Genomic DNA, 45,240 nt, shown 5'->3' on the forward strand with positions numbered 1-45,240 from the left:
CCTTGTTGGTTCAAAGAGAGAAACATCAATGTGTAGTTTTGAAGGTACTAACTTTTACCTTTCATAAATTCCTTTATGGAGTACTATTCCTCGATAGCTCAATGGTAGAGCACTCGGCTGTTAACCGAGTTGTTGTAGGTTCGAGCCCTACTCGGGGAGTTTCTGTATTTACTAAGAAGTTATACAGTCGTGTTCTTCGTGACAGGGACGCGTATCATCTGTTAGAGATAGCAGACACTGGCCCCTTGGTCAAGCGGTTAAGACATCGCCCTTTCACGGCGGTAACACGGGTTCGATTCCCGTAGGGGTCATTGCATTTAATGCATATTGTATTAGCTGGATGCATACAATAGAATATGGCGACTTAGCCAAGTGGTAAGGCATGGGACTGCAACTCCCTGATCATCGGTTCAAATCCGTTAGTCGCCTCTTTTCTAAGACTCTGATTATTAATCGGAGTCTTTTGTAACTTTACTTTATAGGAAAGACCGTATGCGGCACTTTTCTAAATGGAAAAGAGCCCGCAGATATGTGGACATGACAAATAGATGGTTTGGGATTTAAAAGATGTAAAAAGATTCTTCTCTAAAATCGTCATCAAGGTCAACTTATTTAGAAAATAGTCCATGTCTGGAAGTTCCTCTTCACTCATACGGCGAATGTCCTTGGATGTCATTCCTTCCGGGGGATTTTCGATGTATTTTTATCCTTTTTCCTCTTGGTGTCACCATACTTGCCGAACTAAATTCTTTGGTCTGTTCTAATCAGAAACTTTTGTGTTCCTTGTTTCATAAATGCTCCGCCGAGACACTTTTGGAATTATTGGAAAACAAAATATATCTCGGGGCAACACTTGGCATTATCCAGGTTTTACATACATGGGGACAAGAATTGAATTACTATCCTTATATCCACTGTATCAATATTCTTTTAATCCCCAAAGAATTGTAAGAATAATGGTTTGTATATTTTATGAAGAAACATGGAGAAAAAGAATGTAATAACTCATGGGATGATGACAATTATCCATATATTTAAAATACATTTTTCCATCGAATTAGGCTGTTAGTTGTAGTATAATATGAAAAAATATTCATTATAGGAGGATAATAATCATGTGTTTTGCAAAACGTAGAAAAACCCTTTTTGTTTTTTTTCTTGTTGCTTCTCTTGTGCTTACGACCACTTTGGGCGCAGCTCCAAATCTCTCGCAGGCAAAAAAGAAAAAGCAGGGAATTACTGTAACAAATAAGATGACCAAAGGTGTTTTGGTGATTCGAGAAAAAAAGAAATTACAGTTAAAGTTAAAGTTGCGCGGAAAAAAAGTTTCATCCAAGAAGATAAAGAAGATATTCAAATTCAGGTCTTCGAACAAAAAGATTGTGACAGTGAATAAAAAAGGAAAAATTTATGCTAAGAAAGCTGGAAATGCTAAAGTGTATATAACACAAAAGGCAAAAGGCAAGAAGAAAAAGTGTAAATTAAAAGTGAAGGTTGTGGCAAAAAAGAATAAGCCCGTGGTAACTGTGACGACGGAGTCAACGAAACAGCCAACGGTAGACCAAACAAAGCAACCAACGGCAGAGCCAACGAAACAGCCAACGGCAGAGCCGACGAAGCAGCCAACGGCAGAGCCGACGAAACAGCCAACGGTAGAGCCGACGAAACGGCCAACGGCAGAGCCGACGAAACGGCCAACGGCAGAGCCAACGAAACGGCCAACGGCAGAGCCAACGAAACGGCCAACGGCAGAGCCAACGAAACGGCCAACGGCAGAGCCAACGAAACGGCCAACGGCAGAGCCGACGAAACGGCCAACGGCAGAGCCAACGAAACGGCCAACGGCAGAGCCAACGAAACGGCCAACGGCAGAGCCAACGAAACGGCCAACGGCAGAGCCAACGAAACGGCCAACGGCAGAGCCGACGAAACGGCCAACGGCAGAGCCAACGAAACGGCCAACGGCAGAGCCAACGAAACGGCCAACGGCAGAGCCAACGAAACGGCCAACGGCAGAGCCAACGAAACGGCCAACGGCAGAGCCGACGAAACGGCCAACGGCAGAGCCAACGAAACGGCCAACGGCAGAGCCAACGAAACGGCCAACGGCAGAGCCAACGAAACGGCCAACGGCAGAGCCAACGAAACGGCCAACGGCAGAGCCGACGAAACGGCCAACGGCAGAGCCAACGAAACGGCCAACGGCAGAGCCAACGAAACGGCCAACGGCAGAGCCAACGAAACGGCCAACGGCAGAGCCAACGAAACGGCCAACGGCAGAGCCGACGAAACAGCCAACGGCAGAGCCAACGAAACAGCCAACAGCAGAGCCAACGAAACAGCCAACAGCAGAGCCAACGAAACAGCCAACGGCAGAGCCAACGAAACAGCCAACAGCAGAGCCAACGAAACAGCCAACGGCAGAGCCAACGGCAGAGCCAACACCGTCCGCAAGTCAGGAACCGCAATTGGTAAATAGCGGAGAATGCAGTAAAATGACATGCGGAGGAAGTTATGCTGGCCCTGTGAGTGGTAAGGAATATTCAGCAGTAGCGTTGTATGGTAATGGTGACTATTGTACCACATCTTACGAATTTGTAGGGACAAATAAAAAATACCGTATGGTGGTTAAAGGAGCATCTAGTAATTCGACAACGGCGAATGTTTCTGTATATATTGGCGGAAAGAAAGTTGGAACAGTTGGATTTGCTGGAACTACGTTGTCGGAGCAGTCTTTTGAATTTAAAATGACAGATGCAACAGGAAATCAGGAAATAAAATTTTTACTCGAAACAGATAATGGATCGAATGATACCTATGTAAATAGTTATGAACTTTATTACATTGGTGATGTGAAACCATTTCCGGATGCTCCAACACCAGCATCAGTTGGAGCTGTGTCTACAGGAAATTACAGAAATATGTTTAAGGAATTAGGATATTCGGATGCAGAGATAGATAAGAAGGTCGAATCGGCCTGGCAAAAATTGTTTTATGGTACTGACGAAGAACGAATCTATTATCCGGTAGGGGATGATATGGCTTATATTTATACAGCAGATACCGATGATGTACGTTCTGAGGGAATGTCTTATGGTATGATGATTTGCGTTCAAATGGACAAGCAGGAAGAGTTTAATCGTCTGTGGAAATGGGCAAAAACTTATATGCAGCATACAAGTGGAGAGTTTAAAGGATATTTTGCTTGGCAGATGAATACGAATGGAACCAAAAAGGACAATACGCCGGCAGCAGACGGCGAGGAATATTTTGCAACATCGTTATTGTTTGCATCAGCGCGCTGGGGAAATGGTGAAGGAATTTATAACTATAACAAAGAAGCGCAGGAAATCTTGACAACGATGCTTCATCAGGCAGATGATGGTCAAGGTGTGAATATGTTTAACAAAGAACATAAAATGCCTGTATTCTGCCCAATTGGAAACGCTGCAACATATAGTGATCCATCGTATCATTTGCCGGCATTTTATGAAGTTTGGGCGAGAGAGGCAGAGCAGGACAAAGATTTCTGGAGCGAGGCAGCTGAAGCTAGTCGACAGCATTTTAAAGATGCAACAAATGAAAAAACCGGATTAGGTCCGGATTATTCCGAATATAATGGGGCTGCTAAGAACGATGGAAATCATGGTGATTTCCGATTTGATGCATGGCGAATTGCAGCTAATATTGCTTGCGACTATGCATGGTGGGCGCAGGATAGCTGGGCAACCACGCACGCGAATAGAATCCAGTCGTTCTTCTACGACCAGGGTGTTGATAGTTATGGAAATCAGTGGTCATTAGATGGAAAGAATCTTAGTCCTGATCATTCTCCGGGATTGGTTGCTATGAATGCAACAGCGAGTCTGGCATCTAGTGATAAAAAATCATGGTCATTCCTTGAGGATTTGTGGAACATTTCTCCAACAACAGGGAAATATCGATACTATGATGGATGCCTTTATATGATGGGATTGTTACATTGTAGTGGTAAATTCCGCGCATATTTGTCAGGTAATACGCCGGTAGTAGACGTCGTGAATGGCAAAATATCGACAACAAATGCCGAATTTGATTTGAGTGCAGATAAGAAAGAAGATGTGACAACAAAACTTATTTTAAATGGTGTTAGAACATTATCAGAAATTCGAAACGAGAAGACAGTGTTAGAAGAAGGAAAGGACTATACCATTAGTGGTGATACAGTGTCTATTCGCAAAGAGTATCTTTCCAAACAGGCAGTAGGAGTAACGAAATTGACATTTGTCTTCGATGCGGGGAAAAATGCTGTTATGTCGATTACGATAAAGGATAGTCAGTTACCTAATGTACCGGTAGTGTCCGGGCCATTTGAAAAAATAAAGGCTACAGACTTTGAAAGTTCCGATGATGTAACGATTGAAGATGGAAAAGTCACCTTAAACAGTACGAGCTCATATATAGCGTTTACTCTTGATTTTGGAAGTGAGACCGCAAAGAGTATAACTATTTATGTGAAAGAGCCAAATAATAGTGGACAGTTGTTTGTACGAAGTGGAAGTTTAAGTTCTACTGTGGCAACGGTGTATAATCTAGGTAATGGTTCCTGGAAAGAGACTAAGAATTCTTTGTGGCCTACGGTTACAGGAAGTACAAAAATTTATATACAGACAAATAAACCGGGACTTCAGATTGATTGGATACAATTTGGAAAATAAGTAAAAAATCGCGAAAGGATATCATACATGCTTAATAACCGAAAAAAAACGATAGGTGTATTTGTTTGCAAGCTTCCAGAATATTTCCAGCGCACCCTGTGTGGTGCGCTGGCTGATGAAGCGGTGGCAAATGGATACAATTTGGTTGTTTTTTCGACTTTTGGTGAATACGATAACAATCATGATTATGTGGAAGGAGAAAGCAATTGTCTTTATATTCCAAATTATGACGAATTGGATGGGATTATTTTATGCCTTGATGTGTTTGATATTCCTGGCATGGTAGGAAAATTAATTGAGCAGGTAAAGGAAAAGGCGCATTGCCCTGTGATTAGCATTCGACAAAAAAGAGATGAGTTTATTAGTGTGCTCAGCGATGATAAAAAGGCTATTATGGCTATGGTTGATCATTTGGTAGATGAACATAACGCAAAGCGAATTTATTACTTGTCTGGTCCCTCTTACATGCATGATATCCGTATGAGGGAGGACGGATTTCGCGAAAGAATGAAAAGCAGAGGTGTTGCCTTTCGTGAGGAATACATCTTTATGGGGAATTTGTGGTATAACATTGGTAAAGAAGCAGTTGATTATTTTTTTTCACTTGATGATGAAAGACCTGATGCAATTCTATGTGCCAATGATTATATGGCAATTTCTGTATGTGAAGAACTGTGCGAGCGAGGATTTCGTGTACCGGAGGATATTATTGTGACGGGATTTGATGATGTTGAGGAGGCTAGAGATATATATCCAATGTTGACAACAGTTGAAGCTTGCCCAGAAAATTTTGCGAGATGTGCTATGGAAATTATTAAAAAGGCGGAACGAGGTGAAAAACTAGAAAAGCAATATTATATTTCAACGCAAAATCAGTATCGAAATTCTTGTGGATGTAAAGAAGCGGAAGAAGCGAAACAAATTTTTCGTAAACAATTTGAAAAAAATCAGCGTTTGGTTCACTTGTATAAGCAGAATATGTTTATGGTTTTTCGGATGGAAGGAATACGAGATTATCAGGGCCTTCCGGATTTAGTTGGAAAGTTTGTAGAAGGAAACACGGGTGTTTCAGACTTTTATATATGCCTAAATCCGGATGAGAAATATGAATTGGATGATTCTAGAAAAAGTCCATATGAGGATGAGATGGAAATGTTATTACATGCCTATTATGGAAAGAAAATGTCAATTGAAGTGCCGATGCCACAAAAACTTTTTAAAAGAAAAAATCTTTTGCCTGCCGACGAAGTGACGGACAGGCCTTGTGTTTTTTATATCAACCCGCTTCATTATCGAAAGCATTGTTTTGGTTATGCAATCATTTCGTTTTTTAATAATCGATTTTATGCGGCAGAAGATTTTTATCAATCTTTTGTGATAAACATTTGCACCGTGTTAGAAAATATTTATATACAAAATCAAATTGAACAGTTAAGCAACGATAAAATACGCCTTATTCGACGAGATTCGGTTACACATATGTATAATCCGTATGGGTTTCATGAAATGGCTACACAAATGCTACATGATGCGACAGCAGCAGGAATTAATTGTGTCTTTTTCTATGTAAGATTAGAAAATTTACAGGAAATAACAGAAATATATGGAAAAGAAGAATCAAATGAAATCCTTCTGTGTATGAAGTCTGTTTTTGAAAAATTTGAGCAGGAAAAACATGTGTTAGGACGATTAGGAGGAAGTGATTTTTGCCTATTACTAGAGGATAAAATGCAGGAAGAAATAGAAGTTCTTGCACAAAATTTTGTTAATGAAGTAAATGAAGTGAATATTTCATGGAATAAAGAATTTTTCATAGAAGTACGCTATGGATGGTTTGTTAAGGAAGTGGGAACTATTTCTAGTACAGACGAGTGCATTCGCAGTGCGAAAATGAAAATGAAAGTTGGTGCACAAATGCAGACGAGTGCTGCAAAATATGCTTTTGAGGCAATGAAGGAAATCAGACAGAATTATCAAAAAGAAATTTCTGTTACATACATGGCAGAACAAATTGGTATATCGCGTACGCACTTGTCCCATTGCTTTAAATTGATATATCAGAAGTCAATACAAGATTATATTACTTCTTATCGAATGGAAAAGGCGCAGGAACTTCTGATTCATACTCAGAAAAAGATTAAAGAGATTGCTTTTTTGGTTGGCTATAAAGATGAGTTGTACTTTTCGAAAGTATTTGCCCGTCTGTATGGTATGTCTCCTAGTAAATTTCGTAAAACAATGTTGACATGAAAAAATATGGGTAAATTGGAGATGGATAGAAAAATCCAGTAGTAAGTGTTCAGGAAGCCTGTAGAGAGTTTCTGGATGGTGTGAGACAACGACGAATGGACAGTGAATGGGCTTTGGATGGTATCGAGTGATATCGCAGCAGGATTATCAAGGATCTTGTCTCTTTCCTCGCAGGAGGAAGGGGCAAGATCCTTTTTAGTGCGCCTGGTGGCGCACGTCACTAATGGGTGAAAAGCCCTAATCCGCCCTAGTAGTGGGAAGGATATACCAAGACCAAGCGTGTCTGTGAACTCCTTTGATATTACCTTCTACCCTATTACAATGGGTAAAAAAAAGACTGTTGCCGAAGCAACAGCCTTTTTAGCGTTCTCATTACTTACAATTAAGCAACTTTGATTACACATTTCTGAACTGTGATAGAATCTCCTTCTTTGTATGGAGAAGTATCTTTCATGTTCGGGATGTACATCATGATTGGGTAGTGAGCACCTGTATCTTTGTCTGTGTCACCATTTACAGCATTCTTAGGAATTGTAAATGTGAAGTTAAAGGTGTAAGATTTACCTTTCTTCATAGCTTTTGTGACAAACTTGCAGTGCTTATGTGTTTTGTCTTTCTTAACTTTAGCGCTCAGTTTCTTAGCAGAAACATGAAGAGCCCATGGGTAAGCACCTGTGTCTCCACCTGAAGTATAGTTGAAGCAAACACCCATCTCAGGAAGTGTACGTTTACCGGAGTTCTTTACTTTCAAAGAAATTTTCAGTTTGCGTCCACGGTAGTCAGGAGAGATGTAAGTTTTCTCGCCCCAGAATGTTGCGTCACAAAGCCAGATACGGAATGAGTTATATTTGAACTCAGAGTAATCAGCTTTGTATGGTGGATGGTTATCCGGGTTAGTAGATTTAGCGAAGTTGTAAATTACTGTACCCTTCTTTGCGTTTTTTACAGATACTTTACATGTCTGTTTCTTTCCGCCTACAGTTGCAGTGATTGTTGCGGTACCTTTTTTGATACCAAGAACTTTGATGGACTTGCCTTTTGTTTTCTGGCAGTGAGCAATGTTATCATTGCTGGATGACCATGTTGCACTTCCACTTGCAGTCAATTTTACTTCCTTACCCTGCATAACAGAAGCTTTTTTCTTCATTGCTGCGCTAGCTGTATCATCACTTGCTACTGCAGCGGTGGTAACAGCCATAGTTGCAACTAAAGCTACAGCTACAACCTTTTTTGAAATTTTAGCGAACATTTCAAATTCCTCCTTTTTTAATATTAAAATGTTTTTTGATTTTTGTGCTAAATAGACAAAAATCAATCGCTTTGCGTGGATATATTATATCATTTTAATAGTTTAAAATCAAGAGGAAATGAAAATAATTACAGTACTATTTTTTGCCAAAAACATGACGTTTTTTTGCCTTATTTGCAGTTATTTGCGTGGCTGCAATTTCCTGCCTTGCTTTCTGGTAACTGCGAATGGTTTCATCCAGTTCACGAAAACGTTTTTCATCTGACTCTTCTTTTTCGCGAAACAGATAATCCAATTCTTTGTTGACCTGCACCGATACAGTATCAGCAATATCCGATGTAAGACTGTCAGAATTTTCCCTTATAGCATCGGAGACAATATGGGAAAGAATGGTTTTAAACTGTATCATTTTGTCATTTGGGGAAATTTCCGACTCGGAAACCGGGTAGGGAATTACCTGGCCGGATGATTTTGGTGAGAGTTTGTGTTCAATGTCTTTTAAGGAAAAACCGTCTTTCTTCATATTAATAATCTGCTCTAATTGTTTCATTTCTTTTTCTGAATAAACGCGGTGCCCCATTTCGTTTCGCGGGATATTCAAGTGAAGTTCCTCTTCCCAAAAGCGCAGAACGTGAGAGCCCACGTGAAGTTTTTTTGCCGCTTCCGAAATGGTATATTGTTTTGCTTCCATGTAGATAACCTCCTGTTTTATTTTTTTTTATTATAGCATGGGAAAAATGTCGATTGATTGGACATGCATTAAATGTAAAAAAACAGTGTGACACAGGACGACAAAAAACAAGAAGAATCGGAGCCAAAGCCCCGATTCGACAGAGAAAATGGAATTTATTCGTCGTGATATTCCAAATTTGCAAATTTTGTGTACTGGTTCAACCACTTAAGTTCGACGGTACAGGTTGGACCATTACGCTGCTTACCAATAATAATCTCGGTGATTCCCTTTTTGGTAGAAGCGTCTTTTGTGTAATATTCATCGCGGTACAAAAACATAACAACGTCGGCATCCTGCTCAATCGCTCCCGATTCACGCAAATCAGAAAGAATTGGTCGTTTGTCCTCACGTTCTTCTACTTTACGGCTGAGCTGGGAAAGCGCAATTACCGGGCAGTCCAGTTCACGTGCCAGAGATTTTAAGGAACGTGAAATATCCGAAATTTCCTGCTGGCGGGAAATGTTTTTTGAACCGCTGTTACCGGACATGAGCTGAAGGTAATCGATAATGATTAAACCGAGGCCTTTTTCCATTTTTAGTTTACGGCATTTACTTCGTAAATCATTGATGGAAATGCTGCCGGTATCATCGATATAAAGCGTTGATTCACCGAGGATAATAGAACTCTCGGTAATCTTTGCCCATTCATCATCTTCCAGTTCACCGATTCGGATTCTTTGGGAATCTACTTTTGAGTTCATGGCAACCAAACGCTTGGCAAGCTGCACTTTGCTCATTTCCAGACTGAAAATAGCAGTTGGAATATGATTAATCATAGCAACATTTTCGGCAATGTTCAGAGCAAAAGCAGTTTTTCCCATGGATGGGCGGGCAGCAATCAAAATTAAATCGGATGGCTGCAAGCCGGCTGTTCGATAATCCAAATCAATAAAGCCGGTCGAAATTCCGGTTACATCACTGTTGTTCTGAGCAGCTTTTTGAATACTCTCAAGTGTTTCCAGGGCAACCTCTTTAATTGGTGTAAAATTTTCAGAGGAGGCGCGTCCCTGAACGAGTTCAAAAACTTTGCGTTCCGTATCATCCATCAGCTCAGCAACATTAGCGGAATCCTGATAGCATCGGTTGGCAATGTCCTCCGTTGTTCGAATCAGCGAGCGCAGTTGTGATTTCTGTTCAACAATATCTGCATAGTAGCGGACATTGGCTGATGTAGGAACGGCGGAAATGATATTACTGAGAAACTCAATACTGCAAATGTCATCGGAAGCGTTTTTCTCATGAAGTTTATCCACAAGAGTAACTAAGTCTGCCGGACGTCCTTCATGAAACAATTCCACAATAGCGGAAAACAAAATGCGGTACCTGGCATTGTAAAAATCATCTTCATTTAGTTTTTCAGAAGCGAGAACTACCGCATCCTGGTCAAGAAGCATTGAACCGATAACTGCTTCTTCTGCCTCTCCATTATGCGGCATAACTCGTTTGATTACAGTTTCATCCATGATTATTTTCCTTTAACAATTACTTTAAGTTCGGCTGTTACTTTTGGGTGCAGACGGATTGGCACATGGTAGGTTCCAATGTTTTTGATTGGCTCCTTTAACTGCATTTTTTTCTTGTCTAAATCATAGGAAAGTTGTTCTTTGGCAGCGGTAGCAATTTCTTTGGTGGATACCGAACCAAAAACGCGTCCGTCCTGACCTGCTTTAATGGCAACTTCAACGGATTTTGTCTCCAGCTCTTTGGCGAATTCCTGCGCTTTCTCCAAGTTTTCTGCAGCAACCTTTTCGTCATTTTGTTTCTGAAGTTTTAAATCATTTAAATTTTTTGAGGTTGCTTCTACGCCAAGATTTTTTTTCAAAATAAAATTTTTGGCATAGCCGTCTTTTACGGTTACAACTTCACCCTTTTTTCCAACGGATTTCACATCCTCGAGTAAAATTACTTTCATTATATGTCACCTTCTTCTTTCATTTTAGTTAAAATTTGTTTGATTTGTTCAGCGCCTTCTTCCAGTGTACAGTTCTCAAGCTGGGCACCGGCACTGGTAATGTGGCCGCCCCCACCCATTTTTTCCATGACAACCTGAACATTTAATTCATCAATGGAGCGAGCACTGATATAAACTTTACCTTCATAGGCAGTTAATACAAAAGTAGCGCGGATGCCTTTGATATCAAGAAGATCATCGGCAATTTTTGCACCAACAATGGTTGGCGATTCACAGTTATCCGCATTACAAGGAGAAATAGCAAAACAATCCATAAAAATTTCTGTATTTTGTATTGCTTCAGCTCGAATTTTGTATTCTTCAATGTCGGAACGGAACATTTTGCGAATGCGAATAATATCTGCTCCGGAACGACGTAGGAATGCAACTGCTTCAAAGGTGCGGACACCCGGTTTATTCATAAAGTTATTCGTGTCAACCATAATACCGGAATAAAGTGCATCGGCTTCTACGGCTTTTACACGTATTTCCTCACCGGCATACTGTAAAATTTCTGCTACCATCTCACTGGCTGAGGAAGCAAACGGCTCAACATAGGAGAGAGTAGGGTTTTCAAAGGATTCACCGGTCTGTCTGTGATGGTCGATAACCACTAGAGAGGAAACTATCGGAATCAAATCCGGTGCATCGGTGTAGGACGGACGGTTAACATCAACGACCACAAGTAAAACTCCGTTTCCATTTCCGATAAATTCCTTCGCATTCTCACTTGTAACAAAAGTGCCATCCGGATAATCTTTGTTGTTCTCAAATAATTTCAAAAGCGGTGCCAGTGAAGAAGTTACCTGATTTACAATGATTTTCGCTGGTTTTTCCAGAGACTGTGCAATTCGGTAAATACCAATAGCACTGCCAATTGCATCGACATCCGGCAGACGGTGTCCCATAATGACTACTTTATCAGCATTAATAATGGAATCACGCAGTGCCTGTGCCTTTACGCGGGCTTTAACGCGTGTATTTTTTTCCTGCTGAATACTTTTTCCACCATAATAGAGTAAATTGTCTTTTGTCTTAATGACAACCTGATCACCACCGCGGGCAAGTGCCAAATCAATAGCACTGCGGGCATATTCCTGACGTTTGCGGTAGGTGTTTGCCTGAATTCCGATTCCCATACTAATGGTAATGGAAGTATCATTTCCCACATTAATCGAGCGGATATCATCAAGCAGCGAGAATTTGTCTGCCTGCAATTTTGACAGATATTTATGCTGGAAGAGGAAAATGTATTTATCCTTTTCAATTTTACGCGTAATCGCATCAATGCTTAACATGTATTTATTGATTTTTCGATCAACCATCGCAGCCAATAAGGAGCGGCGTACATCGTCAACATTTGCAAGGGATTCATCGTAGTTATCGATGTAGAGCAAGCCGACATTGACACGCTGGTCATAGTTTTCACGGATATAGTGCACAATTTCGGTTTCATCATAAATGTAAATGACATACAAAGCGTCACCGATTCCCACCTGACCGGCGTTTTTATGGAGGGCATCCGGTGCCTTTTCCAGAGAAACCAATTGCGTAATTGCCTTAAAGTAAGTTTCTTCCACGTGAAAATGAAGTTCTGTTGTCTCATAATTTTTCTCCGGAAGATATTCTTTGGTGAGAGCCGGAATGGCATCGTTTATATGGTAGTTTTTTGATAATTTGTCGGAGAACTGTTTGCGGAAATTCTTGTTATCCCACACACAGACTCCGTTTGTGTCCAAAATACAAATCGGAATGTCCAATTCCGTGGCAAGTTTATTAACCGTGACGTGAAATCGCATCGAGTAATCGACTAAGTTGCGCAGTACAGCACCTCGTTTAAAAAAGTATAAGACACTGGCAATGATTAAGTAAAATAAAACGTAAATACTCATAATAATGCCGGCACGCAGGTTGGTTATATAAATGTGAACATTCATTGCGATTAATAAAAGCCCTAATAAGAGCGGCCATCGCAAATAAGATTTCAAAGTCCCTTTAATTCGATTCTGACTCAACTTTTTACCTCCTCCCAGGAAATGTTCCAAAATTTCATCATATCAAGAATATTATTATATCACGGATTGTAAATGTTGACAAACCCTATTTGATAGATGTATTATGAGGGTAAAATAGAGAACAAAAGAATGAGTAAAGGAGGATACCATGTACTGTAAAAAGTGCGGAACAGAATTAAGGGAAAATGATACATTCTGCTATTATTGCGGAAATCGAATTGGATGGATGCAACGGATGTTGTCTAGTAAGGCATTTATAGGAAGTGTGATTGCGGTTTTTGTTGTTATCATTGCAGCAGTACTTACCTATCTTATATGGACAGGGAAAATTACGATGCCGTCGTTTGATAAGGGTCAGACGACAGAGCAGAATAAGATTGTGGATTCAGGAAAATCCGGAAAGGATTCAGATAATCCGGTAGCAAAGGCAACAGCTACGCCGGCACCGACTGCTACGCCGTACGCGTTTACTCCATCGGATGTAACGAAGACGATGAAGAAAGAGATGAAACCTTTGACAGAACGGCTGAAACCATTTTTGGCATACAGCGCATCGTTTTATGCAAATGGTTCCCATAGATTTAAATTTGACACGACCTTTGTGACGACGATGGCAATTTTTAATTTGGAACATTCGGATAAGACACTGCGGTATGGTGATTCAATGTCCAAAGTGAAGAAGGAAGCTAAGAAAGAAATTAAAAAGATTTTTGGCAGCAATTACAAATACAAATTTGCGTATACGGGAACTTATCCGGGATATGTGTACCGTCCGACCGGGAATACGATTGTATTTAATTCCATGCGGATTCCGGGAAAAGATTATCAGATGAAAGTGAAAAAGATTACGGAGTATGAAGAGGGGAAATACCGTCTTACGGTGGAAGCATATCTGACGAATACGGGCAGTAGTGTCAAAGGAGTATCGCAAAAATACAAAGTGTATTTGGAAAAAGACGACAGCTCCGAATTTGGGTTTGTTGTCAGTAAAATTAAATTATAAGAAAAGCACATGAAAAAAGAACTGATTCTGCGGAATCAGTTCTTTTTGGATTCTATGCAATTAGTCCAATGTATATGGCATCAAGGATACGTGACGGGCACGTTTGATTGCTACAGTCAAAGCTCTCTGATGCTTTGCACATGTACCGGTAATTCTTCTAGGAAGAATTTTACCTCTTTCAGACATATATCGTTTCAGTTTTGCAACATCTTTGTAATCAATGTAATCATGCTCTTTGTCAGAACAGAATGCACAAACTTTTTTTCTTCTACGTGGGCCTCTTCTTCTCATTGGAGAATCGCCTCTGTCTTTATTGTAAGCCATCGTTAAAACCTCCTATAAAATTCTTGTATCAAGAGCTAAGCCTAGTTAAATGGCAGTCCGTCTTCGATACCATCCGGAATGTTCATGAAGTCATCATTTGCTGCTGCATTTGGCTGTGGAGCACCGCCACCAAAGTTTCCACCCTGGGCTGCGTTTGCATCCGCTGTGCTTTTGCGCTCTGCAAATTCGATTTCTTCAGCAATAATCTGGACACTGTATACTTTTTCGCCGTTGTTGTTGGTGTAATTGTCGTTCTGAATACGACCGGTCATCAACATACGGGAACCTTTGCGAAAATATTTTTCCACAAATTCAGCCTGACGGCCAAATGCAGTACAGTTAAAAAAATCGGTATCGGTATCACCCTGACGGGCAAAACGACGATTTACTGCAATGCCAAATCTGGCAATAGCCAATGAATTTTCACCCTGGGAATAACGAATCTCAGGGTCACGGGTCAGATTACCCATTAAAATTACCTTATTCATGGAAGACTCCTCCTTATCTTATGCCTCCTGTTTTACGCATAAGTATCTGAGCACGTTGTCCATAATGCGAAGTCTCTGTTCCAATTCAGCCGGAGCACTTGGCTCAGCGTCGAACTGAATAAAGTAATAAAAGCCTTCACCCATCTTCTGAATTTCATAAGCAAGTTTTTTCTTGCCCCATTCATCGACGTTTGTAATCGTTCCGCCAAGAGAAGTGATATACTCTTTTGCCTTCTCGACGGTGGCATTTCTTACTTCGTCTTCAACTTTTGCACTAACAACTAAAGCTAATTCATACTTATTCATAGTTGCTTGCACCTCCTTTTGGTCTCTGGCTCTTCCAATCTATACACTTCATAGAGGAAGAACAAGGAATATGATTAAATATCACGGAGTTAAATTATAACACAGAGGGTAGGCGATTACAAGAAAAATTTACAAAAATCCACGAAAACTTTTCTCGACGGTTTTTCGCGGTACCATTACCTGATGACTGCATTTTGTGCAGCGCAGGCGGAAATCCATACCTACCCGTAAAATTTCCCAGCAATTTTCGCCGCAGGGATGAGGTTTCTTCATTTTAATCTTTTGTCCTACTGAAAAATCCATCGTAATCTGTCCTTTCTGTAAATTATTTGTCCTCGGATTGCTACAAAAAATATTTAATCAACATGACAATGAAAAAGCCAAGGAAGAAGAGGATAAGAAAGAGCTGGAATCCGGTGTCCGCCCGGTCAATCCATCCCTGCTTTTCTGCCTTTCGCAGTTTGTCATAGTCGACATCGCCGTTAATAATGTCTTTAATGCGGTCTTTGAAACGATATTCTTCTGACATGAAAAGCCCCCCTTGCTACTTTTTCTTGTTAATCTTTTCTAATGATATGTTGTCCTCGATGTAAACGGTGTAACTGTTTTTGGTAAAGGATACTTTCATTAAAAAGCCCGATTTAACCTGTTTTTCATTTAATTGGAAATAAGCTGAATAATTTCCTTTTTTCTCATCAAAGTCATCAATTTTGATACAGTGTTTTTCTGACTTTAAATAATTATAGTAGGTTTTGGCATCGGATATTCCTTTGTCACCGGCAACATCGGTGTAGTAGTAGGTTATCATACCATGGTCGCTTGTGGATGAAGTATCAATGGTATCCATGCTGCAGTCAGTACCGCAGACAGTTGTGATGGATTTGATATTCATGCCAAGCATCGAATGAACTTCCGGTTTTTTGTAGCCACAACCCGTCAAGGCGAGTGTGGCTACAAAAAACAGAAGTGATAATAATTTCTTCTTCATAATATTAAGCTTTCAGTGTATCATACAGTCCTTTTACTGTAGGATAGATTTCTTTGAATTTTGCGTATTTCTTATCGTATTTAGCAGCAAGTGCAGGATCCGGTTTTTCTGTGCCGATAACTTTGACAATCTTGTCAGCAGCTTCCTGAACGGATGCATATTCGCCACAGGCAACAGCAGCTAACATGGCGCCGCCAAGACCAGGACCTTCTTCACTCTCAATAATGTTTACGTTGATGTTTAATACATTTGCCATGATTTTGCGCCACAAAGGACTCTTTGCGCCACCGCCACAGATTTTTGTCTCTGTAATGTTAATGCCGAGGTCTTTTGCAATTTCATAGCAGTCACGCATAGCAAATGCAACACCTTCCAAAACAGCCTGTGTCATGTCAGCGCGTGTTGTATCCATTGACATACCAATGAAGAGTGCTCTGGCATCCGGGTTGTTATGAGGAGAACGCTCGCCCATCAGATATGGGAGATAGTAAACGTTGTTCTCGCCGAGTTTATCGTCGGTAATTGGCTCCTGCTCTTTTCCGTAGTCTTTTGTTCCAATAATTTCATCCATCCACCATTTGTTACAGGAAGCAGCACTGAGCATGCAGCCCATCAAATGGAAGTTTCCGTCTGCGTGGTCGAAAGAATGAAGAGCGTTGAAACGGTCTACGCCAAATTCTTTGCTGGAAATGAAAATGGTTCCGGAAGTACCAAGTGAGATATTACATCCACCGTCACCAACCGTTCCGGTACCAACTGCAGCAGCAGCGTTATCACCGGCGCCGGCAGCAATTTTACAATTGGTTGTAAGACCAAGGGTAGCAGCAGCATCTTCGGTAAGAGAACCGGTTACTTCATAACTTTCAAATAATTTTGGAAGTTGTTCTTCTTTTACGTCACAGATTTCCATCATTTCTTTGGACCAGCATTTATTCTTTACGTCCAAGAGAAGCATACCGGATGCATCGGAGTAATCACAGCTGTGAACGCCTGTCATTTTGTATGCGATGTAATCTTTTGGCAGCATAATCTTTGCAATTTTAGCAAAGTTTTCCGGCTCATTTTCTTTTACCCAGAGAATTTTCGGAGCAGTAAATCCGGCAAATGCAATGTTTGCGGTATACTCAGAAAGTTTTTCTTTTCCGATTTCGTTGTTTAAGTAATCAACCTGTTTGGTTGTACGTCCGTCGTTCCAAAGAATGGCCGGGCGGATTACGTTATCATTCTCATCGAGAATAACAAGACCGTGCATCTGTCCACCGAAACTAATGCCGGCAACTTCAGAAGCATCAAAACCGTCTACCAGCTTTTTGATACCGTCCACAACAGCATCCCACCAGTCTTCCGGTTTCTGCTCAGACCATCCCGGCTGAGGGAAAGATAATGGATATTCATTTGAAACGATATTGCAGATTTTACCGTTTCCTTCCATTAAAAGCAGTTTTACTGCTGATGTTCCTAAATCAACACCAATGTAATACATAATGTACCTCCTGATTTGTTTTTGTTGGATTCCTAAGAATCTCTGTATTGATAGAAAGCGACCCGCAAGCGAGTCGCTTTCTTATACTTTACGCTATTTGTTTATTAAGCGAATGGGTTCTCTGTTGGGTAACGAACACCTGCCGGCTGGTTATAACCAATTTCCTCAACCGGAACACCGATATACTTGAATACTTCGTACAATGTTTTGCCAAAGTGACCGAATGCAACAGCACCATGGTGAGGGAAGTTACCTTCAATCAATACGTGGCGATAGAAGCGACCCATCTCAGGAATTGCAAAAATACCAATTGCTCCGAAGGAACGTGTGGCAACCGGAAGAACTTCACCGTGTGCGATGTAAGCACGAATCTGTGCATCGGCTGTGCTCTGCAGACGGAAGAATGTGATATCGCCAGGGACGATGTCACCTTCCAAAGTTCCGTTTGTAACTTCGATTGGAAGTGAACGAGCCATAATCTTCTGATATTTCATCTCATGAGCAGTCAGCTTGCAAGATGCTGTATTTCCACAATGGAATCCCATGAATGTATCTTTTAATGTATAAGTGCCATATTTGCCCTTGATATCTTCTTCGTACAAGTCAGCAGGAACAGAGTTGTTAATGTCAAGAAGTGTTACAGCATCCTGGCTTACAACAGTTCCGATGAACTCAGAAAGTGCTCCGTAGATATCTACCTCGCAGGATACCGGAATACCCTGTGCTGTCAAACGGCTGTTTACATAGCAAGGTACAAATCCAAACTGTGTCTGGAATGCAGGCCAGCATTTGCCGGCGATTGCTACATATTTGCGGTAACCTTTGTGTTCTTTGACCCAGTCAAGAAGTGTCAACTCATACTGAGCAAGTTTTGCAAGGATTTCAGGTTTTTTGTTGCCTGCACCAAGCTCTTTTTCCATGTCAGCAACCACGCCAGGAATTCTTTCGTCTCCCTCATGTTTGTTGAATGCTTCGAACAAGTCAAGTTCGGAGTTCTCTTCGATTTCAACGTTCATGTTGTAAAGCTGTTTGATTGGAGCGTTACAAGCAAGGAAGTTAAGTGGACGTGGACCAAAGCTGATAATCTTTAAGTTGTTCAATGCTACGACTGCACGTGCAATCGGAACGAACTCATGAATCATGTCAGCACAATCCTCAGCAGTTCCAACCGGATACTCAGGGATGTATGCTTTTGTGTTTCTCAATTTCAAGTTGTAGCTTGCATTGAGCATACCACAGTAAGCATCTCCACGGCCATCCATCAGGCTGTTGCCGGATTCCTCAGCAGCGGCACAGAACATAACCGGACCGTCAAAGTGTTTTGCCAACAAAGTCTCAGAAATTTCCGGACCGAAGTTACCTAAGTATACGCAAAGAGAATCGCAGCCGGCTTTTTTGATATCTTCCAAAGCTTCGACCATCTGAATCTCGCTTTCTACGATACATACAGGACATTCATAAATGTCATCTGCTCCATATTTTTTTGTGTAAGCTTCTACCAAAGCTTTTCTTCTGTTTACAGAAAGTGACTCAGGGAAACAGTCACGGCTTACTGCAACAATTCCGATTTTGGTTTTTGGCATGTTGTTTAAGTTCATTTTAAAAAACCATCCTTTCTTTATATAAATAGTAATCGTTTACTGTGCCTGATAAAGCAAGCACTCTTGAAACAAAATCAGTACTTTCATTTTATACTATATGTGTGCAAAATGCAACAGAATTTTACACCGGATTAAAAGTCCACATGGTCGGGGTCGCCGTGCATTTCATTTTTGTTTAAGGCATCAATTTTTTCGATATCTTCGGTGCTTAATTTAAAATCAAAAACCTGCGAATTGCTGAGGATTCGGGCTTCTTTGGTGGATTTTGGAATTGTGACGATGCCGTTTTGCACATCGTAGCGCAGAATAATCTGTGCAATATTTTTTTCATACTTTTCGGCAAGGCTTTGCAGAACCGGGTCGTCAAAGCATGCACCACGGGCGAGCGGACTCCATGCCTCCGGTACGATATTGTGTTTCTTACAGTAGTTACGAAGTTCTTTTCTTGTTAAATAAGGGTTACATTCAAACTGGTCAACGGCCGGTGCAATGTTTGCATGGACACTTAATTCTTCTAAGTGATGCGGTAAAAAGTTGCTTACGCCGATGGCCTTTACAAGTCCCTCTTCATATAATTGTTCCAGCACATGCCACGTTTCTTTGATTTTGCCGGGTATTGGCCAGTGGATGAGATATAAATCGACGGCATCTACACCAAGGTTGTCTAAACTTTTTTCGAATGATTCACGCTGGCGGCTCTCGCGCTGCATGTCGTTCCAGAGTTTGGTTGTAATAAATAAATCGTCTCGTGGAATTCCACTGTCTTTAATCCCTTCACCGACTTCTTTTTCGTTTTCGTAAAATGCGGCAGTATCAATCAGGCGGTATCCGTGTCTGATGGCTGTCGAAACGGCGAAAGTGTTTTCTTCCTTGGAATTGTAAACGCCAAGCCCGAAAATAGGCATAGCCACACCATTGTTTAAGGTTACGGTTGATTGTAAAGACTGCATAGGAAATCCTCCTATTCTGTTTTTTTGAGTAGATTCTATTATATGGAAGCGAGGGTGTCAAGAGGGGGAGAAGATATCGAATCAGTCCGAAAGGATTTCGTGAAGGAATTTAAAGAAGTTTCTTTAGTGTGTGAAAAAAAGAAACCTATACATTAGTTTTTCTTTACTGATTCACGATATGCTTTTGGCGATGTGGTGAATTTTTCTTTAAATTGCCGGCTGAAATGTTCGACGTTTGAATAGCCGCATTGTTCTGCAATTTTGTATATTGGTAATGTTGTTGTGGCCAGCTTTTCCTTAGCTAGCAGGAGGCGGTGTTCAATAACGTCTTCCATACACGATGTACCGAATTTTTTTTGATACAATTTTTGCAGATGCCTTGTTGAAATGTGTAACTGTTTGGCCATATCCGGTATATTCCATGGAGAGGACGGATTGCTGGCAATATTGATATGAAGCTGCTGCAAAGCCATTTCGTGGAAAGTACTAGATTTATTGTAGGACAGAGATTCTTTTAGTTTTGAAAAAAGAATCTGAAACAGGGATTGAACAGTGAAATTTTTATATTGGTTTTGAAAAAAATTTTCCACAGCAATTAAGTGAATAAGGCTGCTTATATAAGAGTGATCCATTGCTTTAAAAGGGGTACCAAGAGGTACGCTACCATTACAGATAAATGGTTCATCTGTATAAAATCGCAGCCAGTCATCACAGAATATTTCATTTTCAAGGGAACCGTATTCAATAGAAGAATAGGGTGGGTATAGAGTAATGCTGTGTGCGGGCATGATAATACGTTTTCCATCTATGATATGGTAAGCCGGTGTATGTGTCATAGTTATCAGCCACCAGTCATTTGACTGATCAGTTACGGTATAGGTAAATCCTGCAGGATGCGAAGCATTGCTTTGTACGTAAATAATGTCTATCATAGTTATTCGAAGCCCCTTTGCTGAAAAATTTTGATCCTAAAAATAGAATACACGTTATGGCAGAGAAAAGCAACAAAAAATGCCCCTATATATCATGAAATAGAACATAAAATGTCATAGAAAGAACTATACAGATTTGTTAAAATAAAGGTGAAAATGATTAAAGGTAAGAAATGGAGGCTTGTGAAAATGAAAAAAATTTTTTCAAAAGTTGTTGCCGGAGCACTTGTTCTATGCATGGCGACATTATCATTATCAATCCCATCAAAAGCGGACAATCCAATTGTGCAAAATATTTACACAGCGGATCCGGCACCGATGGTTTCGGGGGATACGCTGTACTTGTATACAACGCATGATGAGGATAAACTGGTAAAAAATTTTTACACAATGAATGACTGGAAATGTTATTCAACAAAAGACATGGTGAACTGGACAGATCATGGGACTGTTCTGTCAAGAGACAATTTTAAGTGGATGGATACGAAGGATCCTCGTGCTTGGGCACCACAGTGTGTTGAGAGAAATGGCAAATTTTATATGTATGTACCGGTTCATAAAAAGAATGGTGGTATGGTTATTGGTGTAGGTGTCAGTGATAAGGCAACCGGACCATTTGTTGATGCTATTGGTAAGCCATTGGTAGATGAGGGGGACTGGAATGACATTGATCCGACCGTATTTATCGATGATGATGGACAGGCTTATTTGTATTTTGGTAATCCCAATCTTCGCTATGTGAAATTGAATGAGGATATGCTTTCTTATGATACGACTATTGGTAAAAAAGGTGTTGTATCGCTTGATATGAATGAGTCAGGTTTTGGTCCTAAAGTGATGGAAAATGGGAAATTATCCCGTCAGTGTTCTTATGGAGAGGGACCATGGTTCTATAAACGAGGCAGTTTGTATTATATGGTATATGCTGCATTTGGACCAACAGGTGGAGCAGAACATCTGGCATATTCTACAAGTAAATCGGCAACCGGTCCGTGGGAATATCAGGGAGTTATTATGCCATCCCAGGGGGGCTGCTATACAAACCATCCGGGTGTTGTAGACTTTATGGGACATTCGTATCTGTTCTATCACGATCAGAAATTAAAGGGAGGCAGCAGTTATCACCGTTCTGTTTCTGTGGAAGAGTTTACATATAATGAGGACGGTACATTCCCTACTTTAAATATGACAAAGGACGGACCTGCCCCAATTGCAAAACTGGATCCATATCAGTGGACGGAGGCAGAAACCTATGCAAAAGGAACAAATGTTGAGTCAGAAGGAAATGGCACAGTGGGAATGAACCTTTGTGACATTAAAAATGGAAGTACGATTAAAGTAAAAAATGTGGATTTTGGTGAAAAGAGTGCAGTTTCCTTTAGAGCTGCCATAGCAAGCGAGAAAAAAGCAACTATGGAATTACACTTGGATTCAGCAGATGGACCATTGATCGGAACACTTAGTATTGATAATACCGGTGGTGAGTATATATTCAAAATACTTTCTACGGATATAACAAATGCAACGGGAATTCATGACCTATATATGGTATTTAAGGGAGAAGATAAGGTATCTCTGGCTAAATTTGATCACTGGAGATTTGTAGATGAAAAAGGTGCCGATGCAATTCCGGATCCGACACCAAAGCCGACTCCTGTACCGACACCAAGTGTGGCTCCTTCTGTAACGCCGACTGCTACACCGAATGTTACGGAAACACCGGCACCGACTATTGTACCAAGTCAGACACCGGCACTGACACAGTCTTCGGAAAACAAGAAAATAGAAAGCCCACAGCCGAAAGCGACTGTGAGGGCAGTAAAAAAGATTAAAGTGGCTAAAGTCAAGGGTGTAAAAGTAACAGTGACAAAGGCAAAAAAAGCTAAGATTTCCTGGAAGAAAGTCAAGAGGGCAGCCGGTTATCGGGTGATGTATTCGACCGATAAGAAATTTAAGAAGGCAGCCGTTAAGATTACTACTAAGAAAGCAAATTATGTTACGAAAAAGCTGAAAAAGGGCAAAAAGTATTTTATCAAAGTAGCTGCATATCGAAAAGACAAAGCTGGTAAGAAAGTATACGGAAGTTTTAGTGCTGTTAAGAAAATTAAAGTAAAATAATAATTACAAGATACTATAGATCTGTTGTAAGATAGGTCTATAGTATCTTTTTTATGCTGAAAAGAGATGGTGCTAGAATTCTTTTTCTGCCTAACCCTCGTACGAAATTCATTCCACTATTGCCTAAACCCGCAAAATAGGGTAAACTAAAGAACGTATCTAAGACACGTACTTTCGAAAGGGAGGCAGATATGAGACGAGTAGCTTTTTTGACCAGTGGTGGTGACTGCCAGGCTTTGAACGCAACAATGCGCGGCGTGGCAAAAACGTTGTATAATGCAGACCCGGACACACAGATTATCGGTATCCTTGAGGGGTATAAGGGTTTGATGTATGAAAAGTATGTAGAAATGAAACCGCTTGATTTTTCCGGTATTTTGACGGAGGGTGGAACGATTCTTGGGTCTTCGAGACAGCCATTTAAGAATATGAGAAAGCCGGATGCCAACGGCATGGATAAAGTGGCGGCGATGGTGAATACTTACCATAAATTAAAACTTGACTGTCTTGTGATTTTGGGAGGAAATGGCACACAGAAATCCGCCAATATGCTGCGGGAGGAAGGCTTAAATGTAGTAGGACTTCCAAAAACCATTGACAATGACATCTGGGGAACGGATATGACATTTGGTTTCCAGAGTGCCGTGGATATTGCGACTACGGCGATTGACTGTATTCACACGACAGCGTATTCGCACGGAAGAGTATTTATCGTGGAAGTTATGGGACATAAAGTTGGATGGCTTACGCTTCATGCCGGAATTGCCGGGGGAGCAGATGTGATTTTGATTCCGGAAATACCATATGATATTGACGCTGTGGTACAGGCAATTCAGAAGCGCACGGATGCCGGAAAGCGTTTTTCGATTCTGGCAGTGGCAGAGGGTGCAATTAGTAAGGAGGACGCACTTCTTACGAAGAAAGAGAGAAAAGCAAAATTAAAGAATAATCCATATCCAAGTGTTTCCTATAAAATAGGAGCAGAGATTGAGGAGCGCACCGGGCAGGAAATTCGTATTACGGTGCCGGGACACACACAGCGCGGGGGAAGCCCATGTGCGTATGACCGTGTGATTGCCAGCCGCCTTGGGGCAGCAGCGGCTCAGTTGATCTTAGAAGAAAAATACGGATATATGGTTGGATTTAAAAATAGAGAAATCATTCCGATTCCGTTAGAAGAAGTAGCGGGTAAATTAAAGATGGTAGACCCGGATTCTTCCATTATCCGCGAGGCGAAAAATTTGGGCATCAGTTTTGGTGTGTAACAGAAAGAGGCAATTATGTCATATCAGGCTTTATATCGGAAATATCGTCCCAAGGACTTTTCCAGTGTCCGGGGGCAGGAACATATTGTAAAAACGCTCACAAATCAGATTCAGGCGGACCGGATTGGACATGCTTATTTGTTTTGCGGAACGAGAGGAACCGGAAAAACGACGGTTGCCAAAATTTTTGCAAAGGCAGTAAACTGTGAAAATCCGGGACCGAATGGTCCTTGTGGTGAGTGTGCAATGTGTAAGGCAATTGAGGAGCAGTCTTCCATGAATGTGGTGGAAATCGATGCGGCATCGAATAACCGTGTGGATGACATCCGGCAGGTGATTGATGAAGTGCAGTATTCACCGGCGGAGGGACGTTTCAAAGTGTATATTATCGACGAGGTGCATATGCTCTCGACAAGCGCATTTAATGCACTTTTGAAAACATTGGAAGAGCCGCCTTCCTATCTGATTTTTATTTTGGCAACGACGGAGGCACACAAGATTCCACTTACCATTTTGTCGCGCTGCCAGCGCTATGATTTCAAACGGATTCAGGTGGAAACAATTGCGGCAAGACTGCGGGAATTATTAGAAATAGAAGGAATTGAGGCAGAAGACAAGGCGCTCACTTACATTGCGAGACAGGCAGACGGCGCACTGCGTGATGGCTTAAGTCTTTTGGAACAGTGTATTTCTTTTTATTTCGGACAGAAATTAACATATGAAAATGTTTTGAAAATTCTTGGTGCTGTCGACCACAGTGTATATCACCGGTTGATGGAGGCTTTGATAAAAAATCAGGTCGATGGCGTGATTGCCATTGTGGCTGAGATGGTTGAGCAGGGCAAGGATTTATCACAATTTGTCAATGAACTGATTTGGTATCTGCGCAATCTTTTGGTTGTGAAAACTGCGGATGAGGCAGAGCAGTTAGTGGATATGTCGGAGGAAAACAGGCAGGAACTTTCCCGTTTTGCCGAGCAGATTGAATTGGAAATTTTGTTCCGCTATATCCGTATTTTGTCGGATTTGGCAAATGACATGAAATATGCAAACAATAAGCGTGTCATGCTTGAGATGGCGATGATTCGCTTGTGCCGTCCGCAGATGCAGACGGATTACGATTCGCTGATTCAGCGGTTAAATCAGTTGGAGCAGAAGAATGAACAGTGGCAGGAGATGATGGAGTCCGGTACCTTTGTGGCAGCGCAAAGTGCAGGAGCATCTGAGAACAAAACGGTAATCAAGCCACAGAGAGAAATTCGTCCTGAAGCAGTTCCTGATGATGTAAGAGATGTGGTGGCAAACTGGAACCAGATACTTGGACGAATCGATCAGGTGTCGCGGTCTATGCTTTTAGATGTGAGGATTTCTGTATCAGAGGCAGGAAAACTGGTGCTTGCTTTTACGCAGGGAATGCCTGCCGAATATTTTAAAAAAGAGGAAAATCAGCAGGTGCTGATTGAGGCAGCCGGTCAATTGACGGGCAAAGAGATTTCGTTAGATGTGCGTTTTGTGGAAAATCGCCAGGAAATGAATGCTTTGCCGGAGCTGCGGAATATAATAAAAAATGTAGAAATTGAGATGTTGGATTGACCGACATAGAAAAAGAAAGGAAGAAGAAAAATGGCAAGAAGAGGTGGATTTCAGGGCGGAATGCCGGGAAACATGAATAATTTGATGAAACAGGCGCAGAAAATGCAGCGTCAGATGGAAGTAACACAAAAAGAAATGGAAGAAAAAGAGTATGAAGCGACGGCTGGCGGCGGTGCCGTTACGGTAAAAGTTTCCGGTAAAAAAGAAGTTCTTTCCGTAAAATTGAGCGAAGAAGTTGTTGACCCGGATGATATTGAAATGTTAGAGGATTTGATTGTGGCAGCAACGAACGAGGCATTGCGCCAGCTCGAAGAAGACAGCGCAAAATCCATGGAAGCGTTGACCGGCGGATTGAACCTTGGCGGAGGCTTCCCATTCTAATGAAATATTATAGTGAGTCGATTACAAATTTAATCGAAGAATTGGCAAGTCTGCCAAACATTGGTCCAAAGTCAGCACAGCGGCTGGCACTGCATATTTTAAATCTGCCGGAAGCACGCGTGAAACATTTAGCGGACAGTATATTGACGGCAAAGCAGAAGATTTGTTTTTGCAAAGAATGTTTTAATTTGTCTGACCGGGAATTGTGTCAGGTATGTGCGGACGAAAAAAGAGACCACCAGACGATTATGGTAGTCGAGGAACCAAGTGATTTGGCGGCTTATGAGAAAACCGGACAGTACAAGGGCGTGTACCATGTACTTCACGGTGCGGTGAATCCAATGGTTGGTGTGCAGCCGGAGAACTTAAAACTCAAGGAACTGCTGCAGCGCCTTCAACGGGAAGATATCAAAGAAGTTATTATTGCGACAAATTCCACGGTGGAAGGAGAAGCAACAGCACTTTGGATAAGCAAATATGTCAAGCAGGCGGGGATTAAAGTAACCCGGATTGCCAGCGGAGTTCCGGTTGGCGGTGCGCTTGAATTTATTGACGAAATGACGTTATTCCGCGCACTTGAGGGAAGAACGGAACTGTGAGTGCATAAGACATCGAAACAGTCCGAGACTGATGAAATCAGCAAGCTGCATGACAAGATTTAAATGCGTTGTCTGCAGCAGCATCTGGCTCCCAAATCCGGAAAGATTGACAATACCGGTGATAAAAATGTCACCTACTTCCGGAAGATTTTTATCAACACCGACGCCGGGACAGAGTGCTCCCTCACCTAACGTGATATAGCCGACGTGCTCGACGACACCGAGGGATGCGTCAATTGCAATAATCAGTGCGTTTTTATAACAGGAATGAATGAATTGTAAGGTGGCTTCCAGATTTTTAGCATGGATGGGCTGTTCCAGTGTGCCGAAAAGATGGAGGCTGTTTTTATGTGTACTGCAAAAACGTGCTAATTTATGACCGACAATCGGACCTAAGCAGTCGCCGGTGGCGCGGTCGGAGCCGATGCAGACAAGGACGATGTCACGTGAATGGTAATTCTTTTTCTCTAATAAATTCTGAAGTGATGTAGTAAAATTAAATAAGGAACGGCTTTCGCCGGGATTAAAATATTCTGCCATAATAAAAAACCTTTCTGTGTTGTTATTAGCAGTATTCTCATTATTTCCAAAAATCATGCGGAAAAAACTTCAATAAAATTTGTTCTCGGGTTCTGAATCGACAAAATCCGCTTTCCGGGCGTGATATGATAAAACTGTCGATTGAGAAAAAACAATAAAGGGAGGACAAGTCATGCAGTGGACAAGACCAAAAAGTGTTCGGCAGATTGGAGAGATTCCGGGGCGGGGACGAATTTATATGGAAGATTATGTCATTCGTTTTGTAAAACGTCTGGCAGAGCAGAGTCATGGGATGGAAAAGGCAGCAGTGCTTTTGGGCACGAGCCTGATATGTGATGGGGAGAAAATTTACCAGATTTCAGGCGTTGTGGAAATTCATAATTTTGCAGGGCGGAGCGGTCCGAAACTTACCGATGAAGACTGGGATTATATTTATTCGGAAATGAAGGAAAATTTTACGGATTTGGAAATTGTCGGATGGTTTTACAGTTGTCAGGGATTTTCTGTTAATCAAGCGGGGCAGCTTCTGCAGATGCATAAACTGAATTTTGAAAAACGGGATAAGGTTTTATATCTTTATGATGAAACAGACGGTGAAGATAGTTTCTTTTTGTATCGCAGCGGACAGTTAGAAAAACAAAAAGGTTACTATATCTATTATGAAAAAAATCCGGAAATGCTTCATTATATGGAGAGGGAAAATAACCGGCATGTTCATATTGTGGAGCAGGAAGATGACCGCGTGGTGAGAAATATTCGTGGTATTATGGAGGAAAAAGAAAAATTTCGGACAAAGAAAAAACAGAAAGAAGTACATATGGGATATGGCATAGCGGCGGTGACTGCATTGATTGTCGTGTTTGCGTTTGTTGTACTGATGCAGAATCAGTCAGCGCTCAATCAGGTGAAGCAGCAGTTGAATACAATCCAGACGATGAATCAGTCGCATCCCGCAAATCAGGACAAGACGATTGTGGAGACGCAGAAAGCAAAGCTTACGCCGTGCCCGACAACGGTTCCGCCAACACAGGAGGCCACGGCAGTGCCGAGTGTTTCACCAACGCCCGTACCTTCGGCGCCTGCGCAAAATGGCGTTGCACAATAATTCTTTTCTATGCTATAATATAAGTTACCGTAATCAGAGAAATTTTCGATTCGAGTACGAGCAAGAAGGGTAGAAAATGAAAGACTTTTTGAAAAATAAGCAGAAATGGATTGTGGGTCTGGTGATTCTGGGGCTGATGTTTGTTGCCGGTGGCTTTGGTGTGGCCTCTTATTTATATGGGAATCGGTGTTACCGTGGCTATGAAGTGAAAAACAAAGTGAACCGCAGCGACAGTAACAATGTGAATTACCGGTATCATAATGGAAATATTTTAAAATACAGCCGCAGTGGTATTAGTGAGATTAATAACGAAGGGAAAAGTTTGTGGAATGGCGGTTATGAAATGAAGCAGCCACAGGTGGACGTGTGTGGCGATTATGTGTCGGTTGCTGATGTGAGCGGGAAACAGTGTTATATTTATAACGGAAAAGATGAAGGCGTTACCGTTGAGACAAGTCTTCCGATTGTGCGCGCAAAAGTGGCACGACAGGGCGTTGTTGCGATTCTTCTGCAGGATAAGGATTCCAATGTTTTAAACATTTATAATCCGTACAGCAACGCAGAGAGTTTACTGGTGGAAATTCCAACCAATGTTTCGGAGGAAGGATATCCGCTTGATTTTGATATTTCACCGGATGGGAAAAGTGTTGTCACTTCTTATATGATAGCAGGCAGCAGTGATTTTGAAACGAAAGTCAGCTTTTACAATTTTACGGAAGTTGGACAGGACAAAAATACATTGGTAGGCGGAAAGTCATTCGGAAACAAGATGATTGCCGATGTTGAATTTGTGTCGGATGATGAAGTGCTGGTTGCCCACGAAAAGGGGTATTCCATTTTTGGACAGATGAAACAGCCGGAAGTTGTTATGGAAAAAACATTTTCAGATTCAATTAAAAGCCTTGCTGTGGGAGATGATGCGTTAGCTTTTGTCCTGCAAAAAGAGGGAAATGCAAAAAAACAAACATTAAATTTGTATAATTTGTCCGGCAGAGAAAAAATGCAGCAGGACATTTCTTATGAATATGCAGATATGGAAATGTACGGGGATGAAATTATTTTTACGGGAAACCGTTCCTGCAATATTTTGAGAACCAATGGACATGACAAATTTGATTATCATTTTGAGCAGGAGATTGATGCGGTGTATCCGACATCAGACGGACAGGTTTATACGCTGATTGATTCATCGACGATACAGAAAATACGATTGCAGACGAAATGAGAAAGGAAAAAATATGAGTACAACACTTGTGGAACTGATTGCCGCCGGAATCTTTTTGGTGTGCATACTGGATGGTGTTCATAAGGGACTTTTATTAAAAGTGTTTTCGCTTTTGCGGATGGTTGTGGTGCTTGCCCTTACGATGATTTTGGTGCCGGTTCTAAAACCGTTGTTTGCGGCAAATTCTGAAGTGCAAAGCGGTGCGGCGTATGTAATTGCGCTTCTTGTGGCAGTGATTGTCGTGGGGATTGTAGTCCGTGTGCTGAAATTAGTGGACCACATACCGGTTCTGAAAACCGTAAACCGGCTGGGCGGTGCCATCTTCGGTGCTTGTATTGGAATTGTTTTAATCTGGGTTTTGCTGGCAGTGATAGGAGCGTTTCAGGATGTGGCGTGGTGCAGGGAGATTTCGGAGTGTGCAAAACAGAGTGAAATTCTTCGGACGATTCAGAAATTTGACCCGATGAGTTATGTATTGAAAAAAATTGATTTTCCAATGTTGTTTTAATGGCAAATCAATGGAAATAACTGAAAAAAACGGCTTGACAAAGGGAAGTCCACACGATATAATGATTTAGCATGCGTTTCGTGTGGGCTTTTTTGTGTCCTCAAAAATAGGACAACTAGTTCCGCAGACCATGACAAATTAGATTACAGGAGGTGAAAATTAATGCCAACTTTTAACCAGTTAGTAAAGCAGGGTAGAAAATCGGTTGCTAAGAAATCCAATTCTCCAGCACTGCAGTCATCCTACAATTCTTTGAAGAAAAAGTCCGTTAATACGAGTTCTCCACAGAAGCGTGGTGTTTGTACTGTTGTACGTACTGCTACTCCGAAGAAGCCTAACTCAGCACTTCGTAAGATTGCCAGAGTTCGTCTTTCCAACGGCATCGAGGTAACAAGTTATATTCCGGGTGAAGGCCACAACCTTCAGGAGCATAGCGTTGTTATGATTCGTGGTGGACGTGTTAAGGATCTTCCTGGTACCAGATACCACATTATCCGTGGTACATTGGATACCGCAGGTGTAGCTGATCGTAAGCAGGCTCGTTCTAAGTACGGTGCCAAGAAACCGAAAGCTGCAAAATAAGCTAATTTAAAAGTACCGGATTAATTTTTGCATCTTACTATATAAAAGTGAGCAAACTTTAAACTGGTGCGGACACAAGTCGTGAGTACCTGTGAATTAATTATTATTAAGGAGGGAAGTAACGTGCCACGTAAAGGACATATTCAGAAAAGAGACGTATTGGCTGATCCAGTTTACAAAAATAAGATTGTTACAAAACTGATTAACAACATTATGCTGGACGGTAAAAAGGGCGTTGCTCAGAAAATCGTATACGGTGCATTTGAGCAGGTAGCAGAGCAGACAGGTAAGGATGCTCTTGAAGTATTCGATGAAGCTATGAACAACGTAATGCCTGAACTCGAGGTCAAAGCTAGACGTATCGGTGGTTCCACTTATCAGGTTCCAATCGAGGTTCGTCCGGATCGTCGTCAGGCGCTGGCTCTTCGCTGGTTGACAACCTATTCTCGTGCGAGAGGGGAAAAGACCATGAAGGAGAGACTTGCCAATGAGATTATGGATGCTGCAAACAACACTGGCTCATCCGTAAAGAAAAAAGAAGATATGCACAAGATGGCAGAGGCAAACAAAGCCTTCGCACATTACCGCTGGTAATTCTTGTGCCACCTATTTTGGAAAAAGGAGGAACTGGCTTTGGCTGGAAGAGAATATCCACTTGAGCGTACCAGAAATATTGGTATTATGGCTCATATCGATGCCGGTAAGACAACACTTACAGAGCGTATTCTGTACTATACCGGTGTGAATTATAAAATCGGTGAGACTCATGATGGCGCTTCCACAATGGACTGGATGGAGCAGGAGCAGGAAAGAGGTATTACAATTACTTCTGCCGCTACTACCTGCCACTGGACTTTGGAAGATCATCACAAAGCTAAACCGGGTGCATTGGAGCACCGTATCAACATCATTGATACTCCTGGACACGTAGACTTTACTGTAGAGGTAGAGCGTTCACTGCGTGTACTGGATGGAGCTGTTGGTGTGTTTGATGCAAAAGCTGGTGTAGAACCTCAGTCTGAGAACGTTTGGCGTCAGGCTGACACTTACAATGTACCACGTATGGCATTCATCAACAAAATGGATAAGATGGGTGCAGACTTTTTTATGTCAGTACAGACGATTATTGATCGTTTGGGTAAAAATGCAATTCCTGTTCAGATACCGATTGGTCAGGAAGACGATTTCGTCGGATTGGTTGATTTGTTTGAGATGGAAGCATACTACTATAAAGATGACAAGGGCGAGGATATCGAAATCACTGAGATTCCGGATGATTTGAAAGATCTTGCTCAAGAATGGCATGAAAACCTTGTTGAGAAAATCTGTGACTTGGATGATGATCTGATGATGCAGTATCTTGAAGGTGAAGAGCCATCCGTCGAAGATTTGAAGAAAGCTCTTCGTAAAGGAACAATCGCTTGTGAGGCTGTTCCGGTATACTGTGGTTCTGCTTACAAGAACAAAGGTGTACAGAAGATGTTAGATGGTGTTATCGAGTACATGCCTGCACCAACAGATATCCCTGATATCACTGGTACAGACGAAGATGGTAACGAAGTCGTTCGTAAATCTTCTGATGATGAGCCATTCGCAGCATTGGCATTTAAGATTATGACAGACCCATTTGTTGGTAAGCTGGCATTCTTCCGTGTGTATTCCGGTACATTGAACTCCGGTTCTTATGTACTCAATGCAACAAAAGGAAAGAAAGAGCGTGTCGGACGTATTTTGCAGATGCACGCAAATAAACGTAGTGAATTGGATAAAGTATATTCCGGAGATATCGCAGCGGCTGTTGGTTTCAAATTGACAACAACAGGTGATACTATCTGTGATGAGAAACATCCGGTTGTTCTGGAATCCATGGAATTCCCTGAACCGGTTATCGAGCTTGCTATCGAGCCGAAAACAAAGAACGATCAGGGTAAAATGGGTGAAGCTTTGGCAAAACTTGCTGAAGAAGATCCGACATTCCGTGCTCATACTGATCAGGAAACCGGTCAGACAATCATTGCCGGAATGGGTGAGCTTCACTTGGAAGTTATCGTAGACCGTCTGCTTCGTGAGTTCAACGTAGAAGCAAACGTAGGTGCTCCACAGGTTGCTTACAAAGAAACATTTACAAAAGAAGTCGAAATCGATTCGAAGTACGCAAAACAGTCTGGTGGTCGTGGTCAGTATGGTCACTGTCGTGTTCGTTTCACACCGATGGATCCAAACGGCGAGAACACTTACGAATTCGAGTCTACAGTCGTTGGTGGTGCTATTCCGAAGGAATACATTCCAGCTGTCGACGAAGGTATTCAGGAAGCTGCTCAGGCAGGTATCCTTGCTGGATTCCCAGTACTCGGTATTCATGCGAACTGTTATGATGGTTCTTACCATGAAGTCGATTCGAGTGAAATGGCATTCCACATCGCTGGTTCCATGGCATTCAAAGATGCTATGAAGAAAGGTGATGCAGTACTGTTAGAGCCTATTATGAAGGTTGAAGTTACGATGCCTGAGGAATACATGGGTGACGTAATCGGAAGTCTGAACGCAAAACGTGGTCAGATTGAAGGTATGGACGATATCGGTGGTGGAAAGATTGTTCGCGCATTTGTTCCGCTTGCTGAGATGTTCGGTTATTCAACAGAACTTCGCTCTACTACTCAGGGACGTGGTAACTACTCCATGTTCTTCGAGAAATACGAGAAATGTCCAAAGAACGTACAGGACAAAGTATTGGCACAGAAGAACGGATGAGAATGTTAATTCGTTAATGTAACAATTTTGGGGGGTTGCTTTTTTAGCAACTTTCCCATATAATTAAGCTATGTGTATATAGCAGATATTTCTAAATTAAAATTTAAAAAATGTTAGGAGGACGTTTAGAAATGGCTAAGGAAAAGTATGTAAGAAGTAAACCGCATTGTAACATTGGTACCATCGGTCACGTAGATCATGGTAAAACAACTTTAACAGCAGCAATCACAAAGGTACTTGCTGCAAGAGTATCCGGTAACGAAGCTACAGATTTCGAGAACATCGATAAGGCTCCAGAAGAAAGAGAACGTGGTATCACAATTTCTACTGCTCACGTTGAGTATGAGACAGAGAAGAGACATTACGCTCACGTTGACTGTCCAGGACATGCTGACTACGTTAAGAACATGATCACTGGTGCTGCTCAGATGGACGGCGCTATCCTTGTAGTAGCTGCTACTGACGGTGTTATGGCTCAGACAAAAGAGCACATCCTTTTGTCTCGTCAGGTAGGTGTACCATATATCGTTGTATTCTTGAACAAATGTGATATGGTAGACGACGAAGAGTTGATCGAACTCGTAGAGATGGAAGTAACAGAGCAGCTTGAGGAGTATGACTTCACAGATTGCCCAATCATCAAAGGTTCCGCTCTTGGCGCTTTGGAAGATCCAAACGGCAAATGGGGCGATGCTATCATGGAATTGATGAACACAATCGACGAGTATATTCCAGATCCAGAGCGTGACACAGATAAGCCATTCGTAATGCCTGTAGAGGACGTATTCTCTATCACAGGTCGTGGTACTGTTGCTACTGGTCGTGTAGAGGCTGGTACTCTTCACTTGAATGATGAAGTAGAAATCGTTGGTATCAAAGAAGAAACTCAGAAATCCGTTGTAACTGGTATCGAGATGTTCCACAAAGAGTTGGATGAGGCTCAGGCTGGTGATAACGCTGGTGTACTTCTTCGTGGTATCCAGAAGACAGACATCGAAAGAGGACAGGTTCTTTGTCAGCCGGGAACTCTTACATGTCATACAAAATTCACAGCTCAGGTTTACGTTTTGACTAAGGACGAGGGTGGACGTCATACTCCATTCTTCAACAACTATCGTCCACAGTTCTACTTCCGTACAACTGACGTAACAGGTGTTGTTCAGCTTCCAGAAGGAACTGAAATGTGCATGCCTGGTGATAACGTAGAAATGACAATCGAATTGATTCACCCAATCGCTATGAGCCAGGGTCTTACATTCGCTATCCGCGAAGGTGGACGTACAGTAGGTTCAGGCCGTGTTGCTACAATCATCGAGTAATACAATCTGAATATAGATTTGTTATTGCAAGATAACGTTGTGTCCAAACGTAAGATACCCGTAGAACTTCAGTTCTACGGGTATTTCTGTTGCTTGGAAATATATAAAAGGGCAGAAAAGAATAACGAACAGGATAGAAAAACGGTTGCCGGGAGAGAGTCCTGACAACCGCTTGGGATAACAGAATGATAACAAAATCCTGAAAGTGGGTTGACAAATTTGAAATTGATGCTATACTACCACTATAACAGAGTTATTAATAGGATTTGGTTCGATTCCAAACACCATCAAATTAATATTGGGAGCATTGTCGAATTGCTTAGTTTCTGGATTGGTTTATGATGTGGTCAAAGACATTTGTAAGAAAGGACTTGGTTCGATGAGTAAAGAATACATATTATTATTTGGTCTGGGAGTATGCGATGGTGAAGTGTAATGGTTGCACGATTTGTTAAATGAGCAGACTCCCCCCAGACTACCAAAAACTCAGAGCTCATAAGGGCTCTTTTTCTTTTGCAAAAAATTAAGTCAGATCATAAGCCTCTCCAAAAACTTGCAATTGCAAGGGCACTCTATAAAGATTCACCAATTGTTATTTTAGATGAGCCAACAGCTGCCTTAGATCCTAGAGCTGAGTATGAAATATATACAAGATTTTTGGCTCTTGTAGAATCCAAAACATCAATTTTTATTTCACATAGGCTTTCAAGTACTAAATTTTGTGACCGGATTGTTCTTTTTAAAGATGGCTCTATAGAAGAGACTGGTACACATAACGAATTGTTGCAAAAGGGAGGACTCTATGCAGAGTTGTTTAGGATGCAAGCACAATTCTATTTTGACAACTAGATATATTGGGAAGGAAATTCATGGTGTCTTATATGGAATTTAGTTTGAGAAAAAATTTCTCAAATGCCAAAATGTCGCGTTTTTGAATGAATTAGTATTGAATTACAAATTTGTTTTTTATTATATCATAGTTTTTTCTCCTGTTATATATCAAGTAGCTTTGAAAAGACTTCACGAACATGTTCCAAATAGCTTTCCGACACAGGATAAATAGAATTGTCGGAAAGTGTGATGTCTTTATTGGTTAATCTCATAACTTTATTCATATTGACAATAACTGTTCGATGGCAACGGACAAATTCTTTGGGTAGTTGATTTTGTAGATTTTGTAATGTGATTTTCTGACGAAAAAAAGCCTGATTATCATTTGGTTGAGTTATTATATCTACATAGTGCCGAAAAGAGGTAAATGCCAATATTTTGTTGTAGGGTATTTTTACTGTTTCAGTTTTTGTTTTGTACACGTGATAAGACCCTTGCATGTTTCTCAAAATGGGTTTCATACATTGTTCAAGTTTGTTCTGGCTAATTGGCTTTAACAAATAATCCAAAGCCTGAACATGATACCCGTCAAAGACATATTCGGAAAAAGCAGTCAGGAAAATGATATTACCGCAAAATCCATCCCTTCGTAATTGTTTTGCAATGTCCATTCCATTTGCTAATCCTAATTCAATGTCAATAAAAAAAAGTTCGTCTTCATCATATTCTTTTTCTGAAAAATCCTTGTCATTAAAATAGTGACGTATAGATGTGGAAATATTATTTTGTTTACCCCACTTTTCCAGCAATTGTTTTAATTGCGCAGCATGAGTTGCTTCATCTTCTAAAATTGTTACATTTAATTTCATAATGATTTACCTCTTTCTGTAAGTAATGGAATATATACATCAGCAGTAAAAGAATCTTTTTCGGCTGTTATATTGCAAAAGCCGGAATTTCTTTCGGCAATTTCTCTAACATTTGTTAAACCTTTACCATGATTTTTCTGATCTGTTTTTGTGCTGTCCAGTTGACCATTAAGCTTGTATCGATAGTTTCCAGAGGAACTATTCTCTACATGAATATGATACATGCTCCGCTGTGGTTTAAGAAAAACTTTGATTTGAGGATGGGTATCCGTCTTTCGTTCTATATTGGTACAGGCCTCTATTGAATTGTCGAGGAGATTGCCTAAAATCCCCGTGATTTCAATATCATTGATAGGAAAATGATCAGGGAGAATAACAGAATACATAAACGATATATGCTCTGACTGTGCAATCGCGTATTTGTCGGTTAAAATTGCATCAATGACGGGATGACCTGTACTTACAATTGGGAAAGATTGTGGGAGGGACTCGCGTTGCTTGGATACATATTGACTGAGTTGGTGATAGGACTTTGCTTTGATTAGTTCATGGATTACTGCTAAATGATTCGAGTAGTCGTGTTTCCATTTTTGCAGACTTTTTGCGGATTGGAGAATAGTTTTGTTTCGTTCCTTATTTTTTTCATACATATGTATTTGTTCTGCCAATTTAATGTTTTCTTGATATGTTTTACTGATAATTTGAATTAGAAATAACATAGCGAGGAAAACGAAAAGAATAAAAATGCTGATGCTGTTAAGTTGTATTCGGTATTTCATAGGTAACTTGTCAGTATCAAGTTCAACGATTATATTCAAGAAAAACGTGGACACAAATAAGGCAATAACAGTAGTTATTACTACAAAAACGTCAAATTTTTTTGGTAAAGAAGAAATATCATTCAGGATGTGTAAGAAAGCAATCATGAAAAGGAATATAAATAACAAAAACAGCAATGGATGTTTTGCTATAATGTATTATCTTCGGCATCATCTACTATGAAAAATATTTCAATAGAAATAGATTGGGAATATGATTTAGCCGATACAAATTATGAACTCTATAAATAGGAGGCTCTGTCATGACAGATATAATCAGGCTGAAACAACAGGAAGCAGTGTTACGATTACTTTTTCAGAATGCACACAAGGATGTCGAAAAGCCGCTGCATGCACAAAAGAATGTGGTTGCGAAACGGGATTGCTTAACGATTAGTTCGGAAGCAATGGAAATTCAAAAGACAGCTCAGATTTACGGTCAGTCGGAGAATATTAAGTTTGACCAGAATGTTGATATTGCGTCATATTTTGAAGCTGCAAGAGAGGCTAACCAGAAAACACTTGAGAATGCGGGTGACGAGATTACGCGTTCTGGGCAGAAATGTCCTTATGTGTCATCAGGTGAAGTGTGCTATCAAATACTTACAGATAAATATAGTAAATTGATAGAAGAAGCAAAAAAGAATGATGACCCGGAACTTTATATTGAGAGAAAGTATTATGATCCTACCTGTCCGTGGTTTACATCAGATTTAACCAGAGAAGAAAGAAGTATTGGGTATCGAAATGAAATGTCCATGTTAAAAAGAGGAAAAGTGGTAGGTGCGAATATGCTTGACTCGGTATTTCGGATAAACAATTTGACGCTTGAATATGATGAAATAAATGCTTCTCAAATTTCTTACTATAGACAGTTGTGTGATGCACAGCTCAATTTTATTTTTTCAAAAAATAAAATTGAAGTAGGAGAAGTCTCACAGTACATTTTTCGGGTAGATCCTTACAGTTATTACATTTCCGTGGATTGTGAGGATGCTACAATAAAGGGGAAAATGGAATCTGTACTAAATCAAGGGGAAAACGGAAAGCATCTTTGGCAGCAAATTAAATGGTTTTCGGAGCAGGATGGTGCTCATGGTACTCAGATAAGTAATAAATTGAGTATTCACAAAACTTGGGCTTATAGAGAGGTGTACAGATACACAGGCTATCAATTGCATGAGTTAAAGGAAGAGAATGGCACATATTACACAGAAGATGGGACAGATATAAAAACGGTGATCCGTGAGGAAGTATGGAAGTATGGAAAGATCCAATTTTTCCGTATGAGGCAAAAGAGGATTATGCACAGGCTGTCTGTGGCTGGATTCAGGAAGTGGCAGAGTGGGGCTGGCAAAATGTGCCGGATATGGTGTTATCTATCGGATACACATCTGCTGGTTTACATGATCTGGGGCAGGATATTTCTTTTGATTATGGAAGTGAGTGGTATAAACAATATCTGGATAATTATCAATATTCCGTGTTGGCAACATATTGAAGAAACATTAATTTGAAAACAGTTGTTTGGCTTTTTAAGCAACTGTTTTTTATCTTCCTTTTATCTCTTCAAATGAAAACCGAGATCCCCGCCTGAGAGGAAATCTCGGTTACAAACAGAATAACAGATGACAGTGAAATTGGCAGTACAAAGGCAGAGGGCAGGATTCCCCCTGTCTTTTGTGTTATAGTGGGGGCACACTGGCAGGCAACGGAAAAAACATCACAGTCCGTAATCGACATTTACGATGGATTGTATCAGAAGCTAGGATCATAAGGTTGTTTCCGGTGATCTTGACGGATAATGGGAGTGCATTCCACTTTTATTACGGGGAAGAACTGACGCAGAAGTTAGGATGTCAGAAGGCTGCCGCCGGAGACATCAACCTTACGCCAGAACTTCTGAAAAAATGGGAAACTCATAACAAAGGTGAAAATAGGGGTACAAAATTTTAATGCTACTTTCAAAATGCGAAAGTTGTTTACAAAACGAGAAGGTCGGCGGGGTACATTCGAACATGAAAAAATTCCTTATATAGATTTCGTGCACTAAAAAGGGGTGTTCGTGCACTGAGGGTTAATATAGGAGAAAAATCTGTCGAATTCACTTGTAGAAATAATATACATCAAAAGAAGAGTCAGAAGGAGGATACAACAATGGAAAAAAGCATGGGGATTTCTATACCATCAGTAAATAATTCAATTGTTAGTTATGAACAGTCGCAAGTTACAAATGTAAATAATAAAGGAAGGGAAAACGGTAGATTCTTCAAAGAAAGCGGGAAAGCACTGGTGGCAATGCAGCGAAAAAGAAAGTAAATTGTTGCAATGTCGTGTCAAAGACAGTGATCAGCGCAAAGAGTATCTTACTGCCTTTTATCAGGGAAAGATTTCTGATGTTGAATTGGACATGGCAATATCAAATACGATACGTAATGCATATGAAGAAGCCGTTTCTGGCGGCTGGCTGGATAAAGATGACGAGAAAGAATTTTTAAATACAATGTATTGTGATTTAACAATAGAAGCGGTGCAGAATGCCGTGTCTAGTAACATTGTTGAAGGTAGGGCACTTAATCGGCAAAATGCAGTAAATGTGCAGGATAGTAAGTTTGTGTATTATAATGCAAAATTTTATCATTCCTGTGAGAAGGTAAGGGAGGTTCTCAGAGATTGTTTAGATAGGTTTTCAGAGGAACTGGGAATTGAGAATCTTGACAAAGAAAAGTATTTATCCGAACACGTGAAAAATGGTGATGATTTTAATGCAGTTTGGAGTGGAAGTTATGAAAGTTGGAATGGGCATTACAATCATTGTGAGATGATAAATACGGAAGCTGTACCTCCAGAGGAATTTTCCTTTTATTATCAAGTGGAGTATTCTAATATCCATAAAAATTTTAAAGAGTACGATTATGAAGAACGACACTATCTGCTCGTTAATGGAGAGACTTCTGTTGTTAAAGAAGAATTCAGAATGACAGATGATACGATGTTGAATCGAAAACCTTTTAATAATCTTTTGGATTATGTAAAAAGTAAATATTTAGAACAGGATCATTTGTGGAAAGAACTGCATTATTTGAAAAATTTTAAAATATATTCTTTGCTAAATTTTGTTTAAATGAAACTGTTGCTAGAGGATTACGAGTACAAAAAGGCACAGTTTGATGCCGGTATGGAGACGATAGAAAAGTTGTGCAAGAAGGGAAGATACCTGAAAGAGAGCAGATACTTGCCATCAAAGGTATAGGAGTGATCACGGTGGCTGAATTTCTGGTTGAAGTGGGCGATGTAAGGCGTTTCGAATCACCCAGACAATACAAAAGAGGGCGAGCGGAACTATTGCAGAAAAACTGGAAAACGATTTTATATCTGTTAGACGAGGCTCAGTTTGTGGATGCAGACACACCGCCGAAACTGGTTCTGCGCATGGAATAACTGGCAAAAAAGAAGCCGGATCATCCGGCGGTAAAAGCCTATCAGCGATACCGGGGAGATCCGGATGAAACGATTCGTTCCGTCATTATGCCCGTAAATGCCCGTATGTAGCCTTTCGATAATGAAGAACTGTTGGAAATCTTTTCGTCCAATGACATTCCGTTGGATGAGTTTGGCACCGGAATTGACGGAGAAAAGAAAACAAAAAGCAATTTGTTTATCATTATCCCGGATGACGATGACACCTTTAACTTCGTGCCGGGCATGGTTTACACGCTGCTTTTTCAGGAGTTGTACCGTCAGGCAAGGTTCTTTGGTGGAAAGCTGCCGATGGATGTCGGTTTCTGGTTGGATGAAATGGCAAAGAAGATTCATTCTACTCCGAACGATAAAAAGAGACACGCAGGAGAGCCGACCATCACTGCCGGCATGATACAGTCAGCCCTTCATGCCGAGAAAGAGCGGGAAGAAGCGGAACGGAAAGCGTGGTTTGTAGAAAATTTTGATTTGCTGCAGGCAGAGGCTCCGGAAGAAGTAATAAAGTTAATCATCCGCCCGGAGATAGAGGAAGGACAGGTGCTGCAGAAAAAAAGAAAATGTGGTTGGAGATGGAGGGGATAGAAGCAATTGAAGAATGAGAGATTATGTGATATTCTTGCTTGAAAAAGGAGAAAATCATGAAGAAACAATCAGAATTAATCAATGAGTATTTGTATTATGGGAGAAAGCAGCGAAAATTGGATGAAAAGACTATCAGATCAGGCCGTGTTGCTACAATCATCGAGTAATTTAAAATTTTATATTTTAGATTGTATTCCGCAATCCTTGAGAAATCAGGGGTTGCGGTTTTTTTGTATAAAAACTTCTTTAATAATGCATTTTGGGGAAAAGAATGGTAAACTGTTGTTTAATGGGCTTGCATGCTTGCAGAATAGCTCAACTATTTTTATGATTTGAGAAGAGGCAGAAGATGAATAACAAAACAACCAGAAACAGTTTCCTATTATTGGTAACGGCAGCCGTCTGGGGGGCTGCATTTGTGGCTCAGACAGTTGGTGGACAGACAATCGGAGCATATTCGTTTAATTGTGTCCGGTGTATTATCGGGGTACTGGTATTGATACCTGTCATGAAATTTTTAGATAAAAAAGATCTGTCGCCAAGAAAACCAAAGACAAAGGAAGATTATAAACTGCTGATAAAAGGTGGAATCTGTTGTGGTGTGGCACTTTGTATTTCTACAAACCTGCAGCAGGTTGGAATTTTGATGGGAGCAAGTGCGGGAAAAGCAGGTTTCCTTACAGCGGTATATATTTTACTGGTGCCGATTCTCGGACTATTTTTACATAAGAAATGTGGGATAAATATCTGGTTTGCTGTTGTATTGGCACTCGTAGGGCTGTATTTTTAGCAGTATTTGGCTGGTTGATTCTTGGACAGAAGCTGAATGCAAAAGAGATGCTGGGCTGTTGTCTGATTTTTGCAGCAATCATTTTGGCGCAGCTGCCGGTATAGCGAAAAGCAAAATTAGCAGATGAAGTCATGGGGAGAACAGGAGTGAGTAAAAAATTGATATATTTTTGGAAAAAGATTTTGATTTTAACATGGATGTTCAGTTTATTTCTTGGCATACTGGCAGGACCATGTGCGGTAGACGCAAAGAACCAAAAAGAGAAAAAAGAATATGGCGTATTTTTAAGCATTGATTCGTCTCAGATAAAAAAGTTATACGGATATAGGCTGGTGGTCATTGATGCACAGTATTTTTCTGCAAAAGATATCCGTACCCTGCACAAAAAAGGCGTAAAAGTATATACCTACTTAAATGTCGGTTCCATCGAGAATTTTCGCTATTATTATAAGAAATATGAATATCTTACAATCGGAAATTATGAGAACTGGGAAGAAGAAAAGTGGGTAGATGTTTCGAATAAGGACTGGCAGAAGTTTATGGGAAAACTGTCGAAGAAACTGCTGAAAAAAGGGGTGGATGGTTTCTTTATTGACAACTGCGATGTCTACGATTATGCAAAGACAAAGAAAAATTTTAAAGGACTGGCCAAAATACTGAAAAAAATCAAACGTCTTGGAAAAGGTGTCATGATCAATGGAGGAGATGTTTTTGTGACAAAGTACAGAAAAACATACGGATCGGCGAAAGATATCATGACTGCCGTTAATCAGGAATCTGTGTGGAGCAGTATTCGGTTTGAAACGAGCACGTTTGGAAAACAGCCAAAAGATGTACGCAAATATTTTTCCGATTATGTTCAAAAATGTAAAAAAGATAGAATGGAAGTCTATCTTTTAGAATACACGAAAGATAAAAAACTGATCAGAAAAATTAAACAGTATTGCAGAAAAAATAAGTTTCACTATTATATATCGGATTCAATCGAATTGGATTAATAAACAAGTATCATTCATGATTTAATGGGAGGAGTTTGAAAATGGAACAAAAAGAAATAACAAAAACGAGGCTGATTATTTATGTGCTGATGTCTTACGGACTGCCCTGTCTGATGGGAATTCTGATGTGGTATGGCAGTACAAAGGGTTATGACCTTACGGTATTTCCGACAGCACAGATGATGTATCCGGCAGCGGGCGTGATCGTACTTGGTGTTGTATGGGGATTGTGGCATATCCCAGATGATCTGTTTTATTATACACAGACATCAGGAATACCGATCATCTCGGGAACACTTTCCGCAGATGTTATGGAAAATCAGAAGAATCCCGGCGGTGATTCCACCTGCAAGGACACAGATACCAACTGCTAATGTGGAAGCTCCGGCAGAACCCATTGTCTTATAAATTTTCTCGTCCATCTTATATGCCCCCCCTTTGTTTGGATTTCTCATATTCTTAATGTATATTATTCTATCATTATTTTTATAAATATACAAATACAGATAAAAAACTTTGACATGTTCCTAAAATGAAATTTTAAATTCCACTTCCCCACGGGTCGGTGGAATTCTGTGCTGTATATTTAATTGTTTTTCCATCTATGCATATTTCTATATCTCCCAGTGGCGTGGTCATTCAATTCTCCCATATCTAACATTTAAGGTATCTATCTTCTGCTACTTTAATTACTAGCGAATCGTATCTTCGCCTTTTAATTGTTTTTTATTTGCATACATGGCTGCATCTGCAATAGAACATATATGTTCAAAATCCTCGTCTGCATCCGGCGTGGCAAAACCAATGGCGCAGCAATAAAGAGTCTTAGAAAGCTCCCTCCGCATATGATCGATCAGAGCAGGAACATCATCTTTTGAAACCCGTGAACATAAGATCATAAACTCATCACCACCGGTTCGATACAGGTGGCATCCCCTCGGCAGTATATTTTGAATGCACGCTACAATCGTACACAAAGCCGTATCCCCGGCCGCATGGCCATTCTCGTCATTGAGCCTCTTCAGATCATTTAAATCAATGGAAATTACCGCTGTCAGACATTTGCTCTCCATTAAATGATCCGCATCCAGATAAAAATACCGACGGTTGAGCGCACGCGTAAGTGGATCCCGCTTGAACTGCTGTGTCGTCAAATACATATAATAAAATGCAATACTCACAGCTCCCGTGGTATTGATGAGTCCGTCATAATGGAAAAATGCCTCCAGAATGACAGCTATCGTGTTCGTCACCGCAATGAAAATTGCGATCAGCGATTCGTATGTATGCTCCGTCTTATATAACTTATTAGTCAGGATAACCAACAGAATTAAATAAAAACCGGAGGCAGCAAATGCCGAATATCCAAGTGGCCCCCGCACAAATTCATTCTTATCCGAGTAGGAAAAACAAACACCTGAAAATAACGCAGTGGGAGCGATCAACGTATTCAGAATTCCCGGAAGCGCAATAAATTTCTTAAACTTTTGTGACACTCTGTTACCACAGGAAAGAATGATCACAAAGCATATATTGATTGGTCTAAGCGCATATCCAATAATAGATACTGCCACACGCAGCGTTGTCGGATACGGAAGTGTCGCACACCAGTATTCTATACTGTCAACGATAACCAGACACAGTACTGAGCTTATCGCAATGGAAAACAACCGAATTACCTTTCTCTGAAATACAGGATTTACATTGACGAAAATCAACATAAAAAAGGATATTAAGATCGTCGCAAAATTCAACTGTAAAAAATAATGAAACATAAACTCTTCCCCTTTTTTATCTGTAAATATACAAATTGCACATTATTATAACACAGAAAAGGGAGAATGTCTATATAATGCTTGCTTGAGTTTGTGTCAAGTAATCATTGGCACTTTTTTCAGGTTCCGTGTTTCATGGGA

The 45,240-nt window shown here is 40.7% G+C and carries 42 protein-coding genes, 3 tRNA genes and 1 pseudogene; 27 read left to right on the forward strand and 19 right to left on the reverse strand.

Annotation, left to right across the window (positions count from 1 at the left end; translation table 11 throughout):
• The first annotated feature begins 87 nt into the window (after positions 1-87).
• The 5 genes from DW019_RS12830 (at position 88) to DW019_RS12855 (ending at position 6,947) form a co-directional block, all read left to right on the forward strand.
• Positions 88-159 (forward strand) — tRNA-Asn (locus DW019_RS12830).
• 80 nt (positions 160-239) lie between these two features.
• Positions 240-311, forward strand: a tRNA-Glu gene (locus tag DW019_RS12835).
• Between the two features lie 47 nt (positions 312-358).
• A tRNA-Cys gene (locus DW019_RS12840) sits at positions 359-429 on the forward strand.
• 686 nt (positions 430-1,115) lie between these two features.
• Positions 1,116-4,697, forward strand: coding sequence for a glycosyl hydrolase family 8 (locus tag DW019_RS12850; protein WP_118443790.1), 3,582 nt, complete (start codon positions 1,116-1,118; stop codon positions 4,695-4,697).
• A gap of 27 nt (positions 4,698-4,724) precedes the next feature.
• On the forward strand, positions 4,725-6,947 hold the full coding sequence (locus DW019_RS12855) for a substrate-binding domain-containing protein (protein WP_118443791.1): 2,223 nt from the start codon (positions 4,725-4,727) through the stop codon (positions 6,945-6,947).
• 382 nt (positions 6,948-7,329) lie between these two features.
• Here DW019_RS12855 and DW019_RS12860 read toward each other — a convergent pair whose 3' ends face one another.
• The 5 genes from DW019_RS12860 to DW019_RS12880 form a co-directional block, all read right to left on the reverse strand.
• Positions 7,330-8,196 (reverse strand): cell motility protein, encoded by an 867-nt coding sequence (locus tag DW019_RS12860; protein WP_022375992.1) that lies wholly within the window; start codon positions 8,194-8,196, stop codon positions 7,330-7,332.
• Positions 8,197-8,332: 136 nt separating this feature from the next.
• Complete coding sequence (locus DW019_RS12865) at positions 8,333-8,887, reverse strand: MerR family transcriptional regulator (protein ID WP_118443793.1); 555 nt, start codon at positions 8,885-8,887, stop codon at positions 8,333-8,335.
• Positions 8,888-9,042: 155 nt separating this feature from the next.
• Positions 9,043-10,392 carry a replicative DNA helicase gene (gene dnaB / locus DW019_RS12870; protein ID WP_118443794.1) on the reverse strand — a complete coding sequence of 450 codons (1,350 nt, stop codon included), beginning with the start codon at positions 10,390-10,392 and terminating at the stop codon, positions 9,043-9,045.
• 2 nt (positions 10,393-10,394) lie between these two features.
• Positions 10,395-10,841 carry a 50S ribosomal protein L9 gene (gene rplI / locus DW019_RS12875; protein ID WP_022375995.1) on the reverse strand — a complete coding sequence of 149 codons (447 nt, stop codon included), beginning with the start codon at positions 10,839-10,841 and terminating at the stop codon, positions 10,395-10,397.
• Positions 10,841-12,895 carry a DHH family phosphoesterase gene (locus DW019_RS12880; protein WP_243024162.1) on the reverse strand — a complete coding sequence of 685 codons (2,055 nt, stop codon included), beginning with the start codon at positions 12,893-12,895 and terminating at the stop codon, positions 10,841-10,843. Before DW019_RS12880 ends, rplI begins: the two co-directional genes overlap by 1 nt.
• Positions 12,896-13,043: 148 nt before the next feature.
• On the opposite strand from DW019_RS12880, the gene DW019_RS12885 reads away from it, so the two are divergent.
• Positions 13,044-13,898, forward strand: coding sequence for a zinc ribbon domain-containing protein (locus DW019_RS12885; RefSeq protein ID WP_118443796.1), 855 nt, complete (start codon positions 13,044-13,046; stop codon positions 13,896-13,898).
• A gap of 60 nt (positions 13,899-13,958) precedes the next feature.
• Here the strand turns inward: DW019_RS12885 and rpsR are convergent, their stop codons facing one another.
• From rpsR to DW019_RS12935, 10 genes are all read right to left on the reverse strand, one after another.
• A complete protein-coding gene (gene rpsR / locus DW019_RS12890; protein WP_022375999.1) occupies positions 13,959-14,222 on the reverse strand; it encodes a 30S ribosomal protein S18 in 264 nt (87 codons plus the stop codon).
• Between the two features lie 41 nt (positions 14,223-14,263).
• Positions 14,264-14,710 carry a single-stranded DNA-binding protein gene (locus DW019_RS12895; protein WP_022376000.1) on the reverse strand — a complete coding sequence of 149 codons (447 nt, stop codon included), beginning with the start codon at positions 14,708-14,710 and terminating at the stop codon, positions 14,264-14,266.
• A gap of 18 nt (positions 14,711-14,728) precedes the next feature.
• Positions 14,729-15,016 (reverse strand): 30S ribosomal protein S6, encoded by a 288-nt coding sequence (gene rpsF, locus DW019_RS12900; protein ID WP_022376001.1) that lies wholly within the window; start codon positions 15,014-15,016, stop codon positions 14,729-14,731.
• Between the two features lie 129 nt (positions 15,017-15,145).
• Positions 15,146-15,319 carry a DUF951 domain-containing protein gene (locus tag DW019_RS12905; RefSeq protein WP_022376002.1) on the reverse strand — a complete coding sequence of 58 codons (174 nt, stop codon included), beginning with the start codon at positions 15,317-15,319 and terminating at the stop codon, positions 15,146-15,148.
• A 40-nt stretch (positions 15,320-15,359) separates the two neighbouring features.
• On the reverse strand, positions 15,360-15,545 hold the full coding sequence (locus DW019_RS12910; protein ID WP_022376003.1) for a hypothetical protein: 186 nt from the start codon (positions 15,543-15,545) through the stop codon (positions 15,360-15,362).
• 15 nt (positions 15,546-15,560) lie between these two features.
• The gene (locus DW019_RS12915) at positions 15,561-16,004 is read right to left on the reverse strand and encodes a hypothetical protein (RefSeq protein WP_118443798.1); all 444 of its coding nucleotides are present in this window, start codon (positions 16,002-16,004) and stop codon (positions 15,561-15,563) included.
• 4 nt (positions 16,005-16,008) lie between these two features.
• On the reverse strand, positions 16,009-17,487 hold the full coding sequence (gene xylB / locus DW019_RS12920; RefSeq protein WP_118443800.1) for a xylulokinase: 1,479 nt from the start codon (positions 17,485-17,487) through the stop codon (positions 16,009-16,011).
• A 104-nt stretch (positions 17,488-17,591) separates the two neighbouring features.
• Positions 17,592-19,085, reverse strand: a complete 1,494-nt coding sequence (locus DW019_RS12925; RefSeq protein WP_118443802.1) for an L-fucose/L-arabinose isomerase family protein — start codon at positions 19,083-19,085, stop codon at positions 17,592-17,594.
• A 134-nt stretch (positions 19,086-19,219) separates the two neighbouring features.
• A complete protein-coding gene (locus DW019_RS12930; RefSeq protein ID WP_118443804.1) occupies positions 19,220-20,038 on the reverse strand; it encodes an aldo/keto reductase in 819 nt (272 codons plus the stop codon).
• Positions 20,039-20,190: 152 nt separating this feature from the next.
• Positions 20,191-20,970, reverse strand: coding sequence for a helix-turn-helix domain-containing protein (locus DW019_RS12935; RefSeq protein WP_118443805.1), 780 nt, complete (start codon positions 20,968-20,970; stop codon positions 20,191-20,193).
• A gap of 189 nt (positions 20,971-21,159) precedes the next feature.
• Here DW019_RS12935 and DW019_RS12940 point away from each other — a divergent pair, with 189 nt between their 5' ends.
• From DW019_RS12940 to recR, 5 genes are all read left to right on the forward strand, one after another.
• Positions 21,160-23,088, forward strand: a complete 1,929-nt coding sequence (locus DW019_RS12940) for a family 43 glycosylhydrolase (protein WP_207663936.1) — start codon at positions 21,160-21,162, stop codon at positions 23,086-23,088.
• A 191-nt stretch (positions 23,089-23,279) separates the two neighbouring features.
• Positions 23,280-24,353 (forward strand): ATP-dependent 6-phosphofructokinase, encoded by a 1,074-nt coding sequence (locus DW019_RS12945; RefSeq protein ID WP_118443807.1) that lies wholly within the window; start codon positions 23,280-23,282, stop codon positions 24,351-24,353.
• A gap of 15 nt (positions 24,354-24,368) precedes the next feature.
• The gene (gene dnaX / locus DW019_RS12950) at positions 24,369-25,946 is read left to right on the forward strand and encodes a DNA polymerase III subunit gamma/tau (protein WP_118443809.1); all 1,578 of its coding nucleotides are present in this window, start codon (positions 24,369-24,371) and stop codon (positions 25,944-25,946) included.
• 30 nt (positions 25,947-25,976) lie between these two features.
• On the forward strand, positions 25,977-26,327 hold the full coding sequence (locus DW019_RS12955) for a YbaB/EbfC family nucleoid-associated protein (RefSeq protein WP_022376012.1): 351 nt from the start codon (positions 25,977-25,979) through the stop codon (positions 26,325-26,327).
• Entirely contained in the window at positions 26,327-26,926 is a 600-nt protein-coding gene (gene recR, locus DW019_RS12960; protein WP_118443811.1) for a recombination mediator RecR, read from the forward strand. The genes DW019_RS12955 and recR overlap by 1 nt, the downstream gene beginning before the upstream one ends.
• On the opposite strand, the gene yyaC is transcribed toward recR, so the two are convergent.
• A complete protein-coding gene (yyaC, locus tag DW019_RS12965; protein ID WP_117479430.1) occupies positions 26,891-27,466 on the reverse strand; it encodes a spore protease YyaC in 576 nt (191 codons plus the stop codon). The genes recR and yyaC overlap by 36 nt on opposite strands.
• Positions 27,467-27,638: 172 nt before the next feature.
• Here yyaC and DW019_RS12970 point away from each other — a divergent pair, with 172 nt between their 5' ends.
• The 8 genes and pseudogenes from DW019_RS12970 to DW019_RS13005 form a co-directional block, all read left to right on the forward strand.
• The gene (locus tag DW019_RS12970; protein WP_118443813.1) at positions 27,639-28,571 is read left to right on the forward strand and encodes a hypothetical protein; all 933 of its coding nucleotides are present in this window, start codon (positions 27,639-27,641) and stop codon (positions 28,569-28,571) included.
• A 76-nt stretch (positions 28,572-28,647) separates the two neighbouring features.
• Complete coding sequence (locus DW019_RS12975; protein WP_118443815.1) at positions 28,648-29,796, forward strand: DUF5711 family protein; 1,149 nt, start codon at positions 28,648-28,650, stop codon at positions 29,794-29,796.
• 13 nt (positions 29,797-29,809) lie between these two features.
• Positions 29,810-30,304, forward strand: coding sequence for a CvpA family protein (locus DW019_RS12980; protein ID WP_118443817.1), 495 nt, complete (start codon positions 29,810-29,812; stop codon positions 30,302-30,304).
• Positions 30,305-30,466: 162 nt separating this feature from the next.
• Entirely contained in the window at positions 30,467-30,886 is a 420-nt protein-coding gene (gene rpsL, locus DW019_RS12985) for a 30S ribosomal protein S12 (protein WP_022376018.1), read from the forward strand.
• 123 nt (positions 30,887-31,009) lie between these two features.
• Positions 31,010-31,480: a 30S ribosomal protein S7 gene (gene rpsG, locus DW019_RS12990; protein WP_022376019.1), complete on the forward strand. Its 471-nt coding sequence runs from the start codon at positions 31,010-31,012 to the stop codon at positions 31,478-31,480.
• A gap of 39 nt (positions 31,481-31,519) precedes the next feature.
• Positions 31,520-33,637, forward strand: coding sequence for an elongation factor G (gene fusA, locus DW019_RS12995; protein WP_022376020.1), 2,118 nt, complete (start codon positions 31,520-31,522; stop codon positions 33,635-33,637).
• Positions 33,638-33,768: 131 nt separating this feature from the next.
• Complete coding sequence (gene tuf / locus DW019_RS13000; RefSeq protein ID WP_117479425.1) at positions 33,769-34,956, forward strand: elongation factor Tu; 1,188 nt, start codon at positions 33,769-33,771, stop codon at positions 34,954-34,956.
• Positions 34,957-35,502: 546 nt separating this feature from the next.
• Positions 35,503-35,805: pseudogene (locus DW019_RS13005) on the forward strand (ABC transporter ATP-binding protein); the annotation flags it as partial.
• Positions 35,806-35,948: 143 nt separating this feature from the next.
• Here the strand turns inward: DW019_RS13005 and DW019_RS13010 are convergent.
• Together DW019_RS13010 and DW019_RS13015 are read right to left on the reverse strand one after the other, a co-directional pair.
• Positions 35,949-36,656 (reverse strand): LytTR family DNA-binding domain-containing protein, encoded by a 708-nt coding sequence (locus DW019_RS13010; protein ID WP_118443821.1) that lies wholly within the window; start codon positions 36,654-36,656, stop codon positions 35,949-35,951.
• Positions 36,653-37,324 (reverse strand): ATP-binding protein, encoded by a 672-nt coding sequence (locus DW019_RS13015; protein WP_182431141.1) that lies wholly within the window; start codon positions 37,322-37,324, stop codon positions 36,653-36,655. The genes DW019_RS13010 and DW019_RS13015 overlap by 4 nt, the downstream gene beginning before the upstream one ends.
• Positions 37,325-37,737: 413 nt before the next feature.
• On the opposite strand from DW019_RS13015, the gene DW019_RS13020 reads away from it, so the two are divergent.
• The 8 genes from DW019_RS13020 (at position 37,738) to DW019_RS15580 (ending at position 43,698) form a co-directional block, all read left to right on the forward strand.
• Positions 37,738-38,991, forward strand: coding sequence for a DUF4885 family protein (locus DW019_RS13020; protein ID WP_118443825.1), 1,254 nt, complete (start codon positions 37,738-37,740; stop codon positions 38,989-38,991).
• Between the two features lie 640 nt (positions 38,992-39,631).
• The gene (locus DW019_RS15195) at positions 39,632-39,793 is read left to right on the forward strand and encodes a hypothetical protein (protein ID WP_182431142.1); all 162 of its coding nucleotides are present in this window, start codon (positions 39,632-39,634) and stop codon (positions 39,791-39,793) included.
• A gap of 1 nt (position 39,794) precedes the next feature.
• Positions 39,795-40,598 carry a hypothetical protein gene (locus DW019_RS13030; RefSeq protein WP_118443827.1) on the forward strand — a complete coding sequence of 268 codons (804 nt, stop codon included), beginning with the start codon at positions 39,795-39,797 and terminating at the stop codon, positions 40,596-40,598.
• 74 nt (positions 40,599-40,672) lie between these two features.
• Positions 40,673-40,915 carry a transposase gene (locus DW019_RS13035; RefSeq protein ID WP_118443829.1) on the forward strand — a complete coding sequence of 81 codons (243 nt, stop codon included), beginning with the start codon at positions 40,673-40,675 and terminating at the stop codon, positions 40,913-40,915.
• Between the two features lie 132 nt (positions 40,916-41,047).
• On the forward strand, positions 41,048-41,536 hold the full coding sequence (locus DW019_RS13040; protein ID WP_118443831.1) for a type IV secretory system conjugative DNA transfer family protein: 489 nt from the start codon (positions 41,048-41,050) through the stop codon (positions 41,534-41,536).
• A gap of 349 nt (positions 41,537-41,885) precedes the next feature.
• Entirely contained in the window at positions 41,886-42,326 is a 441-nt protein-coding gene (locus DW019_RS13045) for a DMT family transporter (RefSeq protein WP_243024163.1), read from the forward strand.
• Positions 42,327-42,472: 146 nt separating this feature from the next.
• Complete coding sequence (locus DW019_RS13050; protein WP_118443833.1) at positions 42,473-43,324, forward strand: endo alpha-1,4 polygalactosaminidase; 852 nt, start codon at positions 42,473-42,475, stop codon at positions 43,322-43,324.
• Between the two features lie 41 nt (positions 43,325-43,365).
• Positions 43,366-43,698, forward strand: a complete 333-nt coding sequence (locus DW019_RS15580; RefSeq protein WP_243024164.1) for a hypothetical protein — start codon at positions 43,366-43,368, stop codon at positions 43,696-43,698.
• Positions 43,699-44,016: 318 nt separating this feature from the next.
• Here DW019_RS15580 and DW019_RS13060 read toward each other — a convergent pair whose 3' ends face one another.
• Positions 44,017-45,099, reverse strand: a complete 1,083-nt coding sequence (locus DW019_RS13060) for a GGDEF domain-containing protein (RefSeq protein WP_118443835.1) — start codon at positions 45,097-45,099, stop codon at positions 44,017-44,019.
• Positions 45,100-45,240 lie beyond the last annotated feature (141 nt).

It is taken from the genome of Clostridium sp. AF37-5 (assembly GCF_003477605.1).
Lineage (GTDB): Bacteria > Bacillota > Clostridia > Lachnospirales > Lachnospiraceae > Eubacterium_F.

Bases quoted from the DNA above. Each gene is read 5' to 3' on its own strand.
- rplI (WP_022375995.1), bottom strand. From the start codon at position 10,841: ATGAAAGTAATTTTACTCGAGGATGTGAAATCCGTTGGAAAAAAGGGT.
- DW019_RS13020 (WP_118443825.1), top strand. From the start codon at position 37,738: ATGACAGATATAATCAGGCTGAAACAACAGGAAGCAGTGTTACGATTA.
- yyaC (WP_117479430.1), bottom strand. From the start codon at position 27,466: ATGGCAGAATATTTTAATCCCGGCGAAAGCCGTTCCTTATTTAATTTT.
- DW019_RS15580 (WP_243024164.1), top strand. From the start codon at position 43,366: ATGGAACAAAAAGAAATAACAAAAACGAGGCTGATTATTTATGTGCTG.
- tuf (WP_117479425.1), top strand. From the start codon at position 33,769: ATGGCTAAGGAAAAGTATGTAAGAAGTAAACCGCATTGTAACATTGGT.
- DW019_RS12915 (WP_118443798.1), bottom strand. From the start codon at position 16,004: ATGAAGAAGAAATTATTATCACTTCTGTTTTTTGTAGCCACACTCGCC.
- DW019_RS12940 (WP_207663936.1), top strand. From the start codon at position 21,160: ATGAAAAAAATTTTTTCAAAAGTTGTTGCCGGAGCACTTGTTCTATGC.
- rpsL (WP_022376018.1), top strand. From the start codon at position 30,467: ATGCCAACTTTTAACCAGTTAGTAAAGCAGGGTAGAAAATCGGTTGCT.
- DW019_RS12970 (WP_118443813.1), top strand. From the start codon at position 27,639: ATGCAGTGGACAAGACCAAAAAGTGTTCGGCAGATTGGAGAGATTCCG.
- DW019_RS12885 (WP_118443796.1), top strand. From the start codon at position 13,044: ATGTACTGTAAAAAGTGCGGAACAGAATTAAGGGAAAATGATACATTC.
- DW019_RS12905 (WP_022376002.1), bottom strand. From the start codon at position 15,319: ATGGATTTTTCAGTAGGACAAAAGATTAAAATGAAGAAACCTCATCCC.
- DW019_RS12925 (WP_118443802.1), bottom strand. From the start codon at position 19,085: ATGAACTTAAACAACATGCCAAAAACCAAAATCGGAATTGTTGCAGTA.
- dnaX (WP_118443809.1), top strand. From the start codon at position 24,369: ATGTCATATCAGGCTTTATATCGGAAATATCGTCCCAAGGACTTTTCC.
- DW019_RS12865 (WP_118443793.1), bottom strand. From the start codon at position 8,887: ATGGAAGCAAAACAATATACCATTTCGGAAGCGGCAAAAAAACTTCAC.
- DW019_RS12975 (WP_118443815.1), top strand. From the start codon at position 28,648: ATGAAAGACTTTTTGAAAAATAAGCAGAAATGGATTGTGGGTCTGGTG.
- DW019_RS12955 (WP_022376012.1), top strand. From the start codon at position 25,977: ATGGCAAGAAGAGGTGGATTTCAGGGCGGAATGCCGGGAAACATGAAT.
- DW019_RS12980 (WP_118443817.1), top strand. From the start codon at position 29,810: ATGAGTACAACACTTGTGGAACTGATTGCCGCCGGAATCTTTTTGGTG.
- xylB (WP_118443800.1), bottom strand. From the start codon at position 17,487: ATGTATTACATTGGTGTTGATTTAGGAACATCAGCAGTAAAACTGCTT.
- DW019_RS12945 (WP_118443807.1), top strand. From the start codon at position 23,280: ATGAGACGAGTAGCTTTTTTGACCAGTGGTGGTGACTGCCAGGCTTTG.
- DW019_RS15195 (WP_182431142.1), top strand. From the start codon at position 39,632: ATGGAAAAAAGCATGGGGATTTCTATACCATCAGTAAATAATTCAATT.
- DW019_RS12850 (WP_118443790.1), top strand. From the start codon at position 1,116: ATGTGTTTTGCAAAACGTAGAAAAACCCTTTTTGTTTTTTTTCTTGTT.
- DW019_RS12860 (WP_022375992.1), bottom strand. From the start codon at position 8,196: ATGTTCGCTAAAATTTCAAAAAAGGTTGTAGCTGTAGCTTTAGTTGCA.
- rpsR (WP_022375999.1), bottom strand. From the start codon at position 14,222: ATGGCTTACAATAAAGACAGAGGCGATTCTCCAATGAGAAGAAGAGGC.
- rpsF (WP_022376001.1), bottom strand. From the start codon at position 15,016: ATGAATAAGTATGAATTAGCTTTAGTTGTTAGTGCAAAAGTTGAAGAC.
- DW019_RS12935 (WP_118443805.1), bottom strand. From the start codon at position 20,970: ATGATAGACATTATTTACGTACAAAGCAATGCTTCGCATCCTGCAGGA.
- dnaB (WP_118443794.1), bottom strand. From the start codon at position 10,392: ATGGATGAAACTGTAATCAAACGAGTTATGCCGCATAATGGAGAGGCA.
- recR (WP_118443811.1), top strand. From the start codon at position 26,327: ATGAAATATTATAGTGAGTCGATTACAAATTTAATCGAAGAATTGGCA.
- DW019_RS12910 (WP_022376003.1), bottom strand. From the start codon at position 15,545: ATGTCAGAAGAATATCGTTTCAAAGACCGCATTAAAGACATTATTAAC.
- DW019_RS13010 (WP_118443821.1), bottom strand. From the start codon at position 36,656: ATGAAATTAAATGTAACAATTTTAGAAGATGAAGCAACTCATGCTGCG.
- DW019_RS12895 (WP_022376000.1), bottom strand. From the start codon at position 14,710: ATGAATAAGGTAATTTTAATGGGTAATCTGACCCGTGACCCTGAGATT.
- DW019_RS12855 (WP_118443791.1), top strand. From the start codon at position 4,725: ATGCTTAATAACCGAAAAAAAACGATAGGTGTATTTGTTTGCAAGCTT.
- DW019_RS13045 (WP_243024163.1), top strand. From the start codon at position 41,886: ATGAATAACAAAACAACCAGAAACAGTTTCCTATTATTGGTAACGGCA.
- DW019_RS13060 (WP_118443835.1), bottom strand. From the start codon at position 45,099: ATGTTTCATTATTTTTTACAGTTGAATTTTGCGACGATCTTAATATCC.
- DW019_RS12930 (WP_118443804.1), bottom strand. From the start codon at position 20,038: ATGCAGTCTTTACAATCAACCGTAACCTTAAACAATGGTGTGGCTATG.